The organism is Fluctibacter halophilus (assembly GCF_020687825.1).
In the GTDB taxonomy this organism is placed as follows: Bacteria; Pseudomonadota; Gammaproteobacteria; order Enterobacterales; family Alteromonadaceae; genus Fluctibacter; species Fluctibacter halophilus.
In genome coordinates, this window is sequence record NZ_JAJEWP010000001.1 from 741036 (window position 1) to 798337 (window position 57302).

Here is a 57302-nt window from a genome sequence, read left to right on the forward strand (position 1 = left end):
GAGACGATGGCGTCGACTTTGTCGGCCAGCAACCATTGCAGCAACTGCTCGTCACTGACCGCTCTGATCAGGTTTTCGGGCGGAATGTCAGCCAGTATGGGTAAGGAAAAGCTCGCTCCGCGCAACATGCCAATGACCTTGCCGTCAAAGTCTTCAGGGGAGGTAATATCCGGGCTGTTGGCTTTTAACACCAGGGTAAGGGTAATGTCCTCATAGGATATGGGGGGGTCCAGAAAGACAAAGTCGACTTCACGCTCTTCGGTGCGGGTGATCCACAGCAACACGTCCGCTTCACCACTGGCCACCAGTTTAAGGCACCGGGCCCAGGGGCATTGCACAAACCGCGGCGAAAAATCTGCCGCCCATTCCTGGGCAAACTCCACCAGTAAGCCTCGCGCCTGTCCGTTGTCGTCATAACTGTGGTAGGGCGGTGCATTGTCGGCCGCGACCAGCATGGTTGGTTTGGCTGTCGCTGCGCCAGTGGTCAGCAATAACGTACCGACCAAAGGCAAGCAGAGCAGTACACTAAGGCATCGATTTATAGATCTTGCCATCTTTAATCACTGTATTGACGTTTTCCAGCAGGCTGATGTCCTGCAAGGGATCGCCTTTGACGCTGATAATGTCAGCCATTTTTCCCACTTCCAGACTGCCCAGTGACTTTTCCTGGCCGAGTAAAGTTGCAGCATTAATGGTCGACGCCTGCAATGCCTGCAGCGGGGTCATACCAAATTGCACCATGCGCGACAGTTGCTTGCCGTTATCACCGTGCGGATAGACACCGGCATCACTGCCGAACACCATATTAACGCCGGCATCCACGGCCTTGTGAAAACTGTCTCGTTGGGTTTTGCCGACCACCCGTTCTTTGGCCAGGCTTTCTTCCAGGATACCGGCCTTCTCACCTTCGCCTAGAATGTATTCTGTGGTGTAAATGTCCATCGACAGATAGGTACCGTGCTGTTTGGCCAGTGCAATGGCTTCGTCATCCAGGAAACTGGCATGTTCAACAGAGTCAACCCCGGCGCGAATGGCAGCTTTAACACCGCTGTTGCCATGAGCATGGGCCGCCACCGTCAGACCGCGCATGTGCGCTTCTTCCACCAGGGCATTCATTTCTTCCTGGCTGTATTGCTGGGCGCCCACTTTGGTGCCTTTGGACAGCACGCCACCGGTGGCGCAGAACTTGATCAGATCTGCACCGTATTTGATGTTGCGACGGATTTTTTCTCGGATCGCCCAAGGACCATCTGCGACCCCTTCGCTGGTCACCTGGTGGTCATAGGTCAGCAGGTTGTTGTCGCAATGTCCGCCGGTAACACCGAGCGCCGGGCCGGACACAAATAAGCGCGGGCCGGGCACATCGCCTGCATTGATGGCATTCCGCAGCGCGACGTCAGAAAAGCCGCCTGCACCAACATTTCTGACCGTTGTAAATCCGGCCATCAGCGTGGCTTTTGCGTGTTTAACACCGGTAATGGTGGCGCGGGGCACAGACACCGCCAGTCGCTTGTAACCGTGCAGCGTGGCATCCATGGTGAGGTGAACATGCATGTCCATCAAGCCCGGCAACAGCGTATGACCCGGTAGGTCGAGGCGGCGGGCATTGTCTGGGATGGCAATGTCCTTTCCCATACCGATGCGCTGTATCACGCCGTCTTCAATCACCAGCAAGGGCGAACTGAAGCGTTTACCGGATTTGACATCCAATAAGGCATCTGCGGTCACCACCAGGGTTTCCGCTTGGGTCAGGGTTGCCCAGCATATACTCAACAGTGCGATGCCCGTACGAATCTTCATGGTGTTGTCTCCCTTGTTGTCCTGAATGCACAGCTTAAGGGCTCAGGTGCCCGATTCAAACCCTAACGGTTGTGCTGTCTGGACCATGCGATGAACAACAGCACACAAAAAACGGCCCATGGCAGGGTATCACCCCATCGTCTGTATGGGGTAGTGCCTGTGGTTAATTGTACATCGTCTTCCAGCACGGCGGCGACAAACTGATCGAGTCGACTCTGTATGCGACCTTGATGGTTGATCACCGCGGTGATCCCATTGTTGGTTGCACGTAAAACCGGCATGCCCAATTCAAGGGCACGCATTTGCGCGATCTCCAGATGTTGAGCAGGGCCGTGGGAGCGTCCAAACCAGGCGTCATTGCTGACCGTAATGATCACATCCGTATCGTCGTTCAGGTTGGCACGGATTTGGCGCGGAAACGCGATTTCAAAGCAGATGGCCGGCGCCAGCTTGAGTCCGTTGGTATGCAGGTTTGGCTGCACATAGTCGCCTCGGGAAAACGACGACATGGGCAAATCAAAAATCGGCGCTAAACCCCGCAACCAGTCCTCCAGCGGAATGAATTCGCCAATCGGCAATAAGTGGTGTTTGGCGTAGCGATTCGGGTGCTGGTAGTAGTAGCCACTTTGTTCGCTGTTCTGTTGGTCAACACCCAGCGCCAACAGATTGTTATAGGCCTGATAGGTCTCAAAATTGTAGTTGACGATGCCGGTGATCAGCCCGGTTTGGTGCGCTATCGCCTGCTCATCCAACTGCTGCAGAAAGTCCAGAGCAACCGGTTCCAGCTTGGGGATCGCGGCCTCGGGCCAGATGATCAGGTCACTGTCCCAATGTGACTGCGTCATTGACAGGTATTTTTCCATGGTGGGACGGTCTTGCTCCGGCACCCAGCGCAACGACTGGGCAATGTTGCCCTGTACCATCGCAACCCTGACCGTGTTCGCGTCGGGTTTGACCCATTGCAATGATTGTAACCCCATACCGATCACGAAGGGTATCAGCGCGAACAACACTGCACGCACGATCTGCCGGTTGCGCACAGCATGGGCCATGGCCATCGCCATCGCCACAATCAATGCGGACAGTCCGGTCTCACCTAACAGGGGCGCCCAACCCGCCAAGGGGCTGTTAATTTGACTGTATCCCAGAGACAGCCAGGGAAATCCGGTCAGCAGCCAACTCCGTAGCCACTCCATCAGCAACCATAAAACCGGTAGGGCACTGGGCCATAGGTGAACAGCCACCCGCTTGACCAGGGTGTGGAAAAGTAACATGGGGAACAAGGCGAGATAGGCGCACAATAGCGCCATCAGTCCCAGCGAACCGGCGAGGGGGAGCCCACCAAAATCTGCAATGCTGACATGAACCCATGAGATGCCGGCGCCAAACCAGCCTAACCCAAACAGAAATCCGATCCATTTGGCCTCGTGAGGGCGCTCAGGCGACAGTTGCAGCAGCATAACCGCTACAGCAACTGGCATCAGATACCATTGGCCAAACGGCGCAAACGTCAGGGTCAAGCTGAGCCCGCACAATAAGGCGATGGCGTAGCGCACGTTGACTAGCTTTCCATTTCTGGCAGGGTCACCTTCAGTTGCAGCAATCGCCGCTTGTCGGAGTTGGTGACTTTAAACACCAGCCCATCGATGTTGACCTCTTCATCGGTCATAGGCATGTGACCGAATGCTTTGAGCACGATGCCACCGATGGTGTCAGCTTCTTCCGTGTCAAAGCGGGTTTCAAAAAAGCTGTTGAACTCTTCCAACGGTGTGAGCGCTTTCACTGAGTAAGTGTATTTGTTGAGCGGACGGATATCGTCTGTGCCGCTTTCCTCTACATCATGTTCGTCTTCGATTTCGCCAACAATCAGTTCGAGGATGTCTTCGATGGTCACCAGACCGGAAACACCGCCGTACTCATCTACAACAATCGCCATGTGGTAGCGTTGTTGGCGGAATTCTTTGAGCAGTACATCGACCCGTTTACTCTCGGGCACGATCACGGCAGGGCGCAGGATGTCTTTTAGCAGGAAGGTCTTTTCTTCGTCGAAGGCGTACGCGAGCAAGTCTTTTGCCAGCAGGATACCTTCGATATGGTCTTTGTCTTCGCTGATGACCGGAAAACGGGAGTGTGCTGAGTCCAGCATCAGGGGAAGGAATTCATCCACCCGTTGGTTGATGTCGATGGTAATCATCTGCGCACGGGGGATCATGATATCCCGAACGCGCATTTCATTGACTTCCATGACGCCTTCGATCATCTCGCGGGTTTCGGGGCCGATCACCTCACGCTGCTGCGCTTCTGTGATGACCTCAACGAGTTCTTCTTTGCTTCTCGGTTCTCCGGAAAAGCTCTGGACAATTTTGTCCAACCAGCTTTTGCCTGAAGAACCGTTCGTAGAGTGCGGGTTGTCGTCGCTCATAGTCGGTTATTTGGTTCCTTCGGACCGTTATCTTTAATGATCTTGGTAGGGATCGTCAACGCCTAATTTTGCCAGCACCTCAATTTCCAGTGCTTCCATAACATCGGCGTCGTCATCGTTTATGTGGTCATAACCCAGTAAATGCAAGGTGCCATGGACGATCATATGTTGCCAATGTGCGTCATTCGACTTGTTTTGTTCGATGGCTTCCCGCTCAACTACCTGTACACAGATAACCAGATCTCCGAGCAGTGGTAACTCTATGCCGGGAGGTGCCTCAAAGGGAAATGACAACACGTTAGTGGGCGATTCTTTACCGCGGTATGTGTGATTGAGGGTTTGACTTTCGGCCTCGTCGACGATGCGGATAGTGAGTTCTTTGTCCGCCATGTGGAGGTGGTTTAACACCGTATCGATGGCACGTTGCAGCATCGCTTCGTCAGGTAAATCGGTGGCCGAACTGGCCACCTGAATATCAACAATATTGGTCACGATGAAGCCGCATCATCCGCAGGTTTACCATTTTGCTGCTCGGCACGTTTAGCCGCCCGCTGCTTTTCTTGCTCGGCATCGTGTTCTTCATACGCTCTGACGATACGCGCCACGACCGGGTGTCGAACCACATCGTTGGCGTTGAAGAAATTGAACGAAATGTCCGGCACATCTTCCAGCACTTCGATGGCATGACGCAGGCCAGAACGCACACCACGGGGCAAATCAACCTGGGTGATATCACCGGTGATCACCGCTTTGGAATTGAAGCCAATCCGGGTCAGAAACATTTTCATCTGTTCCGTGGTGGTGTTCTGGCTTTCATCCAGAATGATAAACGCATCATTCAGAGTTCGTCCGCGCATGTACGCCAGTGGGGCGACTTCGATGACGTTTCGCTCCATCAGTTTTTCAACTTTTTCAAAGCCGAGCATCTCGAACAGGGCGTCGTACAGTGGGCGCAGGTAGGGATCCACTTTCTGGGATAGATCGCCGGGTAAAAAGCCCAGTTTTTCGCCCGCTTCAACGGCCGGACGGGTCAACAGAATACGACGAATTTCCTGGCGCTCCAGGGCATCCACGGCGCAAGCCACTGCAAGGTAGGTTTTACCGGTTCCGGCAGGGCCGATACCGAAACTGATGTCATGGTTAACGATGTTGGCAACATACTGAGACTGATTGGGGTTGCGGGGTTTGATCACCCCACGCTTGGTCTTGATATGCACTTCTTTGCCGTAGTGACCCGCTTCAGCCTGTTCCAGGCATCGGGCTTCCTGAATCGCCAGGTGGACCTGCTCAGGTTCCAATTCCGGGATGCGTCCTTTGACCGGTTGGGTTTCGATGTACAACAAGCGCAATAATTCAATCACACCTTTGGTTTGCTGTGACTTACCGATCACTTTGAACTGGTTGTCTCGGTAGGTGATTTCCACCCCCAGACGACGCTCAATTTGCTTGATATTGTCATCAAACGGGCCGCACAGGCTCGACAAACGTCGGTGGTCGGCGGGCTCTAACAGAACTTCACTACTGACAAGGGTACTCAAGTTACAATGCTCTCCTGTATTACTGCGGCACAAACTGGCTGACACCCATGGCGTCGGGCTGGTCTGCAGATTGTTTGTTCAAGATGCTGCTGGGTGACACACTGACCCGCAGGCCCATGTCAGCTTCACGGCGCACAACATCACCCCGCAATGAGTTGGTAAACACGTCGGTGATGGTGACATCGACAAACTCACCGATCATGTCAGGCGTGCCTTCAAAATTGACCACACGGTTGTTTTCCGTTCTGCCGGACAATTCCATCGGGTTTTTCTTCGATGGGCCTTCCACCAGAATCCGCTGTTCGGTGCCCAACATCGTTCGTGCGATGCGTTGGGCTTGTTGATTCAGTCGCTGTTGCAACAATTGCAAACGCTGCTTTTTGGTGTCTTCTGACACATCGTCAGGCAAGTCAGCCGCGGGCGTGCCCGGACGAGCGCTGTAGATAAAACTGAAGCTCAGATCGAAGTCGATGGCCTGGATCAGGTCCATGGTGGCTTCGAAATCGGCATCGGTTTCACCGGGGAATCCGATAATGAAATCCGACGACATACACAGGTTAGGTCTGACTTTCTTAAGACGACGGATTTTCGACTTATATTCCAGTGCCGTGTGGCCACGCTTCATCAGGTTGAGGATACGATCCGCACCGCTTTGTACCGGCAGATGCAGGTGATCAACCAATTCAGGAATTGACGCGTAGGCATCAATGATGTCGTCGGTGAACTCGACCGGATGGCTGGTGGTGTAGCGGATCCGGTCAATACCGTCGATGGAAGCGACCAGTTCGAGTAATTCGGCAAAGGTGCACACGCTACCATCGTGGTGGGGACCGCGAAACGCGTTCACGTTCTGGCCCAGCAGGTTGACCTCACGCACCCCTTGTTCGGCCAGTTGGGCGATTTCATACAATACATCGTCGACCGGACGGCTGACCTCTTCACCGCGAGTATAAGGTACCACGCAGAATGTACAGTACTTGGAGCAACCTTCCATGATAGACACAAACGCGGTTGGGCCCTCAGCTCGGGGCTGGGGCAAGCGGTCAAACTTTTCGATTTCAGGGAAGGATACGTCCACCACGGCTTTGTCGCCGGCACGGATCTGACCGATCATTTCTGGCAGACGGTGCAGGGTCTGGGGACCAAACACGATATCGACATAGGGCGCACGCTGGCGGATTGTTTCACCTTCCTGAGAGGCGACACAACCGCCGACACCGATGATCAACTCGGGTTTCTTTTGTTTCAGCGTTTTCCAGCGTCCGAGTTGGTGGAAGACTTTTTCCTGGGCTTTTTCCCGGATAGAACAGGTATTCAGCAGGATAACGTCGGCATCTTCGGCGGCTTCTGCCAATTGAAATCCGTGGGTTGAATCCAGCAGGTCTGCCATTTTCTCCGAGTCATACTCGTTCATCTGACAACCCCAGGTTTTGATAAAAAGCTTGTTACTCATACGCCGTTGTTTTCTACCTAGTTGATGCACGCCTTGGTGCGACGCTACGTTTGTGCCAATGGTTGTGGCCACGCAACAATTATGATGATTAACTGAACCGGCCATTTTACCGTGTATCGGCCTCTAACACCAGATAAAACGAGGAATTGCCGCCCGTTGCAGCAACCTTGGGGCAAAAGAATTAAGCCGTTGTCAGGCCTACAAAAACCAGCGCTGGCGTAAGGTGATATTGGCAGCCCAGATGATCAGTAACGTGCCGACAATGAGGCCCTGACTGATCGGCTCGCCCCAGAAGGTGTAGCCGAGAAACGCCGCAAACACCACACTGGAGTATGTCAGCAAGCCGATTTTCACCGGCGAGGCGAGTTGAAACGCTTTGGTCATCAGCAATTGTCCAATGCCGGCCAATCCACCCATCACTGCCAGCCCCAGCCAGTCCATCGGCGCGATAGTGTGCCAGTCAAAGGGCAACGGGATGGCGCTGACCAACACCGATAAAAAGGTGAAATAAAACACAATCCGCGCGGAGGGTTCGGTTTCACTGAGTTTGCGGATACTGCACTTGTTGATGGCAACGATTACCGCACATAAGACAGCTAAACCCGCATAACCAGACCATTGCATGCTACCCGGTTGTAACACCGCCGCAACGCCGACAAAGCCAATCAACATCGCGAAGACCGTTTGATGTGTGACCGCCTCTTTCAACCATACGCGCGCCACGATGGGTACGATAAAGGGCGCGGTCAGCAGGGCCATCATTGCCGGTGCCAATGGCATGTTGGCCAACACCATAAAAAAGCAATACATCGCCAACAAACCCAATACCGAACGGAACAAATGCAGTCCCGGGTGTGCGGTTCGAAGGCCGGAAATACCATTGCGTTGTAGCCAGGGCAACAACACGATTAACGCGAACAGGTTTCGGAAGAACACCAATTGAGTATGGCTCAGGGTCAGGCTGAGGTGCTTCACCAATGCGCCGACTCCGGCAAACAGTAATTCAGCAATGATCAGGCAAAGTCCACCGACGAAGATGGCGGATTGAAGCATATAACGTCATTCATTGGTTAACAGGGGCGCAGAGTGTAGCAGAAAACCGGTCAGGATCGGTGTGGTACAAAAAAAAAGCCGTCGATGGCGACCACCGACGGCAAACGATCATAGGGAAACACTCAGTTACCGGGTGTTGCAAAAGCCTTCTTGCAAACCCTTACACTATCAGTCGCGGTATTGTGGTAAAAAGTTTAATTCCGGTGGATTTTTTTCGTATCATGCACCTTTCCGTGGGAGACACATTCAAGGAGACGGGCAGTGCCCAAGGCATTTTGTATTGTTGGTGGTGGCATGGTAGGGGCGGCAGCCGCTATCGGCTTGGCGCAACAAGGCCACAATGTGACCCTCATTGAGGCGCACATGCCGGCCCCCTTTGCGCCGGAACAAGCCCCAGATATGCGGGTGTCGGCGATCAGTCTGGCCTCACAACATCTGCTCGACAAGCTGCAGGCCTGGGAGTCGGTGTTGCAGATGCGCAGTTGTCCGTTTCAGCGCCTGGCCGTGTGGGAAGACCCCGTCTGTCGTACAGAATTCAGTGCCACCGAACTGGGTGTGTCCCACCTTGGCCACATTGTCGAAAACCGTCTGGTCCAGCTGGCGCTGCATCAGGCACTCCGTGCTTACAGTAACGTGGAGTGGGTCACCGATACGTCGTTCAAACACATTGATAGCTGCACTCAGCGTGTGACGTTGGCGAACGGTAAGTCGCTGGCCTATGACGTGTTGCTCGGCGCGGATGGTGCGCGCTCGGCGGTGCGTCAGCAAGCCGGTATCGGCACCACAGGGTGGCAATACCAGCAGCAGGCGCTGGCCATTTTGGTCAAGGTGCCAGAACCGGCAGAAGACATTACCTGGCAGCAATTCAGGCCTGAGGGGCCGCTGGCGTTTTTACCCTTGTATGATGGCTACGCGTCGCTGGTGTGGTATGACAGTCCTGCAAAGGTGGCCAGCTTAAAGCAATTGAACCGCGTGCAACTGGCCGCCGAAGTCACATCCCATTTCCCGGCAGCATTGCCGCCCATTGAGGTGCTGGAATGCGCCAGTTTTCCGCTGACCCGTATGCATGCGCAACGTTACGTGAAACAGCGGGTGGTGCTGCTCGGTGATGCAGCACATACCATCAACCCCCTGGCAGGGCAGGGTGTGAATCTCGGTTTCCGAGACGTGCAAGCCTTATTGGCAGCCTTCGAGGCACAAGCAGACGTTGACCAGGCCCTACGAGACTATGAAAAGCAGCGCCGTTTTGACAACGCGTTGATGATGACAGGCATGGATGTACTGTATGCCGGATTCAGTAATCAGCAACCGCTGCTCAAAGGGTTGCGCAATGCGGGGCTATGGCTGGCTGAGCGGCTGCCTCTGGCAAAACGACGTGCGCTGAAGTACGCCCTTGGGGTGTAAAAGGAGAAATCATGACGGTCGTCATTATTCTGGCAGTGTTGTTTGCTGCCTTGTTTATTGTTATTCCACTGATTGAGCGCAGTAAATTGCGCATCAGTGCCGAGGACAGCGCAAAAATCAGTCGCTGGATCCTACCCCTGGTGGCCATTCTACTGGTTGTACAACTGTTGCGACATGTGTTTTAGGCGGCTTGGCCGCCAAACGACAACGTCCCTGCGCGGTCAGAGGCAGCCTCAACGGGGCTCAGCACTCTGGGGTGCTGTCGGGTCGATGTAAGCCTGGGTGCCCCACAGTGGGACCGTTGACATACTGTGTTTAAAACTCCCGGAGGTTTCTTTGGTGGAGTACGACAGGTAAATCAACGTTTGCGCCTGTGGATCGTAAATCCGTCTGACTTTCATGCTCTTCAGAAAGATGCTTTTGGATTTTTTGAACACCACTTCACCGGCATCGGAACGGTCGATGGATGCCAGCATATTGGGGGTGATTTCGCCCGTCTGGCGACAGGCGATAGAACTGTCAGACGGGTCTGAGAAACTCAGGTTGGCTTCGATACTGGCAATGTGACAGGTGACACCCGGCACCAATGGATCCACCAGACTGTTAATTTTGATGTCCTTGGTGGTGAATAACCCCAGTGACACGTCGCCCACTTCGTTCTGGCCGCAGCCCATCAACGTCAGGCCGAGTAACACACTCAAACAATGGCGTTTATGCATCATGTTTTTAACCCCAAATGCCTTTTTCACTTTCGCCCTGGATGTCACAATCACCGGTTTTATACTCCGGGCGCTCGCCGCGGTCCCGTTTGGCAAAGTAATCTTTACTGATCGACACAATGGTGGGTGTGAGCCATAAAATGGCGATGATGTTGATCACGGTCATTAACCCTAATGCCATGTCTGCCATGGCCCAGACTTCCGGCAGGGCGGCCATCGAACCCCACAGGATCATGGCCAGGTAGCCGCCGGTATAAGCCGTGCGGCCCAGCTTGTTGTCGAGCTTAAACATGTGCAGGTTACTCTCGCCATAGGCGTAATTGGCCACCACGGACGTGAAGGCAAATAAACTGATCGCGGCGGCAACAAAATCATTGCCCCCAGCGCCCATGTGTTCGCTCATGGCGGTCTGGGTCAGGCGAATGCCTTCCATATGATCACCGGATGCGCCGCCGGCCAGCAGAATGATGATCGCCGTACAGGTACAAAGCACCAGGGTGTCGATAAACACGCCGAGCATCTGTACATAACCCTGTGACACCGGGTGATTGGGGTTGGGCGTGGCACCCGCGGCGGCGTGAGGCACACTGCCTGAGCCAGCTTCATTGGAGTACAGACCCCGCTGAATACCGTTTTTGATTGCAGCGCCCAATGCGCCAGCGCCGGCTTCCTGCAGACCGAATGCCGATGAGATGATGTCCCACAACAGGCCGGGAACGGCCTCAAAGTTCATCGCAGTAATGACGATGGCGGCCAGTACATAGCTGATAGCCATAAAGGGCACCACCCATTCAGCAAAACGGGCAATGGCGCGCAGACCGCCCACCACAATCAGTCCCGCCAAAAAGATGATCGCCAAGCCGGAATACAGGGTGTCGATGTCATAGGCATGGTTGAGGGCATCGGTGATGGTATTGGCCTGTACAGCGCTGAAAATAAAGCCATAGCCTAAGAACAGGCACAGTGAAAACAAGATGGCTAACCAACGCTTATTCAGGCCCTGTTGAATATAGTAGGCCGGCCCCCCACGGTATTCACCGTTATCATCTCGCACTTTGTACAACTGACCCAACACACTTTCGGCAAAGCCTGTGGCCATGCCCAGAATGGCAATTACCCACATCCAGAAAATCGCACCGGCGCCACCCAGTGAGATTGCGACAGCCACCCCGGCAAGGTTTCCGGTCCCGACCCGGGCTGAAAGGCTGGTACACAGCGCCTGAAAGGAACTGATCCCCGCTTTGTCACTGTGGGTACTGCCTCGCATGACAGAAAACATGTGGCCGAAATGCCGCAATTGAAGGAAACCGAGGCGAACGGTGAACCATACACCGGTGATGACCAGCAGATAAATGAGGATCTGGCCATCGCCCCAAAGGATGTTATTGATGAATGCGACTATCTCGTTGATCAAAACTCGTCCTGCAACCGATTGATTTTAATCGAACAAGTCTGCAACGTGCGACAAGCGCTGTAAAGGAAAAAGGGCTGGAAGCGGGAAATCGGGGGATACAAACGAAAACGGCTCGCCTGAGCGAGCCGTCTTGATATGGCTGGGGTAGCTGGATTTGAACCAACGAATGGCGGGATCAAAACCCGCTGCCTTACCGCTTGGCTATACCCCAGTGGTAAACCGTCGCGCACTGACACGCAACGGGGTCTTTCTAAAAATGGCTGGGGTAGCTGGATTTGAACCAACGAATGGCGGGATCAAAACCCGCTGCCTTACCGCTTGGCTATACCCCAACAGATGGTGCGGAAGGAGAGACTTGAACTCTCACGCCGTGAAGCACTGGAACCTAAATCCAGCGTGTCTACCAATTCCACCACTTCCGCTTAGCATATCCTTTGAAAGGGACAGTCTTTCGTAAAAAGGATATGGTGGCTACGGCGGGACTCGAACCTGCGACCCCATCATTATGAGTGATGTGCTCTAACCAGCTGAGCTACGTAGCCACTTGATGCACTCCGTTCTGGAGTGGCGCGTATTATGCTGATCTGACTTTTTAACGTCAACCTCTTTTTTTGTCCCGATTAACTGTTTGAACGTTTGTTAGCCAAAGACGCTGTTTTTCGCTGCAGGATTGAACAATTCATTGAAAATTGCTGCAGTTTTTTACAAAAGTGCGGGCATTGCAGTGGAGCAGGGCGTGACCCGATTTTGCGCTGGAAGGTGAAAAAGATTGCTGATATCTGGGGTAAAGAAGAGGTCCCTTTGATTGGATTGTTACGATCTACGACAAAGGGTTTCGTTACGCTGAGTATCGTCTAGGCTTAGGGGAAGGACTGGGAAACTGCAAGGGGAGTGTGCAGGGTGCGAGAGGGACGACGATTTCGCCGATATTGGATGGGAGCGTGGCTGCTGCTGGGTGCTTGCATTTTGCACGCACAACCAAAGCCGCAGCGCATGGCGATCTCTGTGGTGGACGACCATTCGGTACGTTTGCTGTTCTGTCCCATTGTTCGCGATGCTTATGTGCAGCTGGGGATAGAGCCCGAATTTGTGGTGATGGTCAGCGGACGGGCGCTGGTGGAATCTGCCCGCGGCAACCTCGATGCTGAATTGGTACGTTCTGAAGTCACCGGTCAGGCGCAAGCTGAATTGGTCAAGGTGCCAACGTCGTTAGGGGTCGTGCGCGGACGCCTGTATTGTCGTGTTGGTCTGCCCTGTTCACTGAGAGTGCTGGCGAACAGAAACACTCAGGTTGGTTTGATCACCGGAGACAATGCGATGTCACGTTTTCTCAGCCAGCAGGCCGCCCGCGCTGTGTGGGTGCCTACCGTCGACGCGTTGCAGGGAATGTTTAAGCGCAAACGCATTGATTATGCGCTGGGCCTGGAGCATGCGACCGGTTTTCACACCGGCCCGCTCGAAGATGTACGGGTTGCACCAACCCCCTGGTACGAAGGCGAGGTCTTTCATTATGTGCATCAACGGCACCGTGAGCTGATAGAGCCATTGAGCGCTGCACTGGCGCACAGTATTGACACTGTGGGTTTCGTCCGCAATGGACCCGAAGGGGTGTTGGATTTGTGCCAGTGATACAAAAAACCCGCCGGGGGGCGGGTTTGTTTTATCGATTAAACATTGAAGCGGAAGTGGATCACGTCACCGTCTTTGACGATGTACTCTTTGCCTTCCAGTCGCCACTTACCGGCTTCCTTGGCACCGCTTTCGCCACCACAGGCGATGTAATCGTCAAAACCGACGATTTCAGCGCGGATAAATCCTTTTTCAAAATCGGTGTGTATTTTACCTGCTGCTTGTGGCGCAGTAGAGCCTTCGGGAAAGGTCCATGCGCGCACTTCTTTCACTCCGGCGGTAAAGTAAGTCTGCAGAGTCAGCAGGTTGTATCCGGCACGGATGACGCGGTTAAGTCCAGGTTCTTCAAGGCCGAGGTCCTGCATGAATTCCTGCTTTTCTTCCTCGTCCAACTGGGCGATTTCTGACTCAATTTCTGCGCACACGGCCACAACCACGGCATTTTCATCAGCCGCAATCGCTTTCACTTCATCGAGATAAGGGTTGTTTTCAAACCCGTCGTCATTGACGTTGGCGATGTACATGGTGGGCTTCAGTGTCAGCATGTTCATGTAGCTGATGGCGGCAATCTCTTCTTTTTCGAGTTTCAGCGCGCGTAGCAGCAAGCCCTCGTCCAGGTGCGGTTTAATCTTTTCCAACACCTTCAATTCATATTTGGCATCCGCGTCACCACCTTTGGCCCGTTTACCGACACGGATCAGGGCTTTTTCAGTGGTTTCAAGATCGGCCAATGCCAACTCGGTGTTGATGACGTCAATGTCATCTTTTGGACTAACACGTCCGGCCACGTGCACAATGTTGTCATTTTCAAAACAACGCACCACATGCCCGATGGCATCTGTCTCACGGATATTGGCGAGGAACTTATTGCCCAGACCTTCACCCTTCGATGCGCCAGCGACCAGACCCGCGATATCAACGAATTCCATTGTCGTGGGGATAACGCGCTGGGGATTTACGATCGCCGCAAGTTGATCCAGGCGGGGATCGGGCACGGGTACGACACCGGTATTGGGCTCAATGGTACAAAACGGGAAATTGGCGGCTTCGATGCCCGCCTGCGTCAGTGCGTTGAACAGGGTAGACTTGCCTACATTCGGCAGCCCAACAATGCCACATTTGAACCCCATGGTGTGTCCTCTTACTGTGTAGTGGCCGACATTACTGGTCGGCAGTAAAACTGTGCAGTCGATTCATCGCGCGTTTGAGATCGTCTTTCAGTAGTATCTCGGTGCAGCGGATGGCTTCATCGATTGCAGCATCCATTTTTTGTTGCTCATCGGCTGGCGCTTTCCCCAGTACGTGCCCGGTAACGCGGCTTTTATGGCCTGGATGACCAATACCAATGCGCAATCTTAAAAACTGTTTGTTATTGCCCAGACTGCTGACAATATCACGTATGCCATTCTGACTGGCACTGCCACCGACTTTAAATTTTGCAACGCCTGGCGGTAAATCCAGCTCATCGTAGGCGACGAGGATCTGTTCCGGGTCGATGCGATAGAAATTGCACAAGGCTGCCACTGACTGGCCGCTTTTATTCATGTACGTGGTCGGTATGAGCAGACGGATATCATGGCCACACCAGGTAACTCTGCCGGTGTAACCGAAAAACTTGTTTTCTAGCTTGAGGGGGCAATGGAGGGTCGAGGCGATGCGCTCGACAAACCAGCTACCGGCATTGTGCCGGGTATGCTGGTATTCGGGGCCTGGATTTCCCAGGCCCACGATAAGCTTCGGTGCAGACAAGCAACTTATTCCTCAGTTGCTTCTTCATCACCTTCGGCACTTGCGTCTGCATCATCTGCAGTTGCGCCTTTTGCTTTCTTGATGGTAACAACCGCCAGGTCGTGCTCTTCGCCTTTAGCCAGCTCAAGCAGGGTAACACCCTTAGGTACAACCAGCTCAGACAAGTGAACAGTTTGACCCATTGCAACATCAGCCAGATCCACTTCGATGAACTCAGGCAGATCTTTAGGCAAGCAGCTGACTTCTACATCATTGATGTGGTGCTCGGCGTGACCGCCTTCAGTCTTGATAGCAGCAGCTTTGTCTTCATTGATGAAGTGCAGAGGCACGTTAGTGTGAACTGCAGACTTGGCATCAACGCGCAGGAAGTCCATGTGCGTTACTTTTGGCTTGTAAGGGTGGCGTTGCATGTCTTTCAACAGTGCTTCCACTTTCTTGCCGCCAATGTTCAGGGTCAGAACGTGAGAGTAAAACGCTTCGAATTCCTGTGCCTGGATCACTTTGTTGTGTTCCAGCGTCAGTGCTACCGGCTCTTTGCCAGCGCCGTACAGGATAGCAGGTACTTTGTCAGCATGACGCAGGCGGCGGCTCGCACCTTTCCCCAGGTCAGTACGGACTTCTGCATCCAAGGTAAAAATCGCTTCAGACATGGTGTATAAACTCCAATAAAAATAAGTGTGTGCAGATTTTCGCGACCAAAAACCTGCTCGTTCGCACAGACGAATCTGCGCCTCCCCGAAAAAGGGCGGCGAATTCTAACATTGAGGGGGGTGTTTCACAAGCACATTGACCGCTCAGGATGAACGCTGATGCGCGGATGCCCACACGCGGGCTGAACCCGCGGGTGGGATCAGGCTTTATGTTTCATCACCCGTTCTTTCTGACGGGCCCAATCGCGGTCTTTCACCGCATCCCGTTTGTCATGCGCTTGCTTACCTTTGGCGAGGTATATTTCCACTTTGACCCAGCACTTTTTCCAATACATTGCAGTGGCAACGATGGAGTAGCCCTGACGTTCCCGGGCGCCGATCAGTTTGTCCAGCTCCCGTTTATTGAGCAGCAGTTTACGGTTGCGCTCTGGATCGCAAACCACATGGGATGAGGCCTGATTCAACGGGCTGATACGGCTTCCCATCAGGTACGCTTCACCCTGATGGATGATCACGTAACTGTCGGTAATGTTGGCTTTGCCCGCTCGGATGCTTTTTACTTCCCAGCCCTGCAATTCGACACCTGCCTCAAACTTGTCCATTAATTGGTAGTCGTGGCGGGCCTTCTTGTTGAGCGCGATGGTATTGCTGACGGGTTTTGACTTCTTCTTGTTCATGGCGGCGTAGTATACCAGTGATTTTTAATTTGTCTTTAGGGGGCTGAAAAATCTGTGTTGTGCAGACATTATTCCCGTTATGGACGATTGTGCTACACTGCCCAGCTTATATTTTCGATGGCTTTGTGTGTGTAGAAGGAGACATGATGCCGCAAATCAATCGCCATGCGTTGGTCGCGTTCAGTGCAGAATCCATGTTTGATTTGGTCAATGATGTGAATGCCTATCCAGAGTTTTTGCCGGGCTGCACAGAAACCCGAATTTTACATCAGGACGAGGACCGTATGGAAGCATCAATGCTGGTCTCTAAGGCGGGTGTCAGGCAGTGGTTTACCACACGTAACGCATTGTCTCGCCCGCAACGCATCGAGATGCAATTGGTCGAGGGGCCTTTTACGCATTTACGCGGCGGCTGGACATTCACTGCATTGGCTGAAGATGCGTGCAAGATTGAATTGCAGCTGGATTTTGCCTTTTCCAGTAAACTGGCTGAACTGGCGTTTGGTAAAGTGTTTAAGACCCTGGCGGCAAATATGGTCAACGCGTTTACCCAGCGGGCGAAAGAGGTGTACCTGTGACGGACCAGCAGATTTCTGTGGAAGTGGCCTATGCCTTGCCGGACAAGCAGAGTTTGCTTACGGTGGTGGTTGAAAAGGGCTGCAGTGTTGAAGACGTGATCAAGGCGTCGGGTGTTTTGCGTCGCTACAAAGACATTGATTTGTCGGTCAATAAGGTGGGGATCTGGAACCGTACCTGTAAATTGTCCGACACACCAAAGGACGGTGATCGGATTGAAATTTACCGCCCACTGATCGCCGATCCCAAAGAAGTGCGTAAACGTCGGGCCGAAAAGGCCAAACAAGAAGGGCGCGCCAATAAAGTCACTGGCGGAAGGGTGTAATGCTGCAGCGCCTGCTTAGTTTAGTTCTCATCGGCCTGAGTCTCAGCGCTTGTGTCAGCTCTGTGGCAACCCGCGACACGGCAGAAGGCAATACCGCTTTTACCCTTACGACGATAGCCAATGCTGCGCAGCAGTACTTTGAACAGTATAAAAATCGCGACAATCTGGACGCCTTTATTGCCCACTATGCCGAGGATGCGCTATTGGAAGACATGGTGTATGGCCAACGTATTCAGGGCCGGCAGGCGCTTCGAAACTTTTACCGCTGGGATGACGGCAGTGTCAGATTGCTCAAGGACAAAACGCTGGTCATTGAGCAACAGATCGTTGACGGTAATACGGTCATCACCCGTGGTACCTTCTTGCCTTTCCAGTACCACGATCAACGCCTGGGGCCCTGGCGTTTTGTTATCTGGCAATCCTACAATCATCAGGGGTTGATTGTTCATCAGATGGATTGGATCAACTATACGCCGAAAGAGATGTTTTTAGGCGGAGATGATCTAAACAATCCGTGATCATTGCTACACTCTAGGCTGTCGGATGATGTTCGGTTTTAGTCCAAGAGAGCCCGAATGAAAGTACCTATTATTCCTGCAGACGAAACCCAACGCTTAATGGAGTTGTACCAACTGGCGCTGTTGGATACTCCCCCTCAGGCCCGGTTTGATCAACTGACCCAGCGGGCAAGCGACTATTTTCAGACCCCGATGGCAGTGATTTCCCTGATTGATAAGGAACGACAGTGGTTTTTGTCCAAACTCGGCATAGAAGGCACACAAACTCCCAGGGATGAAGCGTTCTGTGCGCACACCATCAATGAACAAAGCCATATGTATGTGCCGGATACCTGGCTAGACGAGCGTTTTGACGATCACCCGGCCGTGATAGATAAACCCCTTATTCGCAGTTATCTGGGTATCCCTTTGCGCGGCGCACAGGGATACCCCGTTGGTTCGCTATGTGTGACAGACAAAGTGCCGCGGGTGTTTACCGACAGGGACATTGATGTGCTGAGGGGCATCGCCAACATGGTCGAAGCTGAATTTCGCCGCGGTGGCGCCCCACTGGAAACGTCAGACTAGGCCCATTTACGCCGCTGCAGGCCTGTTGTGGCGATGATCTTTGCTGCCATTTCTTCAATCGAAAACTGGGTACTGTTGAGAAAGGGGATCTTTTCCTTACGGTACAGGTTTTCCACTTCCCGCAACTCCATTCGACATTGCTGCAATGAGGCATAGCGGCTGTTGGCCCGTCGTTCCGAACGGATCTGGTGTAACCGTTCCGGCTTGATGGTCAGGCCGAATAGCTTGTGTTTGAAACGTCGCAATACCGGCGGCATTTTGAGAATGTCACCCATATCCTCTTCGGTGAACGGATAATTGGCAGCCTTGATACCGTACTGCAGTGCCAGATACAGGCTGGTGGGGGTTTTGCCGGAGCGGGATACACCGACCAGGATAATGTCTGCCTCATTGTAGTCTTTGAGGTTGGAACCATCGTCATTGGCCAGGGCATAGTTGACCGCGTCTATGCGAATATCATAGGTTTTTTCGTGAATACTGTGGGTGCGGTGTTTTTCTGGTTTGGAGGGAACACCGAGGACTTTCTCAAGTGGCGCTACAAACTGGTCGAGGAAGTTGTAGTTGATCCCCACTGATTTGGCGATCACATTGCGCACTTCGGTATTCACGATGGTGTAAAACACTAAAGGGCGTTCTCCTGAGTCTTGAAAACTTTCAGATATTTTTTGCAAGACCTCATGTGCGTGTTCTTCGGTTTCGACGAACGGCACGGTGACATGATTGAATTCAACCGTAAACAGAGACAGCAATGCATGGCCAAAAACCTCGGCGGTAATGGCGGTACCGTCTGAAATATAAAAAGCTGAGCGCACAACAATTCCTTAACATTGGTGTAAATTTATTACAGAAAGAAATAAAATTTTACTTTCTTATTACCAACATTCTAAAATTCCCCACGCAAAAAGCCAGCAGCAGAGACCAACTTTTCGACATGCTCATGCTGATGTGCTTTTCTTGCAAGACAATGTGTGATTTTCCGCTTGGATGGCGACACGTAAACCGAAATTCTTATTGGAGAGCTGGGCAGTGCAAGAATACGTAGTTTGGTACCAACAACTGGGCATGAATGATGTTGGTCGAGTAGGCGGCAAAAACGCATCGTTGGGTGAAATGATTTCTAATCTGGCCAACGCCGGTGTTCAGGTTCCCGGCGGTTTTGCAACCACCGCCAGTGCGTTTCATGAGTTTCTTGACCAGAGCGGGCTTGAAGCGCGCATCCATGAAGTCTTAGACAATCTGGATGTTGACGATGTCACTGCGCTGGCACAAGCTGGCGAGCAAATTCGCAACTGGATTATTGATACACCGTTCCAACCTGCATTGGAAGACGCCATTCGAAGCGCGTTTGACGAGTTGCAGGCGGATGCGGGTAATGAAGCGTCCTTCGCTGTTCGCTCTTCAGCAACTGCCGAAGACATGCCCGATGCTTCGTTTGCTGGTCAGCAAGAAACGTTTCTCAACGTGAAAGGCTACGAGGCGGTGCTGGTCGCCATCAAGCACGTGTTTGCCTCTCTGTTCAATGACCGAGCGATTTCCTACCGCGTTCACCAGGGCTACGACCATAAAGGTGTGGCATTGTCTGCGGGTATTCAACGCATGGTGCGCAGTGACATGTCCTCTTCCGGGGTTATGTTCACCATCGACACCGAGTCAGGCTTCGAAGACGTTGTTTTCATTACCTCATCATACGGTTTGGGTGAAATGGTCGTGCAAGGTGCGGTCAACCCAGACGAGTTTTATGTGCACAAGCCAACACTGAACAAAGGTCTGCCTGCTATTGTACGTCGTAACCTGGGCAGTAAGCTGGTTAAGATGATCTACTCTGATGATCTGTCTCACGGCAAGCAGGTTGAGATTGTCGATGTCGACAAACAGGACAGCCATCAGTTTTCACTGACTGATTCTGAAGTCAGCGAGTTGGCCAAACAAGCACAAATCATTGAGCAGCACTACAAGCGTCCGATGGACATTGAGTGGGCTAAAGATGGACTGGATGGCAAGCTGTACATTGTTCAGGCTCGCCCTGAAACGGTGCGCAGTCGCGAAGACATGCAGGTGATAGAGCGCTTCCAGCTTAAAGGCAGTGCCAAAGTGATCTGTGAAGGTCGGGCCATCGGTCACAAGATTGGCGCGGGTACCGCCAAAGTACTCGGTTCTATCGACGAAATGAATAAAATCCAGCCGGGTGATGTGTTGGTAACCGACATGACTGACCCCGATTGGGAACCGATCATGAAAAAGGCTGCAGCGATTGTGACCAATCGTGGCGGACGTACCTGTCACGCGGCCATCATTGCCCGTGAATTAGGTATTCCAGCAGTCGTAGGTTGCGGTGACGCCACCGAGACGCTTCAGACCGGTGATCAGGTCACCGTTTCTTGTGCCGAAGGTGATACCGGGTACATTTATGATGCCAACCTGGAATTCGATGTGGTGACCTCACGTATCGATTCCATGCCTGATCTGCCCATGAAAATTATGATGAACGTAGGTAACCCCGATCGTGCCTTCGATTTTGCCCGCTTGCCTCACGAAGGCGTTGGCCTGGCGCGTCTTGAGTTCATCATCAACCGAATGATCGGTGTTCACCCTAAAGCATTGCTGGATTTCGACAATCAGCCTGATGATTTGAAAGCTGAAATCAACGACATGATTGCCGGTTATGCGTCGCCGGTTGAGTTCTATATCGAGAAGCTGGTGGAAGGTATTTCGACCATTGGTGCGGCGTTCTCGCCCAAACGGGTGATTGTGCGGATGTCCGATTTCAAATCCAACGAATACTTCAACCTGGTTGGCGGGTATCAATATGAACCCGATGAAGAAAACCCGATGTTGGGCTTCCGTGGTGCCAGTCGCTATATCTCTGAAGACTTCCGTGAGTGTTTCGCGTTGGAGTGTGAGGCGATCAAGCGGGTGCGCAACAACATGGGATTGACCAATGTAGAAATCATGATCCCCTTTGTTCGTACCCTTGAAGAAGGTCGTAAAGTGATTGAGCTGCTGGCCGAACAAGGGCTGGTACAGGGTGAAAATGGCCTCAAAGTCATCATGATGTGTGAGCTTCCGTCCAATGCCTTGTTGGCGGATGAGTTCCTCGACATTTTTGACGGTTTCTCCATCGGCTCCAACGACCTGACCCAGTTAACACTGGGACTGGATCGGGACTCGGGTCTGATCGCACATTTGTTCGATGAGCGCGATGCTGCAGTGAAAAAACTGTTGGCAATGGCGATTCAAACGGCCAAGAAGCGTGGCAAATATGTCGGTATCTGTGGTCAGGGGCCGTCGGATCACGAAGACCTGGCAGCCTGGTTGGTCGAGCAGGGTATCGACAGCGTGTCATTGAACCCTGACACCGTGGTTGAGACCTGGTTATATTTGAATGAAAAGCTCGGTTAAACCTTGGGTAAGACACGAATAAAAAGGCGGCTGTTAAGCCGCCTTTTTTGTGCCTGTCAGTTGTCAGGCGCGCTTTATTCCCGCCAGGTAGCAGCCGCGGGCGGCGTTGTGAACATGCAGGTAACGACATTGAGGTACGGCAAAAAGCTGCGCGATGGCTGCCTCGATGTCCTGGCCAGTGGTGAGTGATGCGTCGGTCATCATGTGATTGTTATCAAAACCGCGCACCGACAACGCTTCTCGGCGGCGTATCATGTCCGGTACTGCATCGACATCACAGACTCTCGCTTGTTGAGCGCTGGCGCGGACAAATACGCCATGACTGGCACGGTATGGACCTGCAACATCCTGATGAGTGACATTTAACAGGTAGAGGGTTTCTCCCCGTTTGGCGTCCTGTAAACTGACCCGACAGGGGAAACCGACATCGGCATCGGCGGTCAGTGTGTGTACACCCAGTGCTGTGCGTTGATCGTTGGTCAGGGCTGGAAGGTGCGCAAAGGACTGCGCATCGAGCGGGTAGAAGCGGAATGGCATTGGGATCTCCTTTTAAGGGCAAAAGGGGAGTGTCTAACGGTTGTAAAACAATCGCTGTCCGTTTATTGCTTTTTTTAGCAACAACCGGATAGTCTGTCTGGATGATGTTGCTTAACCTAGCACTGTCTTTTTACGTGAAAGAGAGAACCATGAGCCAATCCAATCTACAGTCACGACTCTTTCAGTGTGCCGCCTACCTTGAGCAATACAGTGACCAAGCAATAACCCTGACGGCGTTGGCGCGTCGGTTTGCCATCAGTCCCTATCACTTGCAACGTCAGTTTTCAGAGGTTTTTGGTCTGTCGCCCAAGCAGTTTCAACTGGCGGTGCGATTGAACCGGTTCAAGCAACATTTGAAGCAGGGTGAGGATGTTACCACTGCCATTTATGCAGCAGGGTTCAGCTCTTCCAGTCGGGTTTATGAGCACATTGATGACAATATGGGAATGACGCCGGCAACCTACCAGCAAGGTGGCTCACAACAGAATATTCATTTTGCCGTGCGCCAGACCGTGCTGGGAAATGTGATCATGGCCGCCACCGAACGGGGAGTATGTTATGTGCATTTTGGCGAGCACTATGGTGACTTGTTGTCCGCCCTGCATCAGGAGTTTCCGCAAGCCAGCCTTATCGCCAGTCCGCTGTCCAGTGAGCCCCTGTTAGATGGCTGGATTTCGGCACTCGATAGCCATTTGCGCAACAATACCCGACTACCCGACATCCCGCTCGATCTGCAGGGCACTGCGTTTCAGATCAGTGTGTGGCGATTCCTTGCGCGCCTTAAACCCGGGCAGACGTTATCTTACGGTGAACTCGCCCGTGCCATCGACAAACCTGGTGCCCATCGGGCAGTGGCCAATGCCTGCGCTGCTAATAAGCTGGCAGTATTGATCCCTTGCCACAGAGTGCTCAGAGGAGACGGTGCATTGGGTGGCTATCGATGGGGTGCATCCCGCAAACAACAACTGTTATCACAGGAAGGTCAGAGCATTGAGGTACTAGCGTAGTTTACGCGCCAGCAGAATGCGGTCCAGCTTTACTGCTCCGCGACGCATGCTTGATTGTGACCGTTTGAGCCAGATACGGGCGTGGGGTATATCCAGACTCAGCAATACCAGTCCTGCGATGACCAGCAGCATGGAGCCGGGAACCACGAAAAACAGCACGCCACAGATGAGTAGCACTGCTCCCAGACTGATCCGAGCGGTTTTTTTCATTAGCATATCCTGACAGTTTCCTGAACTCACTATAGTGAACCGCCGCCTCACAAGCCACTGTGCAGTTGTAACAGAATGCAACGCACCTAAGGTGTGACCCGTTTGGACAGTGACCAGGATGCCAATCCGGTGCGGCCATCCCAAAACTGTACCGTTAACCACAACTTGTCTTTTGCGCCGATAATTTGAGGTGCCAGCGCATGAACGTGCTGGCCGTATCGGGACCCGTGCAACATACCCTCGAAGCGTTGCTCCAACGTTGCAATGTCAAGGGGCTCTGGACCAATGTGCATAAAGCTCTGACGAAGGGGGGAGATGTCATTGGGGGTGAATGTCACCATAAAGTCTTTTACATACACGCCGTCATGCATGTAGGGCGCTTCGTTATCGAGGGGCATTGGGGTGACCGTCAATTCTTCAATCGATTGTTGCGCCAGCGGGTCTGGAAATGTGGGGTTCAGTGACTGGTACAAATACCATAGCGGTAACACGAGTAGCACAGCATTGCTGCGAAATAGCACGCGTTTGATTTTGTCGCGGTGTACAGGGTTCATGAGACAACCTCCTTGCCGGCACGGTGATGTGACACCATTGTGGCATTTGTACTGCGCCGATTGTGGACCACACGCTTGTACCACATCAAAAAGCCACTGAGCGACATGCCACTGAGGATTAATCCGAAGATAAACCAGATGGCCTTGGTCCATAGTCCGCCGATGTACCCAAAATGCAGCGGATCTGCCAGATGCATCAGGGTTTGCAAGGGGGTCATGGTGTCTGGGGAGAATTGCTGGGTGATGTCGCCAGTCCACGGATCCATGGCCAGGTTATAGCTGTAATGATCAAACCAGATTGATCCGCCGTGTCCGGACAATTTGTAGGTATCCCGATGGTGTTCAGGCATCATCACATAACTGGGTTGAAAATTGTCAAAACGCTGTTGCGCGGCTGACAGGGCATTGGCCAATGTGTACGATGGCTGGGGGGATTCGGTGGCGGTGGATTGTGGCAATACGCTGGCAGGTAGTAGCCTTGGGTAAGGCTCTATCTCGATATCCGAATGCCATAGCACTGCTTGCACCAGATACCACAGACCGGTCAGTCCCATCAGCAACATAAACCACAACGACCAAATTCCGCCGATCCGGTGAAGATCTGCAAGCGCCGTTCTACCCCCTTGTCTGAGCCGTAGTTTAGGGTTCAAGAAGCCGCGCCAGAAACGCTTGTACACCATCATTCCGGTGATCAGAGCGCCGAGTACGACAATCGATAAGCCGCTGACGAGGTAGTAACCAATGCTGAAATTATGATGCCATGGAAACAACAGCCAACCATGCAACGAGCGCATGAAGGTAACGAACGTAGTGCCGTTGTTTACTTCCTGAATCTGCCCTGTGTACTGATTGACATAGGCCAGCGCATAGGGTTTGTCACTGTCGCTGAACATCACCACGTTAACGAGGTAGGGCTCAAGCACGGCAACGCCACTGATGTCGGCTTCGGGATACTGGCGCTGCACCAGGGTGGCAATCTCATGCAGCGGTTTGGCGTCCTGCTGATGTGGGTTTTCGGCGCGGGCGTTTGGATTGGTCAGCCAGGTCAACTCATGACTGATCACAGCGATTGCGCCGGTCAGACAAACAAACATAAATACGGCCCAAATCGGCAAGGACAACCATCCGTGCAACTGAAACCACTGACGGTTGGAAAGGATACTCATGGTGTTACGGTCTACTTTTATGAATCTAAGTGATAATGGTTATCATTACACATGTGAGAGGTGTGTACAATACACGTCTGACATGGTTTTTCTCGGGGTTTACCCTCCGGCCTGGCTGAACGGAAGCTGAAGGGCAGTGATCTTCAGGGCGCAAGACTTGCGTTTTTAACCAGTAGGGAGGATAGTTTACTTACCCGCAATCAACGCTGCGGGTGAGATCCCGAAACGTGCATAAGGAGTGTGAAAATGATCAAAAACGTTTTGTTTGCCGTCACCGTCGCTGTTGGCGTAAATGGCTGCGCGGTCATCAATGCTGATGACACTATCGCTGCTGATAGCATCGCGTTTGAAAACTTCAATAACCAAGATGATGCTTCCCCACAGCGGGTACAACTGATGTGTCATAACCAGATGCCCACCGAATGGAACCGGCCGCTGCAATTCGAGCAGGGGCAACATAAATTATGGGTCCAGGCTACGCTTCGCCAACGGGATGTGCCGGCAAGTGAGCGTGAAGCCTACGTGTTATTGGAGGCAGAGCTGGATGGTGGCAAACGTTACATGCTGAACAGGTCCATCGACGATGACACCATCACGGTGTGGGTGCAGGAACGTGAGACCGGTAAGCAGGTCAGTAACGCGGTCTCTGCAACACTGGCGTTTCCAAGCGCTCATGAGCAGGGATTAAAGTCACAGCGCTGTAAATCTGGCACCGTTTAAGTCACGTACAGTTGCACAATACTCAGCATGGCTGGGATGTGTGCAACTGCTTTTTGTATTGCTTAGCCTTGTGGGTTGTTGGCGGACAGAAGTGTGATTTAATTCGGCCTGATATCGCTGTGACGTGAGTCGATTTGATCGCTGAGCTTCTGTATAATCCAGCGATTATTTGCTTATCACGTTGTTTGCATGTTACCAGCATTGGATCCGCACGCTGCTTTACATCAGCAGTACATCGCATTTCTTGACGCTCTGCAGGGGAGTGATTTTGGCGGCGATATTGAACGGGGCTATGCCAGTCGCGTAGCTGTCGCCACCGATAATTCCATTTATCAGCAACTGCCTCAGGCAGTGGTGTTTCCTACCGGTGTGGAAGACCTGGAAATCCTTGGCCAAGTCGCCACCGCTCATCCAACCGTGTGCTTCAGTGCGCGCGGGGGCGGTACGGGAACCAATGGCCAGTCATTGACAGCCGGCATCGTGGTTGACATGTCCAGGCACATGAACCGGATCCTTGAAATCGATGCAGAAAACGGCTGGGTGCGTGTGCAGTGCGGTGTGGTTAAAGATCAACTGAATGATGCGTTGCGACCACACGGCTATTTTTTTGCTCCCGATTTGTCCACCAGTAATCGCGCAACCATTGGCGGAATGATCAACACCGATGCCTCAGGGCAGGGTTCTTTGGTGTACGGCAAGACCAGCGATCATGTCCTTGAACTGACCAGCGTACTGGCGGATGGCACGCGCATCGATACCGCTCCGATGGGGGTGGAAGATGCCCGCAGAGTGGTTGCCAAAGGCGGGCCTTTGGCCAGCATTCTGCAGCAGGCACTGGATACTTGTCTGGGCTATCGGGAACAGGTCCTGAAGGTGTTTCCGCGCTTAAACCGTTTTCTTACCGGTTATGATCTAGAACATGCCATCAGTGATGATCTCGCCACCGTTGATGTGAGTCGATTGATCACCGGCTCTGAAGGCTCGCTGGCATTTGTGGCCGAAGCCAAACTGAACATTACCCCCATCCAGACCTACAAAGCATTGGTCAATGTTAAGTATGATTCCTTTGAGTCGGCGCTGCGCCACGCGCCTCACATGGTCGCTGCCAAAGCGACATCGGTTGAAACGGTAGACAGCAAAGTACTCAATCTGGCCAAGCAGGATATTGTTTGGCACAGCGTCGCTGATTTGATCAAACCGGTTCCCGGCTGTGAGGTTGAAGGCCTCAATATGGTCGAATACAACAGTAATGATCAGGATGAAATAAAGGCCAAAATTGCTGCACTTGAAACCGAGCTGAGCAGCGAAGAGGCCCGTAACAAGCACGGTGTCATCGGTTTTCAGGTCACGTTTGAAAAAGCGGATATTGGTAAAATTTATGCGATGCGGAAAAAGGCCGTGGGTCTGTTGGGTAAGGCCGACGGTTGGCAAAAGCCGATAGCATTTGCGGAAGACACGGCTGTGCCACCGGAAAATCTGGCCGACTTTATCATGGAGTTCCGTGCTCTATTGGATAAGCATGACCTTGCTTACGGCATGTTTGGCCACGTTGATGCTGGTGTGCTGCATGTGCGTCCTGCGCTGGACATGTGTGACCCCAAACAGGCTGAATTGATGGCAAGCCTGTCTGATCAGGTCGTATCGTTGGTGGCCAAGTACGGCGGTCTGATGTGGGGGGAGCACGGCAAAGGCTATCGCAGTGAATACGGTCCGGCGTTCTTTGGCCCTGAGCTATTTACCCAATTACGGGCTATCAAAGGGGCGTTTGACCCATTAAACCGTATGAACCCGGGCAAAATCTGTACTCCTCTGGACAGTGACGCCTCGCTCGTGCGTGTGACCGATCCGAAACGGGGTGACCACGACCGGCAGATCCCGATTGAAGTGCGCAATGACTTTGCACCTGCATTGAGCTGCAATGGCAACGGATTATGTTTTAACTACGACACCTCGTCACCGATGTGCCCATCGAGCAAAATCACCGCCGACCGACGGCACAGTCCAAAAGGTCGCGCCAGTATGATGCGTGAATGGCTGCGCTTACTGGCCCAGCATAAGGTCGATGTGCACGCGCTTGAGGACGACCCAGAGACCCATAAACATGCCTGGTTTGCACGTTTGCGCAACACGTTGCGGCGCAATGAGGTGGTTGATTTTTCTCATGAGGTCAAAGAGGTTATGGACGGTTGCCTGGCCTGTAAAGCCTGTGCCACCCAATGTCCGGTCAACGTCGATGTGCCAACCTTTCGGGCACGCTTCCTCGCCCTGTATTACCAACGTTACCTGCGCCCGATGAAAGATCATCTGGTTGCCAACATTGAGCGTATGGCGCCGCTCCTGGCTGTTGCGCCCGCATTGGTCAACAGTATTCAGGGCTGGCGACCGGTCCGATACCTTATCCGTCAGTGGGTGGGTTACGTTGACCCGCCCCCATTGTCGGTGCCAACACTGAAAAAACGGTTGGCAGACAAACACAGTGATATTCAGTTAACACTGCCTCGTCTGCGTGCGTTGGATGAAGAGGCGCGTCAGAAGACGGTTTTGATCGTGCAGGATCCGTTCACCAGTTTCTACGAAGCTGAGCTGGTTGAGGATTGCGTCAGTCTGTTGCAAACCCTCGGCTATCGCCCCTGTGTATTGCCATTTCGACCGAATGGCAAGCCCCAGCACGTCAAGGGCTTTTTACAGCGTTTTGAGGCCACCGCGAAAGACAGTGCCGCATTTCTTAACGAGATTGCGGACCTTGGCTTGCCGATGATTGGTCTGGATGCCAGCTTGGTGCTGTGTTATCGGGATGAGTACACCAAAGCCCTGGGCGAGGAACGTGGGGATTTCAACGTGCAGTTGTTCCACGAATGGTTTGTCAATGAATCGGTCAGTGGTGCACTGAAGGGTGATACTGAGTACGCACTGTTTGGGCACTGTACGGAAAAAACCGCGCTACCGTCGATGGAAAAAGACTGGCAAACCATATTCGACCGTTTCGGCCTTAAACTGCAAAGCGTAGCCGTAGGGTGTTGCGGGATGGCCGGTACATACGGCCATGAGGCGGCAAACCTGTCGAATTCTGTCGGGATCTATAAATTGAGTTGGCAACAGGCGTTGCAGCAATACAGTCCCTCACAGTGTCTGGCCACCGGTTTTTCATGCCGCAGCCAGGTCAAGCGCATTGAAGGGGCTAAACCACGGCACCCATTACAAGCATTATTAGCACATTTAACAGAGGAGCCTGCGCAATGAGCAGTGACCAACAAAACCCACAAATGGATCAACAGCAACTGCAGGAATGGGTGCGGGCCCAGTTTCAGAAAGCGAATAAATTTCTGGCAGAAAACGGGGTTCTGTTTGACGCCGTGATCACTGAAGACAGCCGATACCTTGCACCGTACTTAGCGCTTTGGAAAATCAAAGCACAGGACAAATCCATGTACTGGGTTATGGCAGGTGATTTACCGACCGATTTTATGGCCTACGGAAATGCCAGTACGGCCCGCGACGCTCTGCGGCATTTTTCCATGTCCTGGCAGGTAAAAGCGGAAAACATTCGTCGCACCGCGGCAGATGATAAAACCCAGCTTGCATTTGCTCAGCTTCTTGAAGCGCGGGCTGAGAACTTGTACACAATGAGTCAGCAAGACAGTTTGTGGGAAAACAACGCTGGGTAATAGGAAAAGCCGCGAGGGCATGGCTGGCGGTTTTGCCAACCACGCCCTAGTGGGTAAGATCCACACGGGGTAGTGTGAAAGAGTGCAGTGCGCAGGCCATTCGTTGACGTGGAATGCCGGCGTCCATATAAACTGCTCCGACTGGTCGGAATCCTTGTTGTTGGTAATATTCAACACCTTCCAACTCACACTGAACACTTACCTGCTGAATTTCCCGCGCGCGGGCAATGTCTAGCAGTGCATCAATGAGTACCTGGTAAACAGCGGGTTTACGATAGTTTGATTCAACGGCAATACGACCGATTTCACCGTCTGGTGTGATACGTCCGGTTGCCACCTCATGACCGGACTCATCCAATAACAACACATGTGCAGCCCGGCTGTCACGGTTGTCGAACTCGCATTCACGCGGAATGCGCCACTCGTAAACAAATACCTTTTCTCTCAGTTTGCTGAGTTTGTGTTTTGCTTTCCCCCAGTCGACGTTTTCAACTGTAAACGTCATCAGGGTCTCCTTTAAAGCTCGGGATCCCAAAATCCCGCATTTATAAGTTTAGTCAAAAACTGAACAAAAAATAAACGATTATTTGTGTTCAATGAAGAATTTGCTTGCCAATGGGGCGCACTCAGGAAAGATTCAACCAGTGCCATGGCATCCTCCGGGCAGTAAAAACCCATCCCATTGACCCACAGATTGTGTTCCTCCGGGGCCGCATCGATGCGGATAAATCGCGGGTTTAGGGTTGGCCAGAACGTGATCTTCTGATCCAGCCACTGACCGACTTCTTCAGCGCTAGTGTGAGCACTGGGCGCGAATTCTCGATGTGGCTGACTCAGATGGCTTGCCAGCCACTGACTGAAGCTTGGATCATCGATTCGTGCACGCATCAGCTGGCGTAAGTCGTCCACTTCAGACGAGAGTAAATCACCGGCAAAGGTGCGGACCGGCATGTTCGGATCCGCGAAGCGAGGTGTACTGCACTGGTCAATAAGGTGATCCGCCAATGCACTGAATAAATCTGCCTGAGAGGGGGCTCTGCAGCCAACCGAAAAACTCATGCTGTCGGTAATTGCCTGACCCGCGTGGGGGCATCCTGGTGGGATGTACAGCACGTCGCCACTGGAGAGCACCACATCAATGACCGGTTCGAATCCGCTTACCTGACGCAACGCAGGGTGGGGCGTTTGCTCCTGGTAGTCGCCACGGCCACCCACTTGCCAATGCCGTTGCCCTTTGCCCTGAACAATGAACACATCGTACTGATCAAGGTGTGGTCCCACGCCAGCGCCAGGCACCGCAAAACTGACCATGACATCTTCGCGGCGCCACACAGGGAGAAAGGTAAAAGCGTCCAATAACGCCCTTGCAGCCGGCACCAGGTTGTCGACGCCCTGCACCAACAGGCTCCACTGATCCACGCACTGAGCACTGAAATCCTCAAACGGTCCATGGGCAACATGCCACTGATCACCGCTGCGTCTGACGATGCGAGCATCGATATCCTCTTCCATTGCCAAACCGGCAAGCTCATGTTCGTCGATAGGATCGTCAAAATCGGGCAGCAATTGTTTCAGAACAACCGGTGACTTTTGCCAGTAGTTGCGTAAGAAGGATTGACGATCAAAGTTGTGCAGTGTGTACATAGTGTTGTCAGTTTTTCCAAATAATAGCCACTTTGTGTGGGCAACCCTTTCGGGAATAATGTCTGTCTTGCTGAAAGCTGACAATACCGTCTCACAGCGTTTGCGGTGCTGCTGTGAAGGAGAATGTGATTGGCCGGTGCCAACTGTTCCATACGCGCTGCAATGTTGATGGTGTTCCCCCAAACATCCAGGCACTTGTCAGTGTGGCCAAGCATACCTGATATTGCTGCGCCCGTCGCAAGTCCGATACGCACCTGCAACGGTGCGTTAATGTTTGCTGCCCACCACACAGCATAGTCACGCATTAACCAGGCGCAATGACTCGCCTGCAGCGGGTTGAGCGGTTGGGCGTTGTTCAATCCTGCCGCTGCCATGTATTGATCGCCGGCGGTTTTGACCTTGTCCATCTGACACAGCGAGGTAATGAAATCATAGCCTTTAAACAACATATCGAGGTCACCAAGTACCTGCTCCGGGGGGCGTGAGCGACAATAGCGCGTAAAACCCTGTAAATCAGCAAACAGTACTGTCACTGCGCCATGGGTGCGCGGGGTTGTGGTGTTAAGGTGACAGTGCAGTTGAGGTGTCACGCTGACATCCCCAGTACCGGGCGCAAATCGCTGTGCACGTTGCTGCGGAGGTGACCAAGAGGGGTTGATAATCAGCACAAAGAGCGCGCTGAACAATAAAAGGAAAGCGGTACCCGGGTGACCCACATTGTTGGTCAATGTGAGCCAGCCAAGGGCACAACTGACCAACAACAATGACCCGCTGAAGTGAAACAAAAACGCTCGCCTTTGCTGGGCGAGAGGTGTCTGGCGCATGAGATACCCGAAGAGGCGATGTATCTTCAGTGTAGTGCCGCGCGCAGGTGGTTGAAACGCACTTGCGTCCAGTTTACATATCGAACGCTTTTGGCAACAACTCACCCAGTGTCAGGGTTTCGACTTTTCCATCCCGCGTTGCCAGGTGAACCGGTGTCTGTGGCGAAGCAAATTCACGCAATTTCTGACGGCAGCCGCCACAGGGCGGGCAAGGCTTGCTATTGGGGCTGACAATCATAACCTGTTCTATGCGTTTTGCGCCCTGACTGATCATCGCACCAATTGCGCTGGCCTCAGCACATTGGCCTAACGGGTAAGACACGTTCTCAACGTTGCAGCCAACATACAGGTTGCCATCGTCGGCTTTTATTGCGGCGCCGACCTTAAACGTTGAATAGGGCGCATGGGCATATGCCTGGACCTTTAACGCGGCCTCAAACAAGGGTTGTAGCGAAGATTGTGTATCCTGTGGCACGGTAGTGTCCCGTGGTGAACTAAAGGACGAGCAAGTGTGCGCTAAGTTGGGGGGTGGTTTCAAGTCTTATAGAACTGAAATATATGTTTTAAGGGCCAGGTGACGACGGGGGAGATTGAAAACCCCTGCAATTGCGCGCATGCTGACTTTTTTACACACGGGAGAATCAAGCCATGGCGGCGCGCTACTGGAGAATCCTATGGGCTATCGCTGCTCTGTTGGCCGCGGGCGTGACCTTAGCCAAGCCTTGGCCAGGTGATGCCCAGGCTGCGGTTGTGCTTGGTTACGATGATGCCTTGCCCAGTCAGCTATACACGGCCGTGGGACAGCTTAATGACGTCAACATCAAGGCCACCTTCTACCTCACGCTGACCACCGTTGACGCTTCCGGCACGTGGCAGCAATGGCGGGATGTGGCGCAGCAAGGGCATGCGTTGGGCAATCATACGTTCAGTCATCCCTGTCGCGGTGATCGGGCCGGACGCGGCTGGGTCAGCGCAGAGCAGGATCTGAGTCGTTGGTCTGCACAACAACTACTGGCCGATATTGAACGGGCGCAGCAGCAACTTAATCAGTTGGCGCCGGCAAGTGAACGTTCATTTACGCCACCCTGTGGTGATCATTTGGTCGGAGGGAAAAACTATTGGGCGATGCTGCCTGCTGATATCAGCGTGATGCGGGTACCCTATGATACCAAGCTTCCCCCGGTGTCTCCCGGCATCACCGTAATACCCACCTGGTTTCCGGTTGATGTAAGCGCCCAAACGCTGATTAATTTTACTGAAAAGGCGGCGCGCGACGGCGGGATCGCCAGTGTGTCATTTCACGGTATCGGCGGTGACCATTTGAGTGTCGACAGTGCGGCGCATCGCCAGTTTCTCGACTACCTTGCCGCCAATCGCAACCGCTATTGGATCACGACAACCGTGGCGTTAGCGAGACACCTGAAAACCGTTCAGTCACAGTAACCGATTGTGACAATTTGTCTTCCTTACCCGGCACTGTCATACTTTACTTTATCGAACAAATACGCGACCCTTGCGCCCTCAACAGTTGCCAGGTGTCTGCAACAGTACGACTGGGCCAATGCCAGTATTGAACCTGACCAAGGATCCCTTTTCTTCTATGCGCCATATCGTTTTTTCCGTATTTCTTATTATCGCTTCAGGTCTGACCGGTTGCGCCAGTTTTTCGCCCTCGGGTGGCACCCAGCAGATGGGGAATTTATTGCTTGCGGTGCCTGCACCTGCCAGTCCCCGTGCACAGCTGGCGATAGCACGTTATAACCAGATATTGATGCAGGCGCCGTTGGAAGACAACGAGCGGGCTGAACTGTTTTTCCAGCGCGGTATGCTGTACGACAGTGTCGGGTTGCCCGGACTGGCGGAATACGATTTTAAACGGGCTATTTCGTTGAAGCCTGATCTGGCTGAAGCGCACAATTCTCTGGGGATCCACTATACCCAGCAAATGGAATTCATTCAGGCCTACGAAGCGTTTGATTCGACCCTAGACATTAATCCCGACTACGACTACGCCTTTCTCAATCGCGGTATCGCGTTGTATTACGGCGGTCGTCCCGATTTGGCTGCACAAGATTTTGACCGTTTCTATGCCCAGGACAAGCAGGACCCGTACAGAGCCCTGTGGACGTTTATTGCAGAACGTGAAGTCGATTTGTCACGGGCGCAGCAGAACCTGCGCGTAGTTCGTCAGGCGCTGAGTGATGACAACTGGGCTACATTGCTGGTCGACCTGTATTTGGGCCAGGCCAGCGAAAGAGAGGTGCTCAGCGCGCTTATCGTGGGTGTACGTAACCAACGGCAACTGACCGACCGCTTGTGTGAAGCGTATTTCTATCTGGGCAAATACCATGCATCGCGTGGCAATAAAGGCAAGGCGTCGAATTACTTTAAGCTGGCCCTGAGTACCAATGTGTTCGAATACGTCGAACACCGCTATGCACGCCTTGAACTCGACCTTCTCAGTCGCAACAAAGACACAGAAACGCAGTAATATGAAACACCTCATGCGCGTCTTCCGCGGCGCCTTGGTTTTGTTGCCAGTGATCGTTTGCAACGCCGATGTCAGCCACGATCGCGCCGTTGTGCAACGCCATTTCAGCGATCCGTTTGTTGCCTCAATGTGGTACCCATTGGCCAAGCAGGGGGATGAAGGCGCCCAGGCAGCGTTGTTGGAATATGCCCAACAACGCAATCAAGCACACTGGCTTAAGCGCATGGGCGCTTTGGGTCAGCACAGTGCTTATTATCACCTTGCCATGCAGCAGAAAAACCTCAATGAAGCGCGCCGCTGGTTACGCAAGGGAGCCATGGCCGGGGATGCCGAAAGCCAATATGAACTGGCATTGATCACGGACTACGGTGTACGCAAAGTGCATTGGCTGGAGCAGGCTGCACAACAGAATTTTATTCCTGCACAGGTGGCATTGTATCAATGGTTACAGTTGCAGGGCGATGACGAGGCTGCCTTTGCATGGCTGCAACGGGTGGCGCCACTGCACGGAAACAGCGCACTGCTGTTGGGTGATCAATTGTGGCAACGGGGCGATAGCGCGGCAGCCATTGATGCCTTTGAAAAAGCGACCGCCTTGGGAAATCAGCAGGCCGTCGAACGACTCAACGTGATCCGTACTTACTGGCAACGTCCACAGGACACGCGCGTATACGGTGCTTCATTGGCCAATTGTACATTGCGTGTCCAGCCGGTCACCGCCAGTCTGCAGGGCATGCGACGATTACTGACGCTGCTACAAACCGTTGAACAGGATGCACGCCTGAGCGCTTTACCCATGTGTTTTAATGCGCCATTGTGGGTTGAGCACAAGGACTTACCCTGCACCAACCGATGGCAGGGCGCAGGGCGATTGGGCTGTCGTTTAGGGCCTCTGGCGGAGCGCTTCAGCGCTTCGCTGGATGACCATCCGTTCAGCCACGTAATGGTAATGGCCACACAGGGCAAAGCCAATGTCCAGGACGGCGTGATGTACCTCGATCTGTCTGACAGCTATGATGTTTTTGTGCATGAGCTGGCCCATTTTGCCGGGTTTGTGGATGAATACCCGTTGGGGAATGCGTTGGCACAAGTTCACTGCAAAGCGTCATTGGCACCCAATGTACGGGTATTTCAGCCCGTCGATCAAGAGAGCGGCGATGATACGGTCGATGTTCCCGAGGGCTGGTTCAAAGCCCGAACCTGTAATAATCACCCGGCCCAGGCCTACAAACCCAGTGCCAAAATGACGTTCATGGAGTTTCATGACACCGCCCACATACCCCAGGTATACCTTGAATTGTGGGCTCAGCGACTGTCGCAACGGCACTTCCTGCAAACCGCTTATCAGAATCTGGCGCGCGCCAGCAGCACACCGGCGTTGGTTAACTTCTGGTGGCAACAGGAAGCCAATTATGTGCGTCAACCGAGCTGGTCTTTACCGGCTGTCGAGCAGGCGCCGTCTGAGCAAGTGGCGCCTGCCGGGCGATGATGTTGGTATTTCATTGGGATAAGGGTACACTGGCAAAAGTGGTTGTTGTTTAGCCAGTTACCGTGCCGACAACAACGCATGCGATAACGATAATAACAAACGTCGGAACCTATGAACGCCAGTTTTGATGACGCGCCATACATTCAGGCTTATCGCTGTCTGAATGAAGCTTTGCTCCTTATTGATAAGGAGTATCGGGTGCGCTTTGCCAGCCCGCTGTACTTATCAACGTTCAATGTCACCACCGATTCGCTGCTTGGCGCAGATATCACCACCGTGCTGGGCGCAGGCATTACACCGTCAATTGCCCAATTGGACACGGTGGCTCAGGGGGTGAACCATTGGAGCGGCGAGGTATCTGTCGGTGCCGACAGTGCCACTGAGAGCCGGTTTGTGCATATCGATGTGGTATTCGACAGTCAGGAACATCAGGGGTATCTGCTGCGTTTTATCTCGCCCCGCCAGCAAGACATCCAGCAAGCGGCATTGCAGGAAAAAGCCTACCATGATGAGCTGACCCGCTTACCCAACCGGGCTTTGTTCAATCAGTTACTCAAGCACCAAATCAGTCAGTGTCAACGCAATAAAAGCCGTTTTGCATTGATGTTTCTCGACCTGGATCGGTTTAAATGGGTCAATGATACGTTTGGCCATGATGCCGGCGATCTGTTGTTATCAACGCTGGCGGAACGGTTGGAACATACCCTGCGTAAAAGCGACATTGTGGCGCGTCTGGGTGGTGATGAGTTTGTTGTCATCATGAACAATATCCGCGATCTGCAAACCATTGCCAATGTGGCGGACAAAATCATTCGTCAGATCAGTAAACCTGTCACCGAAGGGGCGCATCATCTGCAGGTCGGGTGCAGTATCGGCATCAGTATCTACCCGGAAAATGGTGTGTCTGCTGAAGCATTGCTGCACCAGGCTGACCAAGCTATGTACCGGGCCAAAAAGCAGGGTGGTGCCGATTACTTTTATTTCAGTGACGCGTTGAATCAGGAATTGGAAGACAGTCGACGGGTGGAGCACAGTATTCGTGAAGGCCTTGCATCGTCGGCTTTTGAGCCGTTTTTTCAACCGCAAATTGACCAGCGCAGCGGGCGAATCGTCGGGATCGAATGCCTGGCACGCTGGCGCTGCCCTGAGCATGGGATCAGAACGCCAATAGAGTTTATCCCGGTGGCCAAAAAAGCCGGCTTGATGCACGATATTTTGCTGCAGGTGTTGGACAAGGCGCTGGGCGAAATCGCCGGTTGGCAATCCTACCTGCAAGGAAGGGTGCCGCTGTCCATCAACATGACCAGCCAGCAATTTCATCAGCCAAACACCTTTGAACAACTGAGCCGGATGTTAGCCGATGTGGCGCTGGGCAATGATGCGCTGCGTATTGAAGTCACGGAAAGTGCGTTGCAAAAAGACGGCGATGCCTTTCTCGAACAACTGAAGAAAATCAACATGGCAGGGTTTGGCATCACCTTGGATGATTTTGGCACCGGCTATTCGTCGTTACGCTATTTGCAGCAGTTGCCGGTGGATACGCTGAAAATTGATCGGTCCTTTGTGCGCAATCTGGCGCACAATCCGCAGGATCGTATTATCGTCAAAGCGATCATTCAACTGGCGCAAACCCTTGGCATTGATGCGGTAGCCGAAGGGGTTGAGACCGAACAACAGGAACAGTTTCTGCGTGATAACGAATGTTATCTGATGCAGGGGTTCCTGTATTCCGAGGCCTTGTCAGCCCCTGACTTTCGCGATTTTTTAGCCGCTCGCAATGGCTGACGACAGTCCGCTGCCATATCAGTGGTGACGTAATTCGTCGACCCACATCTTGGTTGCGCCACAAATAGCAACCGGCATCACTAGAAAGTTAACCAGCGGGATCATTGAGAATACGCTGACCATGATACCAAAACTGAATGCGTGACCTTTGTGCTGGTTCAGGGTCTGGCGCATGCTAGAAAACGGCACTTTGTGATTATCGAAAGGATAGTCGCAATACTGTATTGCCATCATCCAGGCGGTGAACAGAAACCACAATACCTGGCCTACCACCGGCAACAGAAAGAACAACAGCAAGAAACCAATGGCCCTTGGCACGTAGTAGCCAAACTTGGTCATCTCCCGACCCAGGGTGCGTGGAATATCCTTGACCACATCCATCATGCCGCCGTCCTGCATAGATTGGCCAGTAAGGTGTCGTTCGACTTTTTCCGCCAGCAGGCCATTGAACGGTGCTGCAATCCAGTTGGCCAGGGTGCCGAACAGCAGAGCAAAGACCAGCAAGATACTGATCAGTGCAAGTGGCCACAACAAATACACCAGACCGTCTTTGACCCAGCCCAGCCAGTCTGGGATCAGGTTGATAACCCAGGCAATGCCTTCGTCAACATAACCCACCAGAGAATACAGTGCGGTAGCGAATAACAGCAGGTTGACCGCCAGCGGGATAAACACAAAGCGCTTGATGCCTTTGGTTCTGATCAATTGGAAGCCGGCAAAGAAATAATCGACACCGTTTGACTGACTCATCATGACAACCTTTCTAATATATTGATTTTATGGAGAAAACAAATAATATTTGGGTCATCATAGCATGTCCGGCCAAGGCAACTCAAAACGTCAATTGTTACACCTGATGACTTTTGGTACATTCGATGGTTAGGGACAAGCGCACACGTCTCAATTATCATAACAACAGGGACAACACGATCACCCATGCGCCTCAAGCGAATCAAGCTGGCAGGGTTCAAATCCTTTGTGGATCCGACCAGCATACCTTTTCCTGATGATATGACCGCGATTGTCGGTCCGAACGGTTGTGGCAAATCCAATGTCATTGATGCCGTGCGTTGGGTATTGGGTGAAAGCTCGGCGAAAAACTTGCGTGGCGATGCCATGACGGACGTTATTTTCAACGGCTCTTCAGCGCGTAAGCCGGTGTCCCAGTGCAGCGTGGAGTTGGTTTTCGACAACAGCAGCGGCCGTTTGCAGGGCGAATATGCCAATTACAATGAGTTGTCTGTCAAACGGCTGGTAACAAGGGATGGCCAGTCCAATTACTTCCTCAATGCCAGCAAATGTCGTCGCCGCGATGTCACCGATCTGTTTCTCGGCACCGGGCTGGGGCCGCGCAGCTATGCGATCATCGAGCAGGGTATGATTTCTCGCCTGATCGAATCCAAGCCACAGGAATTGCGGGTATTTATTGAAGAAGCCGCCGGTATCTCCAAATACAAAGAGCGCCGCCGCGAGACAGAAAACCGTATTCGTCACACCAAAGAGAACCTTGAACGGCTTGATGACGTGCGCAGTGAACTGGGCGCACAACTGGACAAATTGCAACGACAGGCAACGGCCGCCAAGCGTTACACCGAATTGAAAAAGTCAGAGCGCCAATACAAAGCCGAGTTGGCGGCGTTGCGCTGGCTGAAGCATAGTGAACATATCACCGCGCTCGACAAGCAGTTGGCCAGCCAGGAAACAGAACTGGAAGCCTTCATTGCCCAGCAGCGCGGGGATGAGCGAGGCATGACGGCCCTTCGCGAACAACACGCAGATTTAAAACAACGGGCGTCTGATGTACAGCAACGCTACTTTGTCCTGGGCAATGATATCACCCGTCTGGAACAACATCAGTTGCATGCCCGTCAACGCCAGCAGCAGATTGATCAGAGCCTCAGTGAGCTGGACAACCAGACCCAGCAATTGCAGGAAAGTTACGCCGAAGAGACACAGCAGATCGCTCAGCTACAGGCAACACTGGCTGATGCCGAGCCTGCCGCGGAGGCGTTGCAAGCCCAACGTTTGCAGGCTCAGGAGGCGCTGGAAGACAGCGAAGCGTCAGCCCGGGAAGAGCAACGGCGTTGGCGAGAACAGGAACAACATTTCCACCAGACCAAGCGGGATGTACAGAGCCGGCATAGCCAGATCCAGGCCACCATGGACATGCAGTTACGAACCCAGCAACGTTTGTCCGAACTGCGACAGGAATTGGATGAACTGGAGCATGATCAACTGGCCGAACAAATTGCCAGCCTTGCCGAGCAAGTCAGCCTGGCCAGCGATACGGCCCTGCGCAGTAAACAGGCGTTGCAGGAAGCCAAGCAGACCCATCAGGATGCAAAAGCCGGTCTGGCACAGCGCCAGCAGTCCCATTTAGCGCAGCAACGTAAGGTCAATGAAATCGCTGCACAAATTGCCGCCCTCGAAGCCATGCAACAGGCAGATGATCCGACCCAGGGATTGCGGCAGTGGTTGAACGAGCGGGAGCAATCTTTCAAGCCATTGTGGGAAGTGCTCGACATTGAACCCGGCTGGGAAGACGCAGTGGCCAGCGTTTGCCATCACTGGCAGCATGCACTGGTTATCAGTGGCGATACGTCACGACTCGGCGAGATGACCGAGCAGGGCAGTGTTCAGGTGTTTCTGCAGTCCCGTTTTGTCAGCGATAAACCGCCAGGCACTCTGGCCGCGAAAATCAACACACCTGCGGTGCCGGAACACTTCATTCACATTCTTTGCAGTGACGACAATGCGCAGGCGTTGGCCTGCCAGGCACAACTGCAACAGGGCCAATCCGTTGTGACCCCCGGCGGCACCTGGATGGGGCGGGATTGGCTGTTTACGCCGGCGACCGACAACGAACAAAGTGTACTGGCTCGGGCCGCCAGCATTGCCCGATTGAAAGAACAGCGCAGCATAGTTGAGGCTGAACTGGCGCAGACTGATCAGGCGGAGCACATCGCCCAGCAGCACCTGGAATCGACAGATAAGGCGCTGTCTGCCCAATTGGATGATACCCATCAAGCAGAACAGGCGCTGACCCAAGTACAGAATCAGCACAATCTGCTGGTCATGCAGCATCAGCAGAGCGAACAACGTCAGGCCCGGATTGTGCAGGATATCCAACGCCATGAATTGCAACTGGCCGAGGAAGCGGCCCAGAGTGAGCAGTTAGCCGAAGAGCTGGAAGGGTTTGAACAACGGTTGTCTGAGCTGTCTGAACAACAGGAAAGTATCGAGCAGCGGCGTGAGCAGCATGAGCGTGATGTGCAGTTGCAACGTCAGCAACTGGAACAACTGCAAAGTCGCTATCACCAGCATACCCTGACGGTGCAAACTGCTCGTAGTCAACTGCAGGGGCTCGAAGCGGCGTTGAATAAAACCCGGTTACAGCAACAGGATGTTGCAAGCCGTCGGGAAGCGTTGCTGGAAGAACAACAACAGCTGCTGATGCCTGTCGAAGAGCAAGCAGAAACCCTGGCCGAGTTATTGGCCAGTCGCGAAACGGTCGAACAGGAACTGCGTCAGGTCAATGATCAGTTGGCCGACGTTGAACAGCAATTACGCGATGTGGAGCAGGGCCAGCAAGGGATTAATCAACGCATCCAGCAAATGCGTGAAGCGATGGAATCTACCCGTCTTGAATCTGAAGGCTATCGGGTCAGAGCGAATGCGGTGCTGGAGCAACTGGATGAATTACAGGTATCCCTGAAACCGCTACTGGAACAACTGCCGGAACAAGCCGATGAAGACCAATGGCAACAGGCGTTGGAGAAAACCACTGCTGCCATCAGCCGGTTAGGGGCGGTGAATCTGGCTGCCGTCGAAGAGTATGACGTACAGTCGGAGCGCAAGCAGCACCTGGATGCGCAGAATGAAGACCTGTGCGCGGCGTTGGATACCCTTGAAACGGCCATTCGTAAGATTGACAGGGAAACCCGCAGCCGCTTCAAAAACACCTATGACAAGGTCAACGAAGACTTAAAAATGCTGTTTCCCAAGGTGTTCGGTGGCGGTTCTGCGTACCTGGAACTGACCGATGATGATCTGCTCGAAACCGGTGTTACCATTATGGCCCGGCCACCGGGCAAGAAAAATAGCACTATCCACCTTCTTTCCGGTGGAGAAAAAGCGCTAACCGCTTTATCATTGGTGTTCGCAATTTTTCGCCTCAACCCGGCACCTTTTTGCTTGCTGGATGAAGTGGATGCCCCGTTGGATGATGCCAATGTCGGGCGTTTTTGTAAGCTGGTCAGTGAAATGTCCAAGTCTGTGCAGTTTATCTACATAACGCACAATAAAATTGCGATGGAGATGGCAACCCATTTAACCGGCGTGACGATGGCTGAACCTGGCGTGTCACGGATGGTTGCCGTTGATGTGGATGAGGCCATGGCGTTTGCCGAGGCCTGATGCATTGATGGTGCGCTGAATATACCGATAAGAATAAAGGTCACAAGATTTCGATGGAAGATGTATTACGGCTCATGTTGCTGCTGTGCGGCGGCCTGGCAATCACCGGGATCCTCGTGCATGGCATGTGGACAATCCGCAAAAAACAGAATGACGACAAGGCGCCTCAGCAGCGACTGGAATCCACCGATTGGTCAGATGAAATTGAAGACGACTACGGTGTCGATGATGACGGTATCTCTGCGCAGCGGCGGGAACCGTCATTTGACGACGACAGGCTTACGGCCTCCGACTATGACGATCTCGGCCTTGGTCCGGTCAGGGTGGTCGGACGCAATGGCGTCGCCAGCGATGATGTGGTTGATGTAGACACAACTGACGAAGACGTTTCGTCAACCTCATCACAACCCACCGAAACACCTGCCTCTTTTGCTAGTGCTGAACCACAAGCGCCCGAGCCTCAGGAGGCTCCTGCTGCCGTAGCGCCACCAGAGGACAAGCCTCCCCTGTATGCATCGGTAGTAACGCAACCGAAACCCGAGTATGTTCAGGAGCAGGCATTACGGGCTAAACCGCCCGTTGATGACATTCCTGAACCGCCGCCGTTCTTGCTGAAAAAACAGGTCGATGGCGACGTCGTCAGCACTGCAAGCGAGCCGCAACAAACGACGCCCAAGACCGGTGAAAGCGCGACGCATACACAGGCAGACGCTGTGGTTGACGATGAACCCAAAAGCAGTCTGGCCAGCCAGGCCAAAAACCTGATGCGGCGCAAGAAAACCGAGTCGGAGCGCAAACGCAAAGAGCCCCGTATTCGTGAAGATCAGATGCGTATCGATTTCGATGAGCCGCAAGCACCACAACAGCGCGTCGAAGAAACCCAACACGTTGAAGCGCAGGCTGAAGTAGAACAGGAGGTCCTGGTGCTCAATGTGAAAGCACCTGATGATCAACCCATTCAAGGTGCAGCGTTACTGCCGATGCTATTGACCCTGGGGTTTAAGTTCGGTGATCAGAATATTTTTCATCGCCACGTCAATAGCAATGGCAAGGGACCGGTGTTGTTCTCATTGGCCAATATGTTTAAACCCGGTGTGTTTGACATCGACAATCTGGAAACCTTCTCAACGCAGGGGATCTCGTTGTTCATGATCTTGCCCATAGAAGGGGATCCGCACCAGGTTTTCAATATGATGCACAACGCGGCACGTAAAATTGCCGATGAGTTTTCCGCTCAGGTGCTTGATGGGCGGCGCAGCGTGCTGACCAAACAGAGCCTGCAACAGTATGTTGAAAAAATCCGCGAGTTTGAGCGCTTGCGCCGGATTGCCCGATAGCGGCAACCCCGTGACCGCGACCCGTCTTTTCGGCCCGCCAATCAAATTGGCGGGCATTTTTTCGCCAGGTACTACCCATGTCTGATTCGTCATCCGTTTTACACAAGATGGACGCACTGATTGCTGCCATCAACGAACACAATTACCGCTACTATGTGCTGGACGATCCCAGCGTTCCCGATGCGGAATACGACCGCCTGCTTCGCCAGTTGCAGGATCTCGAGGCAAAGCATCCTGCGCTCAAGCGCGATGATTCTCCCACCCAAAAGGTTGGGGCAGCGCCGTTGTCGGCGTTTCAGGAAGTGGCCCACGAAGTGCCGATGTTGTCATTGGACAATGCGTTTGATGAACAGGAAATGCGTGCGTTTGAAAAGCGTATCCATGATCGATTGTCTGATCAGACGAAATTGACCTTCAGCTGTGAGCCTAAGCTCGATGGGCTGGCGGTGAGCCTGTTGTATGAGCAGGGTCTGCTGGTGCGGGGAGCAACCCGTGGTGATGGTCGTGTCGGAGAAGACATCACCGCCAATGTGAAAACCATTGCCAATATTCCCCTGCGCCTGCGTGGCGAATCCATTCCACAACGGATAGAAGTGCGTGGCGAAGTGTTTATGCCAAGACAAGGGTTTGACGCCCTCAATGCGCGCCAGGCGGAGAAAGGGCTGAAGACCTTTGCCAATCCGCGTAACGCTGCAGCGGGTAGCCTGCGGCAATTGGACTCCCGTATTACCGCCAAAAGACCGTTGCAGTTTTATGCGTACTCGATGGGCCTGGTTGAGGGGAACAGTGCGCCTTTGGCTGATACCCACAGCGGACGTTTGCAGCAACTGAAGCACTGGGGACTGCCGGTTTCACCGGAGTCCACCGTCGCCGAGGGGGTCGAGGGTTGCCTGGCGTATTATGAAAAGGTCGGTCAAATGCGTCCCTCGCTGCCTTACGATATCGATGGCGTGGTGTTTAAGGTGGATGAGATTGCTTTGCAAGAGACGTTGGGGTTTGTGTCACGGGCTCCGCGCTGGGCCATCGCGCAAAAATTTCCCGCCCAGGAGGAAATGACAAGGTTGCTCGATGTTGAGTTCCAGGTCGGTCGAACCGGCGCTATTACCCCGGTTGCACGGCTTGAACCGGTTTTTGTGGGTGGCGTAACGGTGTCCAATGCGACGCTGCACAATCAGGATGAAATCAATCGGCTCGGGGTGAAAATCGGCGACACCGTGATCATTCGACGGGCCGGGGACGTGATCCCGCAGGTGGTGTCGGTGATGATCGAGAGGCGCCCGGATGATGCCTGTGATGTGGTGTTCCCCAGTCGCTGTCCCATCTGCGATTCGTTGGTTGAAAAACTCGAGGATGAAGCAGTCGCTCGCTGTACCGGCGGTCTGTATTGCGCAGCACAGCGCAAGCAGGCAATGAAGCACTTTGCCAGTCGTAAAGCCCTCGACATTGACGGTCTTGGTGACAAACTGGTCGAACAGCTGGTTGACATGGGATGGGTGAAAAGCCCCGCTGACTTTTTCCGCCTTGACCTGGCCCGCCTGGCAAGTATGGAGCGCATGGGAGAAAAGTCTGCCAGTAATCTGCTCGCGGCGTTGGATAAAGCCAAACAAACCACGTTTGCACGCTTTTTATATGCGTTGGGGATCCGGGAAGTCGGTGAAGCTACGGCGGCAAATCTGGCCGAACACTTTGGTACGTTGGCGGCGTTGCAACAGGCCGACATTGAAGCCCTTCAGGAAGTGCCTGATGTTGGTGAAGTCGTGGCCGCGCATATCGCCAATTTCTTTGCCGAGCCCCACAACCTAGAAGTGATTGACGCGCTGCTTGCCGAAGGCGTTGAATGGCCGGACGTTGTTGCTGTCGTTGGCGATGACCTGCCGTTGAGTGGCAAAACCGTGGTGTTGACCGGTACGCTGAGCAGCATGGGACGGGATGATGCCAAAGCCAGATTGCAAGCGCTGGGTGCCAAGGTTGCCGGCAGCGTTTCGGCCAAAACCGACTATCTGATTGCTGGCGAAAAAGCAGGGTCAAAATTGCGAAAAGCAGAGAGCCTGGGCGTCGCGGTGATGGATGAACAGCAAATGCTGGAACTGTTTGCCGCTCACTAGGTACAGGCAAGTTATTCAACGACGTCCGCAATTTTCACTATAGTGGTAACAGTGCCACGTTGAGGACGTCGCAAGCACTGCTTTGTCGACGTTCGAGCTAATGGCGATTTTTAACGCGCCCGGTTGATTGGCCGGGTTGTGGGAGGAGCCGCGCCAGTGACGAACAAAACCCAACCTACTCAAGCCAGTGTTGATGAATTCATCAGCGCGCTGGAGCATCCGCGTCGCGCCCGCGACGCCGCTCAACTATTGGCGTTGTTCCGCGAGGTTTGTGCCACCCAAGGTGTGATGTGGGGGCCGGCAATCATCGGCTTCGGTGAATACACCTATCCGTTGGCGAATGGCAAACAAGAGCGTTTTTTTCGCACCGGCTTTTCGCCCCGCAAGCAAAATTTAAGTGTGTACATTGGTGCGGGCATACAGCGGCGTCCAGATCTGGCTGAACGGCTGGGTAAATACAAACACAAGAACTCCTGTGTGTACATTAACACCCTGGCAGACGTCGATCTTGACGTTCTTAAAGGGCTGATCGTTGCTGATATACAGGAGATGGCCGAAAGGTACCCTGAGCCTCAGGGTTAAGGCTCTTTGTTGCGGCCCAGGCTGCTGTTATTGATGCGCGCTTCGGTGCGCAAGCGGGCGATGGCTTTGCGTTGTGCACAGCGAGTGCGCCAGGCTTTACGCACCGACCAGCGCCACAGCATATTCAGGCCAAGATAACCCGCCGCACCGCACACCACGGATAACACCCCACAGCCCAACAAAAACGCCGGACCAATGGTTTCCATGCTTTGTACGACCCATGACCAACTCAGTTCAAAGCTGAATTCCTGGGGGGGGGCACCTATCAATGCAACACCTAACAGGTAGGCCCCGTAGAACATCGGTGGCATGGTAAAAGGATTGGTTATCCAGACGGTCGCAACGGACAGAGGGAGGTTAACCCGCAGTGGAATGGCCGATGCAGCGGATAGCCACATCTGGAACGGTACCGGCCACCAGGCGAAAAACATACCGATGCCGAACGCACCTGCGGCGGAGCGTCGGTTAAGGTGCCATAAATTGGGATCGTGCAGTACAGATCCGAACATGGCGAGCACTTTCTGATCCTTGATCGTCTGGTGATCCGGCAAAAAGCGTTTAATAATTTTCTTCGGCATGAATAAAAGCTACTACGTTTTTTCCAACAACACGATAAGGACATCGGCCCAGTATGGACAAATCGGTTTGCAGTTTTATTGCAGGCTGTTTCTGCATACTGCTTCTGCCTTCGTTGCCACCTTGGTGGGTTATAACCCTGTGTATTGGCTTTGCGGTGGTATTCCTTTTTACGACAACAACAATGGCCCGACAGTTCGCGGCAGCCTTGTTGGGGGTCGTCTGGATGGCGAGTGTAGGACATTGGCACTTGTATTGGCAATATCCAAACACGCTTTTGCGCCAAATAACCTGGATTGAGGGCTCGGTTGCTTCGCTGCACACGGGCAACGAAGCAGCACTGGAATTTCACATTGAACGTTGGTCTGCACGTCAGGTGTATCCAGCTAAGCGGATCAGGCTTTACTGGATGGACACCGGACAAACACCCCGACAGGGCAGTCGCTGGCGCTGCCCGGTACGCCTGTCTGGTCTGAAAGGCACAGCGAATCGGGGTGGGTTTCACTTCCAGCAATGGCTACTGAGCCACGGATTCCACGCCAAAGGGGCCGTGACGGGGCACTGCTTGCCATTGGCAGCCGACATATCGTTGCGACAGCAGATAGCTGACAGGTTACTCGCACAGTCACTGAGACGGCCCGGCTGGTTACTGGCATTGATGATTGGCGAGCGCAGCGGGTTCACCGACGCTGATTGGCATGTTTTGCAATACACGGGTTTGAGCCACATGGTGGCCATATCCGGGCTGCACCTTGGGCTGGTTGCAACGGTGATCGGCAGTTGCTGGTACTGTTGTTATGCGGCACTGTGTCGTTTGCGTCTGCGCTGTGTGGATACGTCCGACGGTCGGGTGGGGCGCATTTGGGTCATGCTATCCGGTTGTGCCCTTTATGCCACAGTAGCAGGCTGGAGCACACCGACGCTACGGGCCTTTGTCATGTTGGTGATTGCCTGCCTCTTTCTGTTACGTACCCAGCGCCTTGTGCCCGGTCGCTTGCTACTGTGGTGTTTGTTGGTGATCCTGCTGATCCAGCCGCTGTCTGTGCTGTCGGTCAGTTTCTGGCTGAGTATTGTGGCTGTCGCGGTGTTGATTGCCCAGCATTGGCGTTTCAAGCGTTTTTATTCGTTGCCTAGACCTTGGGGCGTTATCGTCGCCGCCTTGTGGATGCAGGCTGTTTTATGGCTGGCGCTGATGCCGCTGTCTGCCCATCACTTTGGGATTGTCAGTGCCTGGAGCTGGCCGCTGAATATTGTACTCGTGCCGCTGTTCGCCTGTTTGCTGTTGCCGGCAATACTGATTGCCTTGGTGTTGATGGTGGTGGTTCCTGGCTGGGCAAGCGTTATGGTAGCGGCGCTGGATAGTATGATTGCCCGGGGAGTACCCTGGCTCGATCAATTGATTGGTTACGGCGGTACGGCACAGTGGACGGGGCTGCCGTGGTGGGCTTGGTTGATATGGGCGGCAGGATTGGTGTGGCTATGTGTACCGGGTGCGCGCTGGCGGTTTAGTGTGTTGTGTTTGTGTGCTTTGCCGTTGCTCAGTTTCCGTTTCAGTGCGCCCTTGCCACAGTGGCAGGTACACGTCCTGGATGTTGGTCAGGGCCTGGCGGTGGCAATCGAAACACGTCAGCGCGCCATGTTGTACGATACTGGCGCAGCGTACCCCAGTGGTTTTGCCTTGGCCCAGGCGGTTGTTCAGCCTGCGTTGGCCCACCAAGGCGTGGCGTCGCTGGACGGTATCGTGATCAGTCATTTTGACAATGACCATGCCGGAGGGCTGGAGTGGCTGCGCGAGCACTTTTTGCACGGCCCGGTGCTTTCATCCCGTGATGTCTGCAGACGAGGTATGCGTCTTCGCTGGTATCAGCTAACACTGCAGGCGTTATGGCCTCCGCAGCAACACCACCTGACGGGCAATCCGAGCTCCTGTGTGTTGCTGATTGATGACGGCCAGCAACGGGTATTGCTCACCGGTGACATTGACCAGGCTGCAGAAGCACAACTGATTGCCGATTATCCCGATTTTGCCGGCGTGGATGTGCTGGTGGCTCCCCATCACGGCAGCAGTACGTCGTCGTCACCAGCGTTCATTCGCTGGGCGTCTGCGCAGCATGTGATATTCAGTCAGGGACTGGCAAACCGTTGGGGCTTTCCTCGTCAGCAGGTTGTGGATCGGTATGTCCGTGCCGGCAGCCAGCTTTGGGCCACCGGGCAACATGGGCAGATCACCTGGACGGCCGGCAAACCGCAGGCAGATTCAATGACCAGTTATCGTTTCCATCACTATCCATTCTGGTTTGCAAATTTACCCGCTCCGGAACGAACACAGCAGAATTAGGTTGTTGATTGTTTGGGGAAATTCGGTGTAACAGGTACAATGCAGTGAAACACTGATTATCGCTATTCCACAGTTGACGAATTGATGACCAAACACGCTCCCTCTGCCAGCCAATACCGTCGCTTTGCGCGCTATCTGGTGGATTACAAACTGGCTTTCATGATTGCTATGCTGGGCATGGCCGGCTATGCGCTGGTGGATGCTTTTGTGATTTCCCAACTGGCACCGGTGATTGACAAGAGTCTGACCACCGGAGACTACACCTATTTGCGCCTGGCATCTTACTTTGTGGTGCCGGTGTTCTTGTTGCGCGGGCTAATGAATTTTATGGGCAATTACACCCTTGCCTGGATTGGCAACCAGGTAGTGATGCGCATGCGTCAGCAACTGTTTGCCCAATACATTCATCTGCCGGTTGCTTTTCATGACCGCCACGCCGCTGGCAACCTGATATCCAAAGTGATTTATGATACCGAGCAAGTGGCCAATGCAGCAGGAAAGGCCTTTGCCATTCTGATCCGGGAAGGGGTGTTTGTCATTGGTCTGTTGTTCTGGATGTTTTATCTGTCCTGGCAACTGTCGTTGATCTTTGTGTTGATTGGCCCGTTAGTGGCCTGGATTGTCGGCGCTGTCAGCAAACGTTTCAGGCATGTCAGCAACAGTATCCAGCAAGCCATGGGCAGTTTGACATCCAGCGTTGAACAGGTGATCAAAGGCCATAAAGTGGTGTTGATGTTTGGCGGTCAGGAAAAAGAGCAAGCCAAATTTCAGGCCCAGAATAATCATAACCGCCAACAAAACATGAAGCTGGTGGTAACCCGCATCCTGAGTGTTTCTACCGTACAGGTGATAGCATCTATTGCGCTGGCATTCGTGCTCTATGTCGCCAGCTTGCCAGATATGATTGAGCATCTGACGGCGGGTGTGTTTACCACCGTGGTGGTGGCAATGACCACCTTGCTTAAACCACTGAAACAACTGACCACGATCAACAGTGAATTTCAGCGCGGGATGGCTGCCTGTGCCAGTGTATTTGAGGTCCTTGATCAGGCCGCAGAGCAAGACAACGGCACCCGCCAGTTGGCACGGGCACAAGGGGAGATCGCATTTGATGATGTCACCTTTTACTATCCGGGTAAAAACGAGCCTGCATTGCGCAATGTCAGTTTCCATGTGGCACCGGGACAGACCTGTGCGCTGGTAGGACGCTCCGGCAGTGGAAAATCCACCATTTCGAGTCTGTTGACGCGCTTTTACAGCGTAGAGCAAGGCCAGGTCACACTGGACGGTACGTCACTGAACGATATTCAATTGAAGGATTTGCGCCGTCAGTTCGCGCTGGTGTCACAACACGTCACCCTGTTCAATGACACCATCGCCAACAATATTGCCTACGGGTCAACGGAACGTGTCAGCCGGGAAGCGATTGAGCAGGCTGCACGGGTTGCACACGTGATTGAATTTGCTGAGCAATTGCCACAAGGGCTGGACACCATGATCGGGGAGAATGGCCTCATGCTGTCCGGTGGACAACGTCAGCGTATTGCCATTGCCCGCGCCATCCTGCTGGATGCGCCGATCCTGATCCTGGATGAGGCGACGTCGGCACTGGACACCGAGTCGGAACGACTGATCCAGGATGCGTTGGAAACCCTGCAAAAAGACCGCACCAGTCTGGTGGTGGCGCACCGTCTTTCTACCATTGAAAGTGCCGATCAAATTCTGGTGGTGGAGCAGGGGCGTATTATTGAAGCGGGCAATCATGCCGAGCTATTGGCCAAAGGCGGGGCGTATGCACAATTGCATGCGATGCAATTCAGTGAGGGGACTACCGCGCCATGACCCCGATCGAAAAGCTGTGGTATCGGCGGGCACCTGGATGGCAGTGGCTGGTGTGGTTTCTGGCGCCGCTAACGGCGCTGTTCTGGCTGGTATCTGCGCTGCGCAGACTTGGCTATCGCCTTGGTTGGTTAAAGGCCAGCCATCCCGGTGTGCCGGTCATTGTGGTCGGTAATATTTCCGTTGGGGGTAACGGTAAAACCCCCTTGGTGATTCGGCTTGCCCAATGGCTGCGCCAGCATGGGTACCGACCCGGCGTACTCAGCCGTGGTTACGGTGGTAAGGCCGCTGACTATCCGCTGGATGTGACGACCGACAGCTCGCCTCAACAGGTTGGCGATGAACCTGTGTTGATGCGCCATCATATTGGCTGTCCTTTGGTGGTTGACCCCAAGCGTGCCAGAGGGGCGAATGTTCTGGTCACTAAACACGGTTGTGATGTCATTTTGTGTGATGATGGATTGCAACACTATGGGTTGAAACGGGATATTGAAATCGTTGTTGTGGATGGTGAGCGCCGCTTTGGCAACGGTTGGTTATTGCCCATGGGACCGCTGCGTGAATCCAGGCAACGTCTGCAAACGGTGGATTACATTGTTGCCAACGGCGGTCAGTCACATAGCGGCGAGCATTTGATGTTGTTGGAGGCAGGCCAGTTGGTGAATGTAAAACATCCTAATCAGAGCCAGTCATTGTCGGGGTTGAAAAAAAGCGTGATTGCGGCTGCCGCAATAGGCTATCCGCAGCGATTTTTTGATATGTTGAAATCTCGCGGCGTCGCCCTTAAACAGACGTTGCCGTTCCCTGACCATCACCGTTTTACTGTCGATGATCTGCCTAAAGAAACCTTGCTGATGACAGAAAAAGACGCGGTCAAATGTCGCGACATTGCCCATCACGACTGGTGGTATTTGCCGGTAACGGCAAAACTGAGTGATACTTTTAAGCAACAATTGTTAAGCCGGTTAGAAACGGTGCGTAAGAATCTGAGGAAATCCAATGGCATTTGATAACAAGCTGCTCGACGTCATCGCCTGTCCGGCGTGTAAAGGCGAGCTCCAGTACCTGAAACAACACAATGAATTATTGTGTCGCTTCGACCGTCTGGTGTACCCGATCCGTGACAATATCCCGGTGCTGCTGCAAAACGAGGCGACGGAATTGTCGAGCGAAGAAATGGAAGCGCGGAGCAAGTAAGTATGGAATTCACCGTCATCATTCCGGCCCGGTTTGGGTCGAGCCGTTTCCCCGGCAAAGTACTGGTCGATATTCAGGGTAAACCTATGGTGCAGCATGTCTATGAGCGTGCCCAGGAGGCGGGCGCCAGCCGGGTGATTGTGGCCACGGATGATGCACGGGTGGCAAAAGCGGTCGCCGATTTTGGTGGTCACTATTGCATGACCGCAGCCCATCATGAGTCGGGAACCGAACGATTGGCTGAAGTGGTCGACGTCGAAGGGCTGCTTGCTCATGAACTGGTGGTCAATGTACAGGGGGATGAGCCCTTCATCCCGGCGGAAAATATCCAGCAGGTGGCGGAGAATTTGCATACTCACCGAGAGGCTGAAATGGCCACCCTGGCGGTGCCGATCACGGATGTCGAAGAGGCGTTTAACCCTAATGCGGTGAAAGTGGTCACCGATAAACTTGGCTATGCGCTGTATTTTACCCGAGCAACGGTGCCCTATGATCGGGCGCGTTTTCTGGATGCGGATACCATTGACGAGATCGGTGACTATTACCTGCGTCACATTGGCATTTATGCCTACCGCGCCGGCTTTATAAAGCAGTATGTCAACATGGCACCGTCCGGGTTGGAACAGATCGAGTCGCTCGAGCAGTTACGGGTGCTGTGGCACGGTGAAAAAATCCATGTGGATGTTGCTCACAAGTCACCTCCCGCCGGCATCGATACGCCTCAAGATCTGGCGAATCTGCTTACTTATCTGCAACAGCAATAACGAGGAGTTTGTGTATGACGACAGTCGTTATCACCGGTGCTAACCGTGGCATTGGTCTGGAACTGGTTCATCACTATGTGGCCAAAGGTTGTGACGTTTACGGCCTGTGTCGCAACAGTTCAGATGCGCTGAACAGCTCAGGGGCAACGGTAGTGGACAAAGTGGATGTTGGACAACCTGAACAGTTACCTGAAGCGCTGGCCCGTCTCAAAGACGTCAAAATTGATATTTTAATCAACAACGCCGGCGTACTGGGGCGGGAAACCATCGACGACTGGGACCCGCACACCATTGAACATCAGTTTCGCGTCAACGCGATGGGTCCATTGTTGTTGACCCAGTGTTTACTGAAAAACCTCAAAAACCCCGCTAAAGTCGCGATGATCACCAGCCGTATGGGCAGTATGTCTGACAACGGTTCAGGCGGGTATTACGGCTACCGGATGTCCAAGGCTGCCCTCAATGCGGCGGGCGTTTCACTGGCCCGGGATTTGGCCGAGCGGGGTATTGCCGTTGCGTTACTGCACCCCGGTTACGTGCAGACAGAGATGGTCTCCTATGGCGGTGACATCAGTCCGGATGTGGCCGCTCAGCGTCTGGCCCAACGTATCGAAGGGTTGAATATTGAAAACAGCGGTAGCTTCTGGCATGCCAATGGTGAATTACTGCCATGGTGAGCCTTCGGCTCAGCGCATGGCTGTTGGGGTTGCTAAGCACCCTGGCAACGATTGCACGGGCTGAGCCGAACGTCACCGTACGGGTGGCAGTGGCAAGTAATTTTGCTCAATCTTTCGACACGCTGATGGCCCGTGCGCCACAGACGATTTCATCCGGGCTGTCAGTGTCGGTGGGCTCTACCGGCAAGTTGTACAGCCAAATCGTGCATGGCGCACCCTTTGATGTGTTTCTGGCAGCCGATACCGAGCGTCCACAAAAACTGCTGCAAAAAGGGTTAACAGCCCGACCGAGTGTGGTGGTTTATGCCCGGGGTACTTTGGTGGCGGTCAGCCAGCAGCCTTGGCCTCAGGCCTCACCGGCTAAATGGCTCAACAGCGTCAATACCCTGGTCATTGCCAATCCACGCCTGGCACCCTATGGGCGGGCAGCGCAACAAGTTCTGCACAGACTGGCGGTCAACACCGGGGATAAGAACCTGATCCGGGCCGAGAGTATTGCCCAGGCACTGCAATTTTTTGTTGCCGGTGATGTGCCTGTTGCGTTTATCAGCAATGCCCAGGTGCGTTTGTTGGAGACCGACCAGGCAAAAATCTGGACCGTTCCCTCACACCTTTACGAACCCATACTGCAGGGCATGGTGCTGCTGAAAGACGCCAGCCGGGCGGAGGCCCTGTATCGTTATTTGCAAAGTGACACGGTTGCGACGCAGATCCAGCAAATGGGGTATCAATGCATTCGTTGTTGAGTGAAGGGGACCTTGAAGCCATTTTTCTGACCCTGCAACTGGCGCTAGTGAGCACCGTGTTGCTGCTGTTGGTCAGCCTGCCGCTGGCCTGGTGGCTGGCGAAAAGTCGTTGGCGCTTTCGTTTTGTCATCGAAGCCTGTGTGGCGTTACCTTTAGTGTTGCCGCCCACCGTGCTGGGTTTTTATCTACTGTTGCTGTTGTCCCAACAAGGGCCGCTGGCGCAGCTGGGATTGGGTACCCTGGCATTCAGTTTTGAGGGACTGGTGATAGGTTCGATGGTGTACTCACTGCCATTTGTGGTGCAACCGATACAACAAGCCTTTCGTGATATTCCTGATCCGACGTTAGAAGCTGCAGCAACCTTGGGGGCGGGTCCGATAGATCGTTTTTTTAGCGTCGTAGTGCCGATGACATTGCCGGGTATTCTTTCTGCCGCAACACTCGGGTTTGCCCACACGCTAGGTGAATTCGGTGTCGTGTTGATGATTGGTGGCAATATTCCCGGTCAAACCCAGGTCGCCTCCATCGCCCTGTATGAACATGTAGAAAGCATCGATTTCATTGCGGCACACCAACTGGCAGCAACAATGCTGGTGATTGCGCTGGTGTTGATGCTGACAGTTTATGCGTTGAACCGCCGGGTTCGGGGGTTGGGGCGATGATTCGCATAAAAGGTCATTTGCAAAGAAAGTCGTGGTCACTGGACATTGACTGTACACTGCCAGTCGAGGGGGTTACCGGGATTATGGGGCCCTCAGGTGCAGGTAAGTCAACGATCCTGAGGGTGATCGCCGGGCTGGAAGGGCACCATTCGGTGTCGGTGCGCTTCAACGAACATCTTTGGCAAGCCGATGATGCGTGGACACCGACCGAGCAACGCCGTGTCGGCTGGGTGTCCCAGCACCCGCATTTGTTTCCCCACCTGGATGTGGCCGGAAATCTCGCGTTTGCCCAACGACGCGCCACACCTCATTCGGGTAATGATATTGATGCAGATGAGGTGATTGCATTGCTGGATATTGGGCCGTTGATGGATAAATCTGTCGCTGAGCTGTCAGGTGGGCAGGCGCAACGGGTTTCCATGGCCAGGGCGCTGTTCTCGTCACCACAGGTGTTGTTGTTGGATGAACCGTTGAGTGGCCAGGATCCCGGCCGCAAAGAACAGATATTACCTTACTTACAGCGCCTGAAGCGGCGTGACTGGATGCCGATAGTGTATGTCAGCCATGATGGAGATGACATGGCTCGCTTGGCGGATCATCTTGTCTACCTTGAAGAGGGACGGGTGTGTCAGCAGGGCAGTGTTGCCGAGATGTTCGCTGATGTCAGTGGTACGCTGGTTCGACACCACAGGGCCATGACGGTCGTGGAAGGACAGGTGAGCAGTGTTAATGCCGCTCACCACAGTGTGGTGTTGGACACCCCCGTAGGAGCGCTTATATGGGTTGGTGAGGCGGTGAAGGGGACTTGCATGCGCGTGTGCATTGCCGCCAGAGACGTGAGCATCAGCCGTCAACCTCTGCGTGATAGCAGTATCCAGAATTGTCTGCCCGCCATGATTAAGGCGATCACCCAGGAGCCTGCCGGATGGGTCTGGCTGGCGCTCGAATGCAACGGTGCCACGTTGCTCGCTCAAGTGTCAGTGCGGGCTTTCCATCGCCTTGAGCTGGGAGTCGGAGACCCTGTGTATGCCCTGCTAAAGGGGCTGGCGGTATTGGCCGACTGATGTCGAAAAAGGAATCACCATGTTAAAAACCCTGTTAATGACCATGCGCCCGCCATTCCTGGCGTTGACAGTCAGTTATTTGTTGCTGGCCGTGTCACTGGCCGTGAGTCAGGCTCAGGACATCGACCTGAATCTGGTCGGCCTGGTCTGTGTCGTAGCGTTACTGGCCCACATCGCGGTGAATGTGGTCAATGAAGTTGAAGATGACCACAGTGGGTTGGACGGCTTGACCGAGCGAACCCCGTTCAGTGGCGGCAGTGGCGCCTTGCAGGCCCACCCTGAGCATGCTTATGCCGCCAGGGTTCTGGCTGCAGCCTGTGTGGTACTGCTGATGGTCAGCGGATTGTCCATTGTCATTCTCAAAGGGACTGAGTTACTGCTGATGGGGGCGGTTGGGATCCTGATCATTGTGACCTATACACGCTATCTGAACCGCAGCCCATGGCTTTGCTGGGCCGCGCCGGGAGTGGGATTCGCAGGGTTAATGCTGCCCGGTACTGTGTGGGTGTTGGGACCCGAACACATCCTTCTTTCTGTTTTCGTTGCCATTCCATTGTTTTTTCAGGCCAACAATCTGTTGCTGTTGAATCAAATCCCAGACCGTGCTGCCGACGCCCAAGTGGGGCGCAGAACGTTACCCGTGGTTTGTAGCGCAGACACCGTGGTGCGGATTTATCAGGCCGGCGTTGGGATAAGTGGCGGTGGATTGCTGTTGTTGGCATGGACACAACCCTGGTATGTGATCGGTTTGTTGCCCTGGACACTGAGCGTATTCGCGGCTGTGCAGGTGAGGGAGACGCTGACCCACAAGGCGCTGGGGTTAAACGTTGCAGCCACCGTGTTAACACCCGCCGCATTAGCCGCGGCCATCTGGATTAACGGACTGGTATAAAAAAGCGCCACCCAGTGGGGTGACGCTTTGTGCGGTGTCTTGTTAGTTGCAAAACTGAGCGTTCAGTCCGTTGCCAGAGTCACTTACACCGTGCGGGTCGCGGTTGCCGGCGCAATGCCTGC

General features: G+C 53.5%; 56 protein-coding genes and 4 tRNA genes (2 of these 60 cut by a window edge). 30 read left to right on the forward strand and 30 right to left on the reverse strand.

Annotated elements, in window-relative coordinates; translation table 11 throughout:
- The 8 genes from LJ739_RS03455 to LJ739_RS03490 all read right to left on the reverse strand — a co-directional run.
- Positions 1–554, reverse strand: the 5' portion of a protein-coding gene (locus LJ739_RS03455; protein ID WP_229157203.1) for a substrate-binding periplasmic protein. The gene continues 214 nt to the left of window position 1, outside the view; 554 of the gene's 768 nt are visible here — the first part of the coding sequence; the start codon lies at positions 552–554; the stop codon falls past the left edge of the window.
- The gene (locus tag LJ739_RS03460) at positions 526–1800 is read right to left on the reverse strand and encodes a Xaa-Pro dipeptidase (protein WP_229157204.1); all 1275 of its coding nucleotides are present in this window, start codon (positions 1798–1800) and stop codon (positions 526–528) included. Before LJ739_RS03460 ends, LJ739_RS03455 begins: the two co-directional genes overlap by 29 nt.
- A 62-nt stretch (positions 1801–1862) precedes the next feature.
- Positions 1863–3356, reverse strand: coding sequence for an apolipoprotein N-acyltransferase (lnt, locus tag LJ739_RS03465; RefSeq protein WP_229157205.1), 1494 nt, complete (start codon positions 3354–3356; stop codon positions 1863–1865).
- Between the two features lie 5 nt (positions 3357–3361).
- Positions 3362–4222 (reverse strand): CNNM family magnesium/cobalt transport protein CorC, encoded by an 861-nt coding sequence (gene corC / locus LJ739_RS03470; protein WP_229157206.1) that lies wholly within the window; start codon positions 4220–4222, stop codon positions 3362–3364.
- Between the two features lie 33 nt (positions 4223–4255).
- Positions 4256–4714, reverse strand: coding sequence for an rRNA maturation RNase YbeY (ybeY, locus tag LJ739_RS03475; protein ID WP_229157207.1), 459 nt, complete (start codon positions 4712–4714; stop codon positions 4256–4258).
- Entirely contained in the window at positions 4711–5760 is a 1050-nt protein-coding gene (locus tag LJ739_RS03480) for a PhoH family protein (protein WP_229157208.1), read from the reverse strand. Before LJ739_RS03480 ends, ybeY begins: the two co-directional genes overlap by 4 nt.
- Positions 5761–5779: 19 nt before the next feature.
- Positions 5780–7213, reverse strand: a complete 1434-nt coding sequence (miaB, locus tag LJ739_RS03485) for a tRNA (N6-isopentenyl adenosine(37)-C2)-methylthiotransferase MiaB (protein WP_229157209.1) — start codon at positions 7211–7213, stop codon at positions 5780–5782.
- Positions 7214–7411: 198 nt separating this feature from the next.
- Positions 7412–8266: a DMT family transporter gene (locus LJ739_RS03490; protein ID WP_229157210.1), complete on the reverse strand. Its 855-nt coding sequence runs from the start codon at positions 8264–8266 to the stop codon at positions 7412–7414.
- Between the two features lie 261 nt (positions 8267–8527).
- Here LJ739_RS03490 and LJ739_RS03495 point away from each other — a divergent pair, with 261 nt between their 5' ends.
- A complete protein-coding gene (locus tag LJ739_RS03495; protein WP_229157211.1) occupies positions 8528–9670 on the forward strand; it encodes an FAD-dependent oxidoreductase in 1143 nt (380 codons plus the stop codon).
- 11 nt (positions 9671–9681) lie between these two features.
- Entirely contained in the window at positions 9682–9855 is a 174-nt protein-coding gene (locus LJ739_RS03500) for a hypothetical protein (RefSeq protein WP_229157212.1), read from the forward strand.
- 48 nt (positions 9856–9903) lie between these two features.
- Here LJ739_RS03500 and LJ739_RS03505 read toward each other — a convergent pair whose 3' ends face one another.
- The 6 genes from LJ739_RS03505 to LJ739_RS03530 form a co-directional block, all read right to left on the reverse strand.
- Positions 9904–10389 carry a CreA family protein gene (locus LJ739_RS03505; RefSeq protein ID WP_229159396.1) on the reverse strand — a complete coding sequence of 162 codons (486 nt, stop codon included), beginning with the start codon at positions 10387–10389 and terminating at the stop codon, positions 9904–9906.
- A 7-nt stretch (positions 10390–10396) separates the two neighbouring features.
- Positions 10397–11803, reverse strand: coding sequence for an alanine/glycine:cation symporter family protein (locus LJ739_RS03510; protein WP_229157213.1), 1407 nt, complete (start codon positions 11801–11803; stop codon positions 10397–10399).
- A gap of 136 nt (positions 11804–11939) precedes the next feature.
- A tRNA-Gln gene (locus LJ739_RS03515) sits at positions 11940–12014 on the reverse strand.
- Positions 12015–12060: 46 nt separating this feature from the next.
- A tRNA-Gln gene (locus tag LJ739_RS03520) sits at positions 12061–12135 on the reverse strand.
- A 5-nt stretch (positions 12136–12140) separates the two neighbouring features.
- Positions 12141–12225 (reverse strand) — tRNA-Leu (locus LJ739_RS03525).
- A gap of 43 nt (positions 12226–12268) precedes the next feature.
- Positions 12269–12345: transfer RNA gene (locus tag LJ739_RS03530), tRNA-Met, on the reverse strand.
- A 424-nt stretch (positions 12346–12769) separates the two neighbouring features.
- Here LJ739_RS03530 and LJ739_RS03535 point away from each other — a divergent pair.
- The gene (locus tag LJ739_RS03535) at positions 12770–13432 is read left to right on the forward strand and encodes a hypothetical protein (RefSeq protein WP_229157214.1); all 663 of its coding nucleotides are present in this window, start codon (positions 12770–12772) and stop codon (positions 13430–13432) included.
- Between the two features lie 38 nt (positions 13433–13470).
- Here the strand turns inward: LJ739_RS03535 and ychF are convergent, their stop codons facing one another.
- From ychF to smpB, 4 genes are all read right to left on the reverse strand, one after another.
- The gene (gene ychF / locus LJ739_RS03540; RefSeq protein ID WP_229157215.1) at positions 13471–14562 is read right to left on the reverse strand and encodes a redox-regulated ATPase YchF; all 1092 of its coding nucleotides are present in this window, start codon (positions 14560–14562) and stop codon (positions 13471–13473) included.
- A gap of 31 nt (positions 14563–14593) precedes the next feature.
- Positions 14594–15181 (reverse strand): aminoacyl-tRNA hydrolase, encoded by a 588-nt coding sequence (pth, locus tag LJ739_RS03545; protein WP_229157216.1) that lies wholly within the window; start codon positions 15179–15181, stop codon positions 14594–14596.
- Between the two features lie 5 nt (positions 15182–15186).
- Complete coding sequence (locus LJ739_RS03550) at positions 15187–15831, reverse strand: 50S ribosomal protein L25/general stress protein Ctc (RefSeq protein ID WP_229157217.1); 645 nt, start codon at positions 15829–15831, stop codon at positions 15187–15189.
- Positions 15832–16031: 200 nt separating this feature from the next.
- On the reverse strand, positions 16032–16508 hold the full coding sequence (smpB, locus tag LJ739_RS03555) for an SsrA-binding protein SmpB (protein WP_229157218.1): 477 nt from the start codon (positions 16506–16508) through the stop codon (positions 16032–16034).
- A 146-nt stretch (positions 16509–16654) separates the two neighbouring features.
- Between smpB and LJ739_RS03560 the strand changes: the two genes are divergently transcribed.
- Genes LJ739_RS03560 through LJ739_RS03575 form a run of 4 tightly spaced genes read left to right on the forward strand, consistent with a single transcriptional unit; the run spans position 16655 to position 18494 of the window.
- Positions 16655–17086: an SRPBCC family protein gene (locus tag LJ739_RS03560; protein ID WP_229157219.1), complete on the forward strand. Its 432-nt coding sequence runs from the start codon at positions 16655–16657 to the stop codon at positions 17084–17086.
- Positions 17083–17409 (forward strand): RnfH family protein, encoded by a 327-nt coding sequence (locus tag LJ739_RS03565; protein ID WP_229157220.1) that lies wholly within the window; start codon positions 17083–17085, stop codon positions 17407–17409. The genes LJ739_RS03560 and LJ739_RS03565 overlap by 4 nt, the downstream gene beginning before the upstream one ends.
- Positions 17409–17927, forward strand: a complete 519-nt coding sequence (locus LJ739_RS03570) for a nuclear transport factor 2 family protein (RefSeq protein WP_229157221.1) — start codon at positions 17409–17411, stop codon at positions 17925–17927. The genes LJ739_RS03565 and LJ739_RS03570 overlap by 1 nt, the downstream gene beginning before the upstream one ends.
- 57 nt (positions 17928–17984) lie before the next feature.
- Entirely contained in the window at positions 17985–18494 is a 510-nt protein-coding gene (locus LJ739_RS03575) for a GAF domain-containing protein (protein WP_229157222.1), read from the forward strand.
- Here LJ739_RS03575 and ppsR read toward each other — a convergent pair.
- Entirely contained in the window at positions 18491–19306 is an 816-nt protein-coding gene (gene ppsR / locus LJ739_RS03580; RefSeq protein WP_229157223.1) for a posphoenolpyruvate synthetase regulatory kinase/phosphorylase PpsR, read from the reverse strand. The two genes, LJ739_RS03575 and ppsR, sit on opposite strands and share 4 nt — an antisense overlap.
- Before the next feature lie 214 nt (positions 19307–19520).
- Between ppsR and ppsA the strand changes: the two genes are divergently transcribed.
- Entirely contained in the window at positions 19521–21893 is a 2373-nt protein-coding gene (gene ppsA / locus LJ739_RS03585; protein ID WP_229157224.1) for a phosphoenolpyruvate synthase, read from the forward strand.
- A 63-nt stretch (positions 21894–21956) separates the two neighbouring features.
- Here the strand turns inward: ppsA and LJ739_RS03590 are convergent, their stop codons facing one another.
- Entirely contained in the window at positions 21957–22430 is a 474-nt protein-coding gene (locus LJ739_RS03590) for a DUF1203 domain-containing protein (protein ID WP_229157225.1), read from the reverse strand.
- Between the two features lie 149 nt (positions 22431–22579).
- Here LJ739_RS03590 and LJ739_RS03595 point away from each other — a divergent pair, with 149 nt between their 5' ends.
- Positions 22580–23437 carry a methylated-DNA--[protein]-cysteine S-methyltransferase gene (locus LJ739_RS03595; protein WP_229157226.1) on the forward strand — a complete coding sequence of 286 codons (858 nt, stop codon included), beginning with the start codon at positions 22580–22582 and terminating at the stop codon, positions 23435–23437.
- Here LJ739_RS03595 and LJ739_RS03600 read toward each other — a convergent pair.
- From LJ739_RS03600 to LJ739_RS03610, 3 genes are all read right to left on the reverse strand, one after another.
- Positions 23429–23647, reverse strand: coding sequence for a PGPGW domain-containing protein (locus LJ739_RS03600; protein ID WP_229157227.1), 219 nt, complete (start codon positions 23645–23647; stop codon positions 23429–23431). The two genes, LJ739_RS03595 and LJ739_RS03600, sit on opposite strands and share 9 nt — an antisense overlap.
- Positions 23648–23733: 86 nt before the next feature.
- Positions 23734–24201 (reverse strand): hypothetical protein, encoded by a 468-nt coding sequence (locus LJ739_RS03605; RefSeq protein ID WP_229157228.1) that lies wholly within the window; start codon positions 24199–24201, stop codon positions 23734–23736.
- Complete coding sequence (locus LJ739_RS03610) at positions 24198–25367, reverse strand: PepSY-associated TM helix domain-containing protein (protein ID WP_229157229.1); 1170 nt, start codon at positions 25365–25367, stop codon at positions 24198–24200. The genes LJ739_RS03605 and LJ739_RS03610 overlap by 4 nt, the downstream gene beginning before the upstream one ends.
- Positions 25368–25613: 246 nt before the next feature.
- Here LJ739_RS03610 and LJ739_RS03615 point away from each other — a divergent pair, with 246 nt between their 5' ends.
- The 3 genes from LJ739_RS03615 to LJ739_RS03625 all read left to right on the forward strand — a co-directional run bounded on the left by LJ739_RS03615 (position 25614) and on the right by LJ739_RS03625 (position 29752).
- The gene (locus tag LJ739_RS03615) at positions 25614–26087 is read left to right on the forward strand and encodes a hypothetical protein (protein ID WP_229157230.1); all 474 of its coding nucleotides are present in this window, start codon (positions 25614–25616) and stop codon (positions 26085–26087) included.
- Positions 26088–26276: 189 nt separating this feature from the next.
- A complete protein-coding gene (gene ydiJ / locus LJ739_RS03620; protein WP_229157231.1) occupies positions 26277–29327 on the forward strand; it encodes a D-2-hydroxyglutarate dehydrogenase YdiJ in 3051 nt (1016 codons plus the stop codon).
- Positions 29324–29752, forward strand: a complete 429-nt coding sequence (locus tag LJ739_RS03625) for a DUF4826 family protein (RefSeq protein ID WP_229157232.1) — start codon at positions 29324–29326, stop codon at positions 29750–29752. The genes ydiJ and LJ739_RS03625 overlap by 4 nt, the downstream gene beginning before the upstream one ends.
- 46 nt (positions 29753–29798) lie before the next feature.
- Here the strand turns inward: LJ739_RS03625 and LJ739_RS03630 are convergent, their stop codons facing one another.
- From LJ739_RS03630 to LJ739_RS03645, 4 genes are all read right to left on the reverse strand, one after another.
- Entirely contained in the window at positions 29799–30257 is a 459-nt protein-coding gene (locus LJ739_RS03630; protein ID WP_229157233.1) for a GNAT family N-acetyltransferase, read from the reverse strand.
- A gap of 11 nt (positions 30258–30268) precedes the next feature.
- Positions 30269–31396, reverse strand: a complete 1128-nt coding sequence (locus LJ739_RS03635; protein WP_229157234.1) for a cupin domain-containing protein — start codon at positions 31394–31396, stop codon at positions 30269–30271.
- Positions 31324–32220: an adenylate/guanylate cyclase domain-containing protein gene (locus LJ739_RS03640; RefSeq protein WP_229157235.1), complete on the reverse strand. Its 897-nt coding sequence runs from the start codon at positions 32218–32220 to the stop codon at positions 31324–31326. Before LJ739_RS03640 ends, LJ739_RS03635 begins: the two co-directional genes overlap by 73 nt.
- A gap of 73 nt (positions 32221–32293) precedes the next feature.
- Positions 32294–32695, reverse strand: coding sequence for a cytidine deaminase (locus LJ739_RS03645; RefSeq protein ID WP_229157236.1), 402 nt, complete (start codon positions 32693–32695; stop codon positions 32294–32296).
- Positions 32696–32868: 173 nt separating this feature from the next.
- Here LJ739_RS03645 and LJ739_RS03650 point away from each other — a divergent pair, with 173 nt between their 5' ends.
- The 4 genes from LJ739_RS03650 to LJ739_RS03665 all read left to right on the forward strand — a co-directional run bounded on the left by LJ739_RS03650 (position 32869) and on the right by LJ739_RS03665 (position 37985).
- Positions 32869–33663 (forward strand): polysaccharide deacetylase family protein, encoded by a 795-nt coding sequence (locus LJ739_RS03650; RefSeq protein WP_229157237.1) that lies wholly within the window; start codon positions 32869–32871, stop codon positions 33661–33663.
- A 157-nt stretch (positions 33664–33820) separates the two neighbouring features.
- Positions 33821–34711 (forward strand): lipoprotein NlpI, encoded by an 891-nt coding sequence (gene nlpI / locus LJ739_RS03655; protein ID WP_229157238.1) that lies wholly within the window; start codon positions 33821–33823, stop codon positions 34709–34711.
- Positions 34712–34724: 13 nt separating this feature from the next.
- Entirely contained in the window at positions 34725–36200 is a 1476-nt protein-coding gene (locus LJ739_RS03660; protein WP_229157239.1) for a tetratricopeptide repeat protein, read from the forward strand.
- A gap of 111 nt (positions 36201–36311) precedes the next feature.
- Positions 36312–37985 (forward strand): sensor domain-containing protein, encoded by a 1674-nt coding sequence (locus LJ739_RS03665; RefSeq protein ID WP_229157240.1) that lies wholly within the window; start codon positions 36312–36314, stop codon positions 37983–37985.
- Between the two features lie 18 nt (positions 37986–38003).
- Here the strand turns inward: LJ739_RS03665 and cysZ are convergent, their stop codons facing one another.
- Positions 38004–38735, reverse strand: a complete 732-nt coding sequence (gene cysZ, locus LJ739_RS03670; protein WP_229157241.1) for a sulfate transporter CysZ — start codon at positions 38733–38735, stop codon at positions 38004–38006.
- 186 nt (positions 38736–38921) lie between these two features.
- On the opposite strand from cysZ, the gene smc reads away from it, so the two are divergent.
- The 4 genes from smc (at position 38922) to LJ739_RS03690 (ending at position 46425) form a co-directional block, all read left to right on the forward strand.
- On the forward strand, positions 38922–42401 hold the full coding sequence (smc, locus tag LJ739_RS03675; RefSeq protein ID WP_229157242.1) for a chromosome segregation protein SMC: 3480 nt from the start codon (positions 38922–38924) through the stop codon (positions 42399–42401).
- Between the two features lie 53 nt (positions 42402–42454).
- Positions 42455–43738: a cell division protein ZipA gene (zipA, locus tag LJ739_RS03680; RefSeq protein ID WP_229157243.1), complete on the forward strand. Its 1284-nt coding sequence runs from the start codon at positions 42455–42457 to the stop codon at positions 43736–43738.
- Positions 43739–43815: 77 nt separating this feature from the next.
- A complete protein-coding gene (gene ligA, locus LJ739_RS03685) occupies positions 43816–45843 on the forward strand; it encodes an NAD-dependent DNA ligase LigA (protein WP_229157244.1) in 2028 nt (675 codons plus the stop codon).
- A gap of 156 nt (positions 45844–45999) precedes the next feature.
- The gene (locus tag LJ739_RS03690) at positions 46000–46425 is read left to right on the forward strand and encodes a DUF1801 domain-containing protein (RefSeq protein ID WP_229157245.1); all 426 of its coding nucleotides are present in this window, start codon (positions 46000–46002) and stop codon (positions 46423–46425) included.
- On the opposite strand, the gene LJ739_RS03695 is transcribed toward LJ739_RS03690, so the two are convergent.
- A complete protein-coding gene (locus LJ739_RS03695) occupies positions 46422–47003 on the reverse strand; it encodes a DUF2062 domain-containing protein (protein WP_229157246.1) in 582 nt (193 codons plus the stop codon). The two genes, LJ739_RS03690 and LJ739_RS03695, sit on opposite strands and share 4 nt — an antisense overlap.
- A 53-nt stretch (positions 47004–47056) precedes the next feature.
- Here LJ739_RS03695 and LJ739_RS03700 point away from each other — a divergent pair, with 53 nt between their 5' ends.
- The 10 genes from LJ739_RS03700 to LJ739_RS03745 all read left to right on the forward strand — a co-directional run bounded on the left by LJ739_RS03700 (position 47057) and on the right by LJ739_RS03745 (position 57180).
- Positions 47057–49339 (forward strand): DNA internalization-related competence protein ComEC/Rec2, encoded by a 2283-nt coding sequence (locus tag LJ739_RS03700; RefSeq protein WP_229157247.1) that lies wholly within the window; start codon positions 47057–47059, stop codon positions 49337–49339.
- A gap of 84 nt (positions 49340–49423) precedes the next feature.
- Positions 49424–51181: a lipid A export permease/ATP-binding protein MsbA gene (msbA, locus tag LJ739_RS03705; protein WP_229157248.1), complete on the forward strand. Its 1758-nt coding sequence runs from the start codon at positions 49424–49426 to the stop codon at positions 51179–51181.
- Positions 51178–52188 carry a tetraacyldisaccharide 4'-kinase gene (gene lpxK, locus LJ739_RS03710; RefSeq protein WP_229157249.1) on the forward strand — a complete coding sequence of 337 codons (1011 nt, stop codon included), beginning with the start codon at positions 51178–51180 and terminating at the stop codon, positions 52186–52188. Before msbA ends, lpxK begins: the two co-directional genes overlap by 4 nt.
- Positions 52178–52375, forward strand: coding sequence for a Trm112 family protein (locus tag LJ739_RS03715; RefSeq protein WP_229157250.1), 198 nt, complete (start codon positions 52178–52180; stop codon positions 52373–52375). The genes lpxK and LJ739_RS03715 overlap by 11 nt, the downstream gene beginning before the upstream one ends.
- Positions 52376–52377: 2 nt before the next feature.
- Complete coding sequence (gene kdsB, locus LJ739_RS03720) at positions 52378–53139, forward strand: 3-deoxy-manno-octulosonate cytidylyltransferase (protein ID WP_229157251.1); 762 nt, start codon at positions 52378–52380, stop codon at positions 53137–53139.
- Between the two features lie 14 nt (positions 53140–53153).
- Positions 53154–53816: an SDR family oxidoreductase gene (locus LJ739_RS03725; RefSeq protein WP_229157252.1), complete on the forward strand. Its 663-nt coding sequence runs from the start codon at positions 53154–53156 to the stop codon at positions 53814–53816.
- On the forward strand, positions 53810–54562 hold the full coding sequence (gene modA, locus LJ739_RS03730; RefSeq protein ID WP_229157253.1) for a molybdate ABC transporter substrate-binding protein: 753 nt from the start codon (positions 53810–53812) through the stop codon (positions 54560–54562). The genes LJ739_RS03725 and modA overlap by 7 nt, the downstream gene beginning before the upstream one ends.
- On the forward strand, positions 54547–55224 hold the full coding sequence (gene modB / locus LJ739_RS03735) for a molybdate ABC transporter permease subunit (protein WP_229157254.1): 678 nt from the start codon (positions 54547–54549) through the stop codon (positions 55222–55224). The genes modA and modB overlap by 16 nt, the downstream gene beginning before the upstream one ends.
- A complete protein-coding gene (gene modC / locus LJ739_RS03740) occupies positions 55221–56288 on the forward strand; it encodes a molybdenum ABC transporter ATP-binding protein (protein ID WP_229157255.1) in 1068 nt (355 codons plus the stop codon). Before modB ends, modC begins: the two co-directional genes overlap by 4 nt.
- 19 nt (positions 56289–56307) lie before the next feature.
- A complete protein-coding gene (locus tag LJ739_RS03745; protein WP_229157256.1) occupies positions 56308–57180 on the forward strand; it encodes a prenyltransferase in 873 nt (290 codons plus the stop codon).
- 83 nt (positions 57181–57263) lie between these two features.
- On the opposite strand, the gene LJ739_RS03750 is transcribed toward LJ739_RS03745, so the two are convergent.
- Positions 57264–57302, reverse strand: partial view of an ABC transporter permease gene (locus LJ739_RS03750; RefSeq protein WP_229157257.1) — the 3' portion only. The gene runs 1179 nt beyond the window's last position; only the last 39 of its 1218 coding nucleotides appear in the window; the start codon falls outside the window, past its right edge; its stop codon occupies positions 57264–57266.

Bases quoted from the DNA above. Each gene is read 5' to 3' on its own strand.
- modB (WP_229157254.1), top strand. From the start codon at position 54,547: ATGCATTCGTTGTTGAGTGAAGGGGACCTTGAAGCCATTTTTCTGACC.
- LJ739_RS03575 (WP_229157222.1), top strand. From the start codon at position 17,985: ATGAAAGTACCTATTATTCCTGCAGACGAAACCCAACGCTTAATGGAG.
- smpB (WP_229157218.1), bottom strand. From the start codon at position 16,508: ATGAACAAGAAGAAGTCAAAACCCGTCAGCAATACCATCGCGCTCAAC.
- LJ739_RS03630 (WP_229157233.1), bottom strand. From the start codon at position 30,257: ATGACGTTTACAGTTGAAAACGTCGACTGGGGGAAAGCAAAACACAAA.
- msbA (WP_229157248.1), top strand. From the start codon at position 49,424: ATGACCAAACACGCTCCCTCTGCCAGCCAATACCGTCGCTTTGCGCGC.
- LJ739_RS03660 (WP_229157239.1), top strand. From the start codon at position 34,725: ATGCGCGTCTTCCGCGGCGCCTTGGTTTTGTTGCCAGTGATCGTTTGC.
- LJ739_RS03700 (WP_229157247.1), top strand. From the start codon at position 47,057: ATGGACAAATCGGTTTGCAGTTTTATTGCAGGCTGTTTCTGCATACTG.
- LJ739_RS03615 (WP_229157230.1), top strand. From the start codon at position 25,614: ATGATCAAAAACGTTTTGTTTGCCGTCACCGTCGCTGTTGGCGTAAAT.
- ydiJ (WP_229157231.1), top strand. From the start codon at position 26,277: ATGTTACCAGCATTGGATCCGCACGCTGCTTTACATCAGCAGTACATC.
- LJ739_RS03550 (WP_229157217.1), bottom strand. From the start codon at position 15,831: ATGTCTGAAGCGATTTTTACCTTGGATGCAGAAGTCCGTACTGACCTG.
- LJ739_RS03650 (WP_229157237.1), top strand. From the start codon at position 32,869: ATGGCGGCGCGCTACTGGAGAATCCTATGGGCTATCGCTGCTCTGTTG.
- miaB (WP_229157209.1), bottom strand. From the start codon at position 7,213: ATGAGTAACAAGCTTTTTATCAAAACCTGGGGTTGTCAGATGAACGAG.
- lpxK (WP_229157249.1), top strand. From the start codon at position 51,178: ATGACCCCGATCGAAAAGCTGTGGTATCGGCGGGCACCTGGATGGCAG.
- LJ739_RS03610 (WP_229157229.1), bottom strand. From the start codon at position 25,367: ATGAGTATCCTTTCCAACCGTCAGTGGTTTCAGTTGCACGGATGGTTG.
- LJ739_RS03725 (WP_229157252.1), top strand. From the start codon at position 53,154: ATGACGACAGTCGTTATCACCGGTGCTAACCGTGGCATTGGTCTGGAA.
- LJ739_RS03490 (WP_229157210.1), bottom strand. From the start codon at position 8,266: ATGCTTCAATCCGCCATCTTCGTCGGTGGACTTTGCCTGATCATTGCT.
- LJ739_RS03695 (WP_229157246.1), bottom strand. From the start codon at position 47,003: ATGCCGAAGAAAATTATTAAACGCTTTTTGCCGGATCACCAGACGATC.
- cysZ (WP_229157241.1), bottom strand. From the start codon at position 38,735: ATGAGTCAGTCAAACGGTGTCGATTATTTCTTTGCCGGCTTCCAATTG.
- LJ739_RS03460 (WP_229157204.1), bottom strand. From the start codon at position 1,800: ATGAAGATTCGTACGGGCATCGCACTGTTGAGTATATGCTGGGCAACC.
- corC (WP_229157206.1), bottom strand. From the start codon at position 4,222: ATGAGCGACGACAACCCGCACTCTACGAACGGTTCTTCAGGCAAAAGC.
- smc (WP_229157242.1), top strand. From the start codon at position 38,922: ATGCGCCTCAAGCGAATCAAGCTGGCAGGGTTCAAATCCTTTGTGGAT.
- LJ739_RS03625 (WP_229157232.1), top strand. From the start codon at position 29,324: ATGAGCAGTGACCAACAAAACCCACAAATGGATCAACAGCAACTGCAG.
- LJ739_RS03600 (WP_229157227.1), bottom strand. From the start codon at position 23,647: ATGAAAAAAACCGCTCGGATCAGTCTGGGAGCAGTGCTACTCATCTGT.
- modA (WP_229157253.1), top strand. From the start codon at position 53,810: ATGGTGAGCCTTCGGCTCAGCGCATGGCTGTTGGGGTTGCTAAGCACC.
- LJ739_RS03570 (WP_229157221.1), top strand. From the start codon at position 17,409: ATGCTGCAGCGCCTGCTTAGTTTAGTTCTCATCGGCCTGAGTCTCAGC.
- LJ739_RS03505 (WP_229159396.1), bottom strand. From the start codon at position 10,389: ATGCATAAACGCCATTGTTTGAGTGTGTTACTCGGCCTGACGTTGATG.
- LJ739_RS03745 (WP_229157256.1), top strand. From the start codon at position 56,308: ATGTTAAAAACCCTGTTAATGACCATGCGCCCGCCATTCCTGGCGTTG.
- LJ739_RS03605 (WP_229157228.1), bottom strand. From the start codon at position 24,201: ATGAACCCTGTACACCGCGACAAAATCAAACGCGTGCTATTTCGCAGC.
- LJ739_RS03500 (WP_229157212.1), top strand. From the start codon at position 9,682: ATGACGGTCGTCATTATTCTGGCAGTGTTGTTTGCTGCCTTGTTTATT.
- LJ739_RS03595 (WP_229157226.1), top strand. From the start codon at position 22,580: ATGAGCCAATCCAATCTACAGTCACGACTCTTTCAGTGTGCCGCCTAC.
- zipA (WP_229157243.1), top strand. From the start codon at position 42,455: ATGGAAGATGTATTACGGCTCATGTTGCTGCTGTGCGGCGGCCTGGCA.
- ychF (WP_229157215.1), bottom strand. From the start codon at position 14,562: ATGGGGTTCAAATGTGGCATTGTTGGGCTGCCGAATGTAGGCAAGTCT.
- LJ739_RS03560 (WP_229157219.1), top strand. From the start codon at position 16,655: ATGCCGCAAATCAATCGCCATGCGTTGGTCGCGTTCAGTGCAGAATCC.
- ligA (WP_229157244.1), top strand. From the start codon at position 43,816: ATGTCTGATTCGTCATCCGTTTTACACAAGATGGACGCACTGATTGCT.
- LJ739_RS03635 (WP_229157234.1), bottom strand. From the start codon at position 31,396: ATGTACACACTGCACAACTTTGATCGTCAATCCTTCTTACGCAACTAC.
- modC (WP_229157255.1), top strand. From the start codon at position 55,221: ATGATTCGCATAAAAGGTCATTTGCAAAGAAAGTCGTGGTCACTGGAC.
- kdsB (WP_229157251.1), top strand. From the start codon at position 52,378: ATGGAATTCACCGTCATCATTCCGGCCCGGTTTGGGTCGAGCCGTTTC.
- LJ739_RS03590 (WP_229157225.1), bottom strand. From the start codon at position 22,430: ATGCCATTCCGCTTCTACCCGCTCGATGCGCAGTCCTTTGCGCACCTT.
- LJ739_RS03715 (WP_229157250.1), top strand. From the start codon at position 52,178: ATGGCATTTGATAACAAGCTGCTCGACGTCATCGCCTGTCCGGCGTGT.
- LJ739_RS03640 (WP_229157235.1), bottom strand. From the start codon at position 32,220: ATGCGCCAGACACCTCTCGCCCAGCAAAGGCGAGCGTTTTTGTTTCAC.
- LJ739_RS03665 (WP_229157240.1), top strand. From the start codon at position 36,312: ATGAACGCCAGTTTTGATGACGCGCCATACATTCAGGCTTATCGCTGT.
- nlpI (WP_229157238.1), top strand. From the start codon at position 33,821: ATGCGCCATATCGTTTTTTCCGTATTTCTTATTATCGCTTCAGGTCTG.